Here is a 57,671-nt window from a genome sequence, read left to right on the forward strand (position 1 = left end):
TTTTACAAAAAGAACTTTGTGAATGGCCAGGTAAAAAACATATCAAGGGATGGCAAGGAGGCATCCTGTTATTCAGCAGGATTTAGGAGTAGTTATGAAGTTTTTGAAAAGCTTAAAAAATTAAAAAATGACCTTAGTTGACTTAACAAATCAGGAAGTGCTGAAAGACCTCACTACAATTGAATTCGTTGGCGGATTTATAGACTTGCAAAATGATTATATGTGTACCGATATTGATTATAGGCCTGAAACTAAATCGTTGGTTTTTACGTTCAAAGCCTGTGTGGCTGGTAATGAAAAGAAGTTACTGAGCTTAGTGTTTGAAAATGCGACTGTGTCAACCCTTAAGGGTGGCGGGTTCGGCAATTAATAAAGTGTAATAAAAGTATTATGAGTTCTAATTCAAACGAATGCAATGCTTACATTATTAAAAGCATTCTTGCCAATAATGAGTTTGGCATTTTAGAGGTTAACGGAATAGAAGTGCTATCCTCAAGATATTTTTTAAAAAATCAGTATGCTGAAATTGTAACAATGATCAGAAATGGAGATACTAAAGCAATAAAATCATTAGCCGGCAATAGCTCAACGCAAAGAGAATACCTTGATGTACTGATATTCAGAGATCAAACAGGAACTAAATATATAGTAACCGTATACGATAGTGATGATTTATTACAGTATCCTCAGGTAATCGAAATTTTTAAATTAGATGTCGGAGTAGTGGGGTGAGCCAACAGTAACCTACTTTTATCAGGGCCAATTCGTATAACCTGTTTTTTTGTATGCGATCCCTTGGCTGACAATTATTATGATTTTACTCCTTATGCCCCACCCGCTCCTTCCTCACTTCCCCCACCTCTTTCAACAACAACGGGAACGCCGGTTGCGCCATACCGCCATGATCGAAGCCGTCTAATTCGTATAACCTGGTTTTGGTATGCCCCGCCAGTTTCATCATCCGCCATAAATAGGCGTTTTCCTCATACCGCCCCAGCATTTCCTTTTCGCGGTCGCCGGTGATCAGCAGCAATGGCGGCGCATCACTGCGTACATGGTACAAGGGCGCATATTCATCTATAACCGCCTGCGTGCCCTTGATGCCGCGCTCCTCGCGGATCGTAAAATGCGTGATGGCATGCCCGCTGAAGGGAATCAACCCGGCAATACTGTCGGCATCGATCTTGTATTTATTTAAATACTTTTTATCCAACCCGGTCATCATAGCAAGATAACCGCCTGCGGAATGCCCCGACACGAAGATCAACCGCGAACTGCCGCCATAGTTTTGGATGTGCTGAAACACCCAGGCCACCGCAGCCGCCGCATCCTCGATATACGCCGGCGCCTTTACCTTTGGCGACAACCTATACCCCACCCCCACCACCGCATACCCCTTCTCCATAAGGGCGGCAGGTATTTCCTTTTTGCCTCCCGTTATACCGCCCCCATGAAACCATACAATGGTGGCAAAGTCTTTGGCTCCCTTCGGGTAATACAGATCCAGCCTGCATTGCGCATTGATATACGCATCCTTTTCTGCAACCGCTGCCGGATAGTAGGAGATCTCCTTTTCTGTTACATACTTTTGCTGTGCCTGTACATACGTTACATTGAGTAACAGGAAAAACAATATGGCTCTCATTCGTTGAAATTTATGATCTGCAGCAAGATACTATTTTAGCAGCACCGAATACGTATTTCATACACGCTACTTAACATCCCGATGCGCCTCCATAGCATAGCAAAAAGTGCTATATTCAACCACCAAATCAACTACCGATGATGAGAAAGCTCTTTATCGCATTACCATTGCTTATTGCCACTATACAGCCTGCCCTTTCGCAAAACCCCATCATAAAACACATGTATACCGCCGACCCGGCGGCACGGGTTTTTAACGACACCCTGTTTATTTATACTTCGCACGATGAGGATACCGCCACCTGGTTCAATATGCTCGACTGGCACGTATTCTCAACCGTTGACATGAAAAACTATACCGATCATGGCGCCATCTTCTCCCTGGCCGATCTTTCCTGGGCCTCCCGCGCCGCATGGGCGCCTGATTGCGCCTATACCAATGGTCAATATTACTTTTACTACCCCGTTGAAACAAACGCTATTGGCGTAGCCACTTCTCACAGTCCTTATGGCAAGTTCAAAGATGCATTGAACAAACCGCTCATCACCCGCCAAACCCCGGGCGTAGTGTGCAGCGGTTACCTCATAGACCCCACCGTGTTCATCGATGATGATAGCTCAGCATATATACTCTTCGGAATGAACGACCTCAATATCGTAAAGCTGAATAAAGACATGATCTCTTTCAGCGATACGGTGCGTCAGGTAAAGGGCGCCGATAATTTCTTCGAAGCGGTATGGATGCATAAATACAAAGGGAAGTATTACCTCTCTTATTCGGGAAAATTCTCTAATGAAGGCAAAGGCAAACTGCTGTATGCCATGAGCGATAACCCCTACGGCCCTTTTGAATACAAAGGCGTACTGCTGGAAGAAATGAACAGCGGCACCAATCACCATTCCATCGTTAATTACAAAGGTGAATGGTACCTGTTCTACCATAATTCCGATCTCTGGTTCAAAAACCACCCCGAAGAAACCCCTGTACTGAACTGGAACGGGAAAAATCCTTTTCACCGCAGCATTTGCGTTGACCGCCTGTTCTATAATGAAGATGGTACCATCCGACAGGTGGTTCCCGCCAAATAACATACCAGCCGGGGCATCATATTTGTATTTAGCTACATAGATGGCTGAATAGCAATGCGCAGCAGTATGCCATTGCCCGAAATTGGCTATCTTTGCAACCTATTCTTAATAACACCGTAGCAATATAAATATGTCGAAATTATCTCTAAATATTCCGCATGCACAAACACAGGAAGAGGCCCTGAACCGCATTAAACAACTCCTGAGCCGCTTACAGGAAGAACAAAAAGGCGCGGTTACCAATGTGCAGGAGATCTGGGACGGCCCCAATGGCAGCTTTAGCTTTTCGGCCAAAGGGTTCAATATCGCCGGCACCATTCAGGTGCGGGAAAATGAAGTGCAGCTCGATTCGGACCTTCCTTTTGCCGTATCTTTTTTTAAAGGGCAGATTGCCTCCATGATCACACAACGAGCCAATGATCTGCTCGCATAACACCGCGCACAGTTAACAAAGCTTACTGTTTTGCCGATAGGCAATACCACAGCAATGGATTAATACCGGTACTTTATAATTACAACATCACTGTATGAGGTACCTGGTATTTTGTATTGTCCTTTTGTTTACCGCACGCATAACGCTTGCCCAACCCATTTACGCCGGCCGGTATAAAACCATTTTTACCGCGCCGCCTGCCAATGTGCCCACCGTAAAAACACCTGATGCGCCGCTCGCCGGCAATGGCGACATCGGTGTAACGTTTGGCGGCCAACCCGGTAAACTGCAATTGTTTTTTGGAAAAAATGATTTTTGGCGGGCCTACCCCGTTTATCCCGGCGGTGGTATTGCTTTACCGGGCGGGCTCGATCTTGCTATTGATGCACTGAAGGGCGCCGCTTATTATGCCGAACAGGTGCCTGATAAAGCTATTATTCACGCGAATTTTACAAAAGGCCCCGCAAAAGTAACCATCGATAGCTGGGTAGCCGCCACCCGCAATACCGTGGTGATTGAAATAACGGCCAATACCACCTGCACCATTCAGCCAACACTCTGGGCAACCGAAGGCAATACCTCCATCAACAACAAAGGCGTCACCGGCAATGTTACGTGGGCAACCCGCTCCTTTGAAAATACGCCCCTGCTTGAATGGCCCTGTCACGTCGCGCTGGCCATGCGTATCCCGGGAAACAACGGCGCAAACGATAAAATCATAGTTACTCCGGGTGAGAAAAAGATCATCACCGTCACCATGTATACAAATAACGATCGCAGCGACTGGAAAACCGCGGCCATTGAAGAAGCGCAGTCATTGACCACCGCTGTTATCCAACACATGTATGCCGAACACCTGCAATGGTGGCGCAGGTTCTGGCAACAATCAACCGTGCAGATAGATGACCCCGTAATTGAAAAATATTACTATACCTCCCAGTATCTGTTTGCATGCGCTTCCCGCGCCGGTAAATTCGCCCCGGGCATCTGGGGGCCGTTTATAACAAAAGATTCTGCGGCCTGGGGCGGCGATTACCATTTGAACTACAATTACCAGGCGCCGTATTGGGCGGCCTATTCTTCCAACCACATCGAACTCACCCACAATTACGATCAACCGCTGCTCGATTATATGAACAAAGGCAAAATACACGCGAAGGAACTGCTGCAGGTAAACGGCATCTACTTCCCGGTTGGCATTGGCCCCAAAGGTTTGTGCACCACGCGCTGGCCGCTTACACCCGAAGAAATGCTGGCGCGGTACGGCACTACCGACAACCGGATCGACAGCGGGTATAAATTCCTTGGGCAGAAAATAAACGCGGTCTTTGGCGCCGGTAATATGTTGATGCGTTTTTACAGTACCTACGATACGGAATACGCGCAGCGAATATATCCTTACTTAATAGCCTGTGCCGGTTTTAGGGAAGATTACCTTAAGCTGGAAAATGGCCGTTATGTTATTTATATGGACCATTATTACGAAGTAATGCCTAACCTGCGCAACAATGGCCGGTGGCGCCATCAATTGGGCGATGTGAACTCCACCCTTTCCCTTGGCCTGGTGAAAATGTTGTTCAAAGGAATGATCGAAGTAAGTACCTTTTTAAAAAAGGACCTGCATCGATGGGCAAGATGGCAGGATATAGTTAACCGCCTTAGTCCCTTCCCCGTTGGTGAAACCGGCGGCCGGCTGAGCCTGCAGCCCGTAGAGCGAAGCCCGGTGGAGCGGCTGCAACAACCAACAGGTTTGTCGAGAGTATCCATTCACGGCCTGCTGCTTCCCGGCGGCGTGTGCGGACCGGTTACCGACAGTGCATTCAATACAATTTTATTAAACGATGTGGCGCATTGGAAAGACCGCATGCAGCAGAAAGGCGAATGGGGCAATACGTTGAACAATGGCATTGAAACCTGTTTTCCCGCTGCGGTGCGCGTTGGGTATGATGCGGATGAAATTCTGCGGCAACAGAAAGACCGTATAACCGTTCAATCGTTTCCCAATGGCTTTATCACCCAGGGCGGCGGCGGCATGGAAACCTTATCGGCAGTACCCATGACCGTTAATGAAATGCTGCTGCAAAGTTATGAAGGGGTGATCCGCATATTTCCCAACTGGAACCATAACAGAGACGCCAGCTTTAGTAAACTGCGCGCCTATGGCGCTTTTCTGGTCAGCAGTTCGCTGCGGAACGGGCGCATTGAATTGGTAAAGCTGCAAAGCGAAAAAGGCCGTACCTGTGTTATACAAAACCCATGGCCGGGTAAAACCGTACAATGTATCCGTAATGGAAAGAAAACGGCTATACTCTCCGGCCAGAGGTTTTCGTTCGACACAAAAGCAAATGAAACAATTATATTGAAGGCAATTTGAGAAGGCGGCGAAGAACGCTTTACCTGCATTAAGCATCCGGAATTTCAGGCTCTACCAGCTTCGCCAGTTTTTCGAGCGACTCCTGCCAGCCTAAATAACACATTTCAGCAGGGATAACGGCAGGAATGCCTTCCTGGGTAATTTTTATGGTTGTGCCCGCAATATTCTTCTGCAGCGAAACAGTGGTGATCATTTCACCCGGCAGGTTGGGATCATCGAATTTATCGCTGTATTTCAAAAATTCATTCGGTTTTAGTTCGAGGTAGTTGCCACCGAAAGAATGGCTGTTGCCGGTTGAAAAATTCGTGAACGACATGCGGAATGTACCGCCGGCCTTCACATTCATTTCATGCACCGTACAAATAAAACCATAAGGCGGTAACCACGACGCAATGGCATTGGCTTCGGTAAATGCCCGGTATACTTTCTCTGGTGATGCTTTCAGCACTCTGTGGAGTGAAACATTGTTCGACATAAAATTTGTTTTATTGTTTGTTATTGATAGAACAAATGTATGACGGCCATCTTTCTCACAACGGGGGTATTCGTGCCAATAAATGGGTAGTTCGCGACAATTTAATCTCCAAAATACTCCCACCGCAAAGCAACCCATCCAACATAATTCCCATCTACCATGAAAATTCATAATAAGCTGTTGGATGGTTTTTTAACATGGAAACAACCATTCTAACCAGTTTTTAATGTAACATTTAACCGGCAAGTGGTACAATTCTTGTACCCCCTGCCAAAATCGTATACCCACTATTTATGAATAGAATATTTACTGCAGCCAAAGTATGTATTGGCATCCTGGTATTGTTGAGTAGTTGTGTTCCTACCAAAAAATTCAAAGCTTCCCAATCGGCCCTGCAATCTGCCAGAAATGACAGCGCTGCATTGGCCGGGAAAGTGAAAAATTTAGAAGCAGACATTGCACAGCTGAAACAACAGGTGGCCGACCATCTTAAAACAATTGATTCGAAATCAAAAAGCATCAGCGAACAGGAACAGGAGATCGACAAACTGTCAAAAGAGATCTCAAGCCTCAACCAGGAAAGGGTTAAACTGATCAACGACGCTTCGTACAAACAATCGCAGCTGACGAAGAGCGGACAGGAACTGCTTAACCAGCGGAAAAAACTGGAGCAGTTACAGGCATTGATGGACCAACAGAAAAAAGCCATCGAAGAGATCAGAAAAAAGATGGCTGACGCTCTTACGGGTTTTAAATCGAATGAACTTACCGTATCTACAAAAAATGGCAAAGTATATGTGAGCCTGCAGGAAAATTTATTATTCCCTTCAGGCAGTGCCGTAGTGAACCCAAAGGGTAAGGAAGCATTGGCTAAACTCGCCGAAGTGCTGAACGTGAACCCTGAAATAACGGTAGACATCGAAGGCCATACCGACTCCATTCCCATCCGCGGTAAATACCAGGACAACTGGGATCTCAGTCTGGCCCGGGCTGCCTCCATTGTAAGAATTCTTACGATCGATTATAAAGTGGCCCCTGAAAGGGTAATCGCCTCGGGACATAGCCAGTTTGAACCGGTTCAAACCAATAGCACAGCAGAAGGAAGGGCGCAGAACAGAAGAACGGATATCATTTTATCGCCCAAACTCGACGAGCTGTTCAAGCTGCTGCAAAATTCGTCGGCAAAAGCAGATTAAGCATTTATTATAATTGCAGATACCCCCGGCAGGTGCGATACCACATCGCATTTGCCGGGGGTATTATATTTTACTCATCATTCACCACATCGAGAATAGTAAAGGTTTTTTTACCCGCCGGCACCTTCCACTTTACCTGCTGCCCTTTTTTAAAGCCGATCAACGCAATTCCCACAGGGGCCATTACTGAAATTTTCCTTTCTTTTATATCGGCTTTATCGGGCATTACCAGCATAAACTCCATTACATCATTCATTCCTTCCGCCTGTATTCGCACAAAGGAATTGATGCGCACTACATCTTCGGGAAAATTATCTTTATGCACCAGCGTGGCTTTCTTTAACTCGGCCAACAGGTCCTGCGCATTCCGGCGGTCGAAAGATAATTTTCTGCCTGCACCATTTAGTAAAGAAACCAGTAACTGGTAATCATCTTTTCTAAGCACTAAGTTATTATTTGCTGTTTGCATGATTTTTAATTTTAAAGTTCCACAAGCCTTTACTTCATTATCAGCTTCTCCATTTTCGGTTCCAGCATTTTTGAAAGCACCATCTGCCATATTTTAGCATTCCGCTCCAGCTTTTGCCGGTCGCTCAACGGGTGTTTCCCGTTGTCGTAAAAGGTGACAACATGGGTAACATCCGTATTCCTGTAATTGAATTGCAGATCTGTTCTTTCAAGGAATTCGCCTATTTCTTTATGTTTTAATTCGCCGTGGTTTATGCTGCGGTAAATTTGCCGTAAGGTTATAGAACTAACCTGGTTCAGATCGATCACATAGGCCGCATCCAATGAGCTGTTTACTTCCCATACCAACAGCTTTCTTTTTATTCCATCGAGGGCGATCACTTTATCGCCCAATACCAGCTGGCTTGAAAATGATAAATTGAACTTACAACCAAGCTCGTTCAATTGTAAATATTTGCTTTTGACAAAAACTGTTTCCACGTTTTTCATTGTAATGAGTTTTGACGCAATAGCATTACATACAGGCACGGCATTACCGGGAGCAAAATATTGCCCAAAACAAATCCAAAGTATTTACACGCTGCTATGCTCTTATAGAATGCAACGTATAGCAATACCGGAACTGCCTGTATTAATTGCTACTACAGGTGCCGTAAAAGAATAAATTATAAAACCCTGGTGGAATAACCCCGATCTGATGTGGTATAAATAAGAGACCGGGGATTAATTAAAAAAGTCTTTTTGATTGGGATAGAAATTCAGTTTTTTACTGAAGGTTGCGAAATTGAATGTCGCACAGAATTCGCTACCAGCCGGGGATTGGCCGAAGCTCATTTTTGTAGTATGTACATCTGCGATTGACATATTGCGAATATACCGATTATAATGATCGAAAACCCGAATGAAACACCCGCAAAATGTTAAAATCTCACCGCACCAGCATTACCGTACCTTTTACAACTACCGCTTTGCCTTCATTACAGGTTACTTCGGCGATATATACATATGCACCGGGTTCTGCCATGCGGCCATTGATGGCGCCATCCCAGCCGAAATTGCGGTCGTTGGGCGAAAAGTGCTGCCGGTTGAATACAACCTGTCCCCAGCGGTTGAAGATGCGGAAACTTTTTACACGCTGTATACCGTACCCTTTTATGGTGAACACATCGTTCTTTCCATCACCGTTTGGGGTAAACGCATTGGGCACATATACCGCCCCTTTGCCACAGGCCACCGTAATGCGCACTTGATCTTCCGACGCACAACCATATTGCGTGGTAACGCGAAGATGGTATACGATATCATTATCTGCCACAAACACGGATGTTGTACAATCGGTACAGTTAAGCCCGCCGGCAGGCCACCAGTTATACTTTACCACATCGGTGCTTACAGTGGGTGATAACGTAATCACCTGTCCGGCCTCCGTTGTACGGTCAGGACCAAGGTCAACCACCGGCAGGTCGGCCACGGTTACCAATACAAAACCGGTATCGTTGGGGCAGGTATTCAGGCTATACCCCACCACCTGGTACCGGGTAGTTATATCGGGCGAAGCTTTTGTTGAAGCGTTGTGCGGATTGTTCAACCCGGTTACCGGCGTCCATTCCCAACGACTGGTATTGCCGCCGGCAGTCAACCGCGTTTCATCACCGCGGCAGATGAGCACATCATTGCTTTGCTGCAACTGCACTTTTTCATCGGCCACAATGCGTACACTGTCTTTTTGCACGCAGCCAAACCCATTTGTTACGGTTACATAATATTTCGTTGTCTGCACGGCGGTAGCTACAGGCGTGGCGGTAGCGGCATGCTGTAAATTGTTTGCCGGCTGCCAGTTGTATAACACGCCATCATGCGCCTGCAACGGTACCCTACTGCCGGTACAAACCGTTGTGTCTTTTGGTGAGGCGCCGGGCACGGGCAGGGCATGAATAACGATGGCCGTATCGTCGCTTACCTCGCAGCCGTTTGTTGTTCGCACCGTAAGATCGAGGGTATACAAACCGGCACTGGCAAAATAATGACTGGCGGCATCTGTGTTACTTATTGTACTGCCATCCAGTTGCCAGGTATATTGGGCGACCGGGTCTTCTGAATTTCCGGTTGAAAGGAAATGGATCGACTGCTGCGCACATTTTTCCACCTCACCATTGATCTGAATAACCGGTTTGGTAAAGATCTTTACCGTATTGGTACGAAGCGTATCGGCACAGCCATAATAACTTTTCACAATAAGCGCAACATCGTATTTACCCGGAGTGTTGTAAGTATACAAAGGATTTTCCTGTGCAGATCCCTGCCCGTCGCCGAATTGCCACTCATATGTTGCCGGTCCGAATGCGGTGGCCGACTGGTTGGTGAATTGTACCCCAGGGTCATTGTAACAACGTACAGGCCGGTCGATCTGGAAAGCTGCATAGGCCGAATCTACAATAATGGTATCCACCGCTTTCAAGGTGAACGCACAACCTTCGGGGCTCGTTAATACAATATTGGGCAAAAATTTACCGGCAAGCGGGTACAGGTGGTTCACTACAGAATCTGCCGGCGAAGCCTGCACCGGGGTGCCATCGCCATAATCCCAGGCATAGGTGCTGATATTACTGCCGGTGATGCTTAACGGCAGGGTGTACGGCGCGCAGCCTGTGGCATTGCCGGTATGCAGCTTCCCTATCGGCCCTTTGATGTGAATTATTTTGGTTATGGAATCCACACAACCGCTTACCCCGGTAATACGCAGCGTTACCGGGTAATAACCGGGTAACGGGTAAATATGGCGCGACGGATCTTTTTCGGTAGCGCCTGTTCCGCCATCGCCAAAATCCCATACATAGGTTTTGGCATACAATGAGCTGTCTGCAAACAACACCCCTACCGGTGCGCAATTGCTGGTGTCCCTTACGCTGTAATCGGCCCTGGGTTTTACCAGTTTGATGTAAGCAGATCTGGTAACACTGTCCATACAACCGTTTTCATCCTTCACCACCAGCTTTATATCGTACATCCCGGTTGATGTATACGTGCGTGAGCCATTATAGGTGGTAGCCGTGGTGCCATCGCCAAAATTCCACAGGTAGGTGGCATTGTAGGCAGCGGAGCTGTTATAAACAAACACGCTGGTGCTGCCGCACTTCAACGTATCGTTGCTGTAAAAAGCTGCTTTGGGGCGATAGGCTTTTACATAACTGGCATAGGTGGCCTGCGCGGTACAACCGATGGCGTCCTTGATCGTAAGCGACACGGTGTAGAAACGCACATAACTGCTGTTGGTATAGGTATGTGCAAGGGCCGTATCCATTGTAGTGGTATACACCGGGCTGCCATCGCCAAAATTCCAGCTCCATTCCACAATGGGCGTACTGCCGTTCTGTTTGCTGGTATCGGTGAAATGAACGATCAGGGCGGGGTCGCAGGTGGTAAGCGGTGAACCCATAAAACCGGCGGCCGGGCCTTTTACCGTTATGGGCACCGCATATTGAAATGAATCGAGGCAACCCAGCCTGTCTTCGATGATCAGCTTCACATAAAACACACCGGTATCGGTATACTGGTGCGTAGTATTGCCATTGAGGTACAAACCATTGTTCAGGTAATAATTCCTGTTATTGATGGTATAACGGGGCGTGCCATCGCCAAAGTCCCAGGTGTACCTGTTGATAAGCGATGAATCGATGCCAATGGTGCGAAAGTTCACTGTTTTGTTGTTGCAGATATCGGTAACATCGGGTGCGAAATTCGCATGTTCATCGATGATGATCACCCTAACGCGGCCGGTGGTTACGGCATTGGTGACCGTGTCGCGGCGGGTGACTTCCACCACGTACCGGGTAGCCGTAGTGGGAAAGGTATGCGTAACAGGATCGAGGGGCGGCGTGGTATGCAGCGGCGAGCCGTCGCCAAAATCCCAGCTAAGCGGCACCGTATTGCTCACCGTATCGGTGAACGTGATGGAATATTTATCGCTGCAGGTTTTACCGATGGTAAAGCCGCCACCTCCGCCGCCGCCCCCACCGCCGCCGGAACCGTCATCGTCGCACAGATCGGCCACCGTAACAGGTTTCGCTGTTGAAGTAACCGTGCAGCCCTGCGCGGTGACAATGCGCAGGGTAATATTATACGTATTGGCTGCGCTGTAGGTATGTGCGGCATTGTCAACCGTAGTGGCAATGGTATAGCCATCGCCAAAATCCCATTCATACCTTACTATGGGATCAATTAAATTGGTTACCCGGGCGGTGGCCCGTACCGGCAGCGGTTTACAGCCTTCGCGCGGCGTGTAGGTAAAATCAACCTGCGGCTGCTGTATACGCACCGCATTCGGTGTTTGCAGAAAAGCAGTGCAACCGGTAATGGTATCGGTGATCGTAAGCGTTACGGTATAATTGCCAAAACCGGTATAGGTATGCGAAGGGCTGGCTGCAGCATCGTGAATGCCATCGCCAAAATTCCAGTCGTACCGCAAATGAGTGGCCGCACTGCTCAAATTCGTAAACTGAACGGTAAACGGTACACTGCAGCCCGCTGTTCTATCAACAGAAAAACCGGCCGTTAACCGGGGCCGCACATGAATGCGGTGGTGCGCGGTGTCGTTACAACCTGCGGCGTTGAAGGCCACCATTACCACATCCCAATCGCCGGGCGTGGTGAATGTATGGGATACGTTCTGGCCAAACTGCGTTTGATTGTTATCGGGAAAAAGCCATTTTACCGTACTGGCAAATGCTGCAGGCGCAACATGTCCATTCAGCACGGTAGCTGCGCCGGCACATACGGTATCCGGTGCGGCGATGCCCACAGTTGGTTTACCGGCCAGCACCACATTATTACGGGTGAAAGTGCTGGTACAATTGGCGCCATTCGTGGCGGTGAGCGTAACCGTATAGGCGCCCGTGCCGGTATATTCATGGGTAGGGTTCGGGTCGGTTGAAGTTTGCCCATCGCCAAAATCCCAGAGGTAAGTAATTGCCCCGCCGCCGGAACTGGTATTGTTAAAGCCGGCGGTGAACGGCGTTTCGCAGCTGGAACTGACCGGCACGGTAAAAGAAGCGTTTACTTTCGAATATACTTCAATGTATTGTGATCTTATGGCAGCATCGCTGTTACAGCCCCAGTTATTGGTTACGATCAGCGATACATTGTAATGGCCGTTGTTATTATAGGTGAAAGCGGGATGGGGATCGGTGCTGCCGCCGGCGCCAAAGTCCCACAGGTAATTGGTGATGGTACCGGTGGCGGTAGTGGCCTGGTTGGTAAAGTGTACCGGGTGTGGTGCACAACCGGCAAGGTCATCGCCGGTGAATGCGGCTACCGGTTTTGGATGCACGGTCACCACATCCTGTTTCATTCTTACCTCCCCGGTTGAAAAAGTAACCGTGAGCGTAACGGTAAACGTACCTGCCGTTAAATAGTTGGTGCCAACGACGGCCGCGCCATTGTTGATGACGGTGCCGTTGCCGAGGTTCCAGTCGCGCCGGATAACCGTACCGCCGGTTGACTGATCGGTGAAGTTTACCCCGCCGAGCGGGATACAGCCTTCTCTTTTGTTGATGGAAAAATCGGCCGTTTGCGCCATGGAGGTAAACGCAGCCATGCAGCACAAACCAAACAATAACCCAAACAGGTAGAAACGTTTCACAGAAGTACGCATAATTTGAAAACAGTTACCGGTAACCGGTTTCCCGTTGCCGGGCTAACAATTCGATCACACTGAAAATTGGCAGGATACTGTATTTTAAAATGGCAGGCGCAGGTTTCCAGGATTCAGCCCGGTGTGGGGTAGTATTTTAAAAAGCAGGTTTATTTCGGACAGGATGCCGGATCAATGAATGCGGGCAAAAGTAGTAAAAGGTTTCGTATGCATGACAGCTTCCCCGCCCTTTTACCCAGTTAGGCTATTGGGGCGGGGTTTTAAAAGAAAAGCGTTCCGGCCGGGCCGGAACGCTTTTTCAGAACACTTATATGATCATTGATTAATCTGCGTAATTATTTAACCTTATTCACCAGTGTTTCTTCAACATAGCTATGGCTTCTGTTGATCGAATACACTTCTGTGGTGTTGCCTTTTTTTGATTTTACCGTTACGTTCAGGGCTGTATCACTGAATTCTTCAGATTTCAACATGAATTTTTTGGTTAAACCGGCGCCTTTGAACTTATCGCTATATAGTACATTACCATATTCATCGCGGAAAACTACGGTATACTCGTCTTCCTCTTTATTGGCCAGGTTCAGTTCGAACACCGGTTGGTTTTCCAGGTTGCCTATGAACTTCAATTCAGTTTTGGGATCGCCTTTGTCGCCGTCGTTAGCCATTGAAGGAGTAGTAAATGCCAAAGTAAAAGCCAGCGCTGCGATAGCTAATTTTCCAAAATTTCCTGAATCTGTTTTCATAATTGTATGTTTTAAAGTTTGTTTCGTTTTGATGATGCAAACATACAGCGGGTTTGGGGCCGGTGAAAATCAACTCAAAGCCGTTTTTAGCATGCTAAACCCCAGTATAAAATGTTAAAACCCGCCATGACAGCGGGTTTTAATAAAAATACATCATGATGCCCAGGGCCTCAAAATGGCTATAAATGTTATTTTAACATGTACCCGATTTTCAGGATGTGGCGGCAAAAGAAAGGGGAATGGCGAAAAACATCACCGGTAAGAACTTCCCCGTTCTTTCCATCGTTCTACGGATTTCTGGTTACTACCCGGGTCCTGTCATCATCCCTTTTCCGCAAGCCAAGCAATCCAAGTAATCCAAGCAAACCCGCAAGTCCCCATTTCCCTATATTGTCATCGTCATCATGATGCATGGTTTGGGTAGTACCTCTGTTTGTGTCATCTTGCGCCAGTAGCGGCGTAGCCATCGTCAGGCTACAGCATAAAATTGCCGCAACGAAGGTTTTTGTGAACTTTTTCATTTTATATTTTTTTGTGATCAATTGTTCCATCCTTCATCATGCGGTACAGGATGCGATCACCGGGAACGGTGCCTTGAACAGATGTATTGGTGAAACTGTAAAATCACGGGGAACAGCATTGAAAGGAGTATTTCTGAAAATGGAAGTATATTTGAGTGGCCGCCTTTGCAGGCACGGAGCAAGGTTGTTTAATCACTTAAATAAACGTGCCAACTTAATTAACTCGTGCATGTCTGAATTACAGAATAAAGATAAAAACAAGGAACGTTCTGATAATCTTTTCCCGGTGGTTGGCGTGGGCGCCTCGGCCGGGGGGCTCGATGCTTTTAAGAGACTCATCAGGGCCATTCCTGAAAATTCCGGAGTGGCGTACATTTTGGTTCAACACCTTGAGCCTTCGCATGATAGTATGTTGGTGGAGATATTACAAAAGATCACACCGATACCTATACAGGAGATCACCAATAATGTAAGGGTTGAACCCAACAGGGTGTATGTGATTCCCTCAAATAAATTGCTGACAGCAAACGATGGCCGGCTTGAATTAAGTCCCCGGGCTCCCAAAGGCGAGAAGAATATGCCTGTCGATGTGTTTTTCACGTCCCTGTCAGAAGTTCACCAGAGTCAGGCGATCGGCGTTGTTTTAACCGGAACCGGAAGTGATGGTACGCAGGGATTGAAAGCGATAAAGGAGCTTGGAGGCTTTACATTCGCCCAGGAACCACAATCTGCTGAATATCCGGGAATGCCCCAGAGCGCTATCGATGCGGAAATAGTGGATTTTATTCTTACGCCCGAAGAGATCCCATTACAACTGGCCCGGATATCGCAGCTCTTCAGAAGTGGGTTGGAGGTGGAAAAAGAGGAAGGAAAACAGGCCGGAGAAGAGGCTTTCCGTCAAATAATTGCGGTATTACGGGTACGCAAAGGAAATGATTTTACCTATTATAAACAGACTACCATTCGCAGGCGCATCCTGCGCAGGATGGGCCTGAATAAGATTGAACATATTTCTGATTACCTCACCTTTTTCAGGGATAATGTTGCTGAACAGGACCTCCTGTATCAGGATCTGCTGATCCCGGTAACGGGTTTTTTCCGCGATCCCAAAGTTTTTACAGCACTATACGAATCAGTGTTTCCGGATATCTTAAAGGATAGAGATGATGCCAGTGCGTTGCGCATCTGGATCGCCGGTTGTTCAACGGGAGAAGAGGCCTATTCAATGGCCATACACCTGAGTGAATATTTAGATGAAAAGATAGCGAACCACAGGATCCAGATCTTTGCAACGGATATTTCTGAAAGATCAATTGCAAAGGCCCGAATGGGCATCTACACTAAAAAAGAGATGGGTGGTTTAGGCGCTCACCACCTGGAAAAATATTTTTCTAAAGTCAGTGGCGGGTTTCAGATCAGTAAGGCCATCAGGGATATGTGTGTATTTGCCTGTCACAATTTTTTGAAAGATCCGCCATTTGCCAAAATGAGCCTGATCAGTTGCCGCAACGTACTGATCTATATGGAAACATTTCTACAAAAAAGGGCGCTGACCACTTTTCATTATGCATTGAATGAGCATGGTTATTTGTTACTGGGCAATTCGGAGACTACTGCCCCGGCAGCAGAGCTCTTTGCAACCTATGGCAGAACTGAAAAAATATATACAAGGAAAAGCATACCGGGAAAGTTCTTATATCCTGCTACCGGTAAAACGGATATTATACCGAAAGGCAACAGGAACACCGTTAAAAAGGAACCGGGACGCGACGACTTTCAACGGAATGCAGATGAGGTGATCCTCGCAAAGTTTTCACCTGCGGGGGTAGTGGTAAATGAAGAAATGGACATTGTGCAGTTCAGGGGCGCAACCGGCATCTGGTTGGAACCGTCACCGGGAAAAGCGAGTCTGAACGTGCTGAAAATGGTTAAACAGGGACTGGCCTTTGAATTACGGAATGCCCTGCATAAAGCAAAAACCGATAATAAACCGGTGGTAATAAAGGGCATTTCTCTGGTGTCTTCAGATAAGCAACAACTGGTTTCCATTGAAGTTATTCCGTTGTTAAATACGATTGAACGCTATTATCTTGTTCTCTTTGATGATACAATGACTAAAAAGTCGGGCGAAAACCTGGAAGGGTTAAGCGGGGAAGCGTTGAGTAAAGAATTGGCGGAAAGCGAACGGAACCGTCAATTGGAAAGGGAGCTTGCCCGGTTGCGGGAGGATATAAGGAGCATCACCGAAGATCAGGAAGCGGTTAATGAGGAACTGCAAAGCGCAAACGAGGAATTGTTGTCGGGCAGTGAAGAGTTACAAAGCCTGAATGAGGAACTGGAAACCTCGAAGGAGGAGATCCAAAGCACAAATGAAGAGCTGACTACCCTGAACCAGGAATTGTTAGACCGGAATGATCAATTGAATATTGCCCGTTTGTACGCCGAATCGATAATAGCTACGATCCGCGAGCCAATTATAGTGCTGGATAAGGATATGAAAGTGAGAACGGCGAACCAATCCTATTATAATAAGTTCAAAACGTTGGAAGAACAAACGGAAGGGAAATCTTTTTATGAGCTTGGCAACGGAATATGGAATATTCCTGCGCTTCGGTCGGCCCTGGAAAACAGTTTGTTGACAGATGGCCGTATTGCAGATGTAGAAGTTAAACAAAAACTGGAAGATGCCGGTGAAAGGATCCTGTTGTTAAATGCCTGCCGGATCGCCCAAAAAGACAATGCCGAATTATTGATATTACTGGCTTTTGAGGATATAACAGATACCAGGAACCGGGAAAATGACCTGATCAATTTCCCGCGGGAAAAAGAATAAGAGCTCATTTTCTTAACTACTTTGAAATTACCATGACTAACTGATAAGCGATCTTCTTCCTTCTCATTTCACAATGCAGCAAAACTATTGTTGGGCATTTTTGATATAGTTAGGGGATTCACACTCCTGCCAGTATTCAACAATTTTCCTGATCGTGCTTTTTAATTTATCATAACTATGTGGTTTAATAAAAAAGCCCTGAATAGACCTTGAATAAGCATCAATTACATGTTGCTGCTCGGCACTTGTAGAAAAGAAAAGATAAGGAATAGATTTCATTCTCAAGTCTTCATTATTGTGAATTTTTTCGCGCAGCTCCATTCCATTTAGTTTAGGCATATTGATATCTGACAGCACAATGAAGGGTTCTACTTCTTCGTTTGTCAGATAATCCAAAGCATTTAAACTGTCGCTAAAGAAAATAATTTCATTGTTATAGTTAAGTTCCTTAAAGATGTCGGTCAAAATAAACTGATCATCTATGTCATCTTCTATAATAACAATAGGACCTGCCTTATTCATAGAAGTAAATTTTGAATTTTATCTGTCTGACACCCTTTGGTTAAGGTGAACAAAAACAACACAATAAAAAAGGGCAGGTCTGACCCTGCCCTCTATACAATAGTTATCTTCTAAAGACGAAATAATAAAAACTGAATTAAAAATAAACTTAACTTTTTAAAGAAAAATCTAAATAAAAAATCAATAAAAACTAAAACGAGAACAGAAGATAACTGCTTGCTCTATAAAGTTAACCGTATTTTATGAGACCGCAAGATTAAAATTTTTTCCAGCTTCGTCATAATATAGACAAAGCAACATAAGAGCGGCAAACAAATGATTTCCAGCCAGATACAGTATATACTGAAGCCATGTTGAAACATCAGGCACCCATTCGACGGCACGTACAAAGATGTACAGGTTGCAGGCGCCGGCAGTAATCCTGCTGATTTTATAATCAGGTATTATACACTACTTATTTAATAAGTGTACCCGACGACCTACTATCGCTAACACCACAACGAATCATGCCTTCCAGCACGACTGTTTTTTTATTTTTGGAGAATGGAAAATTTAATCATAATTTGATCCTGCGTATAAATAATTTTCCCGCCTAAAACTGCACGCCTCCCTCAAAACATGCCGTAATGTGCCAGGTGTATTCAACACCTACGGTTATCGTATGTATAAACCTGGGGGATACTATTAACCACCACAAACCAACATCATGAAAATGAAATGGAAGGCGGAAACGCAGTTGATCACTTATGCATTTATCGCCGCACTAACTTTTGCTGCCTGTTCAGAAAAAGAAACCACACCGGCAAATAATGTAAACCCCGATGCTGCCAATGAACGGGTGGCGGAAACAAACGCACTGGGCTTAATGAGCGGTAATCCTGTTTTACCGGTACCAACGGCCGACCCGGATATTCTTTACGCTAATGGTAAGTATTATATTTATCCAACAGCCACAGGCCCTAACGCAAGCCAGTTTCATGCTTATTCTTCAACCGATCTGTTAAACTGGACAGATGAAGGCATTGTGCTGGACCTGGCCAATGTCAGCTGGGCGCATGTTGATGGATGGGCGCCTGCAGTAGTGGCCCGTAACGGACAATACTATTTTTATTTTACCGCAGCAAAGAAAGTAGGCGTTGCGGTAGGCAGCTCCCCTACCGGGCCCTTCGTTGATAAAGGCAGTGCGCTTGCCACCGGTGATGGTACCGACCCGATAGACCCCATGGTGTTTGTAGATACCGACGGGCAGGCCTATATGTATTGGGGCAACACTACCATGAACATTCAGCGGCTGAATAACGATATGATCTCGTTAACAGGCACCCGGGGCCACAATAAACCATCTAATTACTTCGAAGCGCCTTATGTGATCAAAAGAAATGGCATTTATTACCTGATGTATTCCATCAACCATTTCGGCAACGATGATTACCATGTAGAATACGCCACATCAACCAACCCGATGGGCCCGTGGACGTATAAAGGACGTATAACATCTCCACGGGGAGCGATAAAAGGCCCCGGTCATAATGCGGTGATCAGGAAACCCGGTTGCAGCGATGAATATTTGTTTGTTTATCACCGGCGTACCAGTACCAACATTCACCAGCGCCAAACGGCCATTGACAGAATGTTCTTTGATGCCGCCGGTAACATTATGCCCGTAAGTATTACCAACTCGGGGGTTACCCAATCAGGGGCCGGAACACCCTGTTACACGTCTGATCCTGTACCAAACGGGCAGTATGTTATCAGGTCGAAAATGAATACCACTTCGGGCGCCGGTTTGTATGTCGATATTGCCGGCTGCGCTGTTGACAACGCCGACGTGAGAACCTGGACGCGCACCAATTGTAACGGCCAAAAATGGAACCTTACTTACCAGGGCAATGGTTTTTACAAGATCATTTCGGAATTGCCCAATCACAAATCGCTCGATCTGGATGCATGCGGAATAGACCGTGGAGCAAACATTCACGTTTGGGATGTTTTTGCCAATGATTGCCAGTTGTGGCGCATTGAAGCGGCGGGCGATGGCTGGTACCGTATAATGTCAAAGTCGAGCAACAACGTACTTGATATTGCCGATGGCAATCCCGCACCGGGTGCAGATATCAGGTCATGGAACTGGAATGGCACCGATGCGCAGCTATGGCGGTTTGAAGCGCCGTAATGAGAAGAAATAATCAAAGCCCCCAATAACCAGGGGGCTTTTTTAATATATTCTTTTCCGCTTACCGTTTCGCTTTCTTACTCCTGAATACAACGAGCCGGTGCAATACTTCGGGATCAGGTGGTTCTATCCATACCTGAATCAACGGCAGCCTGAAGGTTCATATCACGTGGAATATGTCCGGTAACGGAACAGGACGCAAAAGAGCTTCAACCGGACATGCCGTACGTATAACTGCAGTAGATGCGGAGGCCTGTTGCCATTGGCCAGGTAGATGTAAAGTAGTTAATGTGCTTATGAATGCCAGGCAGTATTTGCTAAAGTTTCAGCATCTCCAGGTTTCTGCACGGCTATCGCCAAAATCTACACACTTATTGCCAATTACTACACGCTTATCAAATGTGACTAAGGATTTGCTTTAAGATAAATAACTTGTAATAAATTTATCCTAATCAAATACCTAGACCTGTTTATGAAAAAGGATCAACACTCTATACCTGTTATTCTTCATTTGTATATTCTGTTATATAGTAACAATGTGTCAAGACCCTGAATGGTAATGAATACTCATTTAATCTTCCTGCTTCATAATACTTTAAGTTATACAGGAATCTGAATATCTACTTTTTTCGCGCGAATGGCCTTCTAATCGGGCAGGTAAAGAGTTGGATTATGGACTCCTTAATGGCAAATGAAAACATACAACTAAATCAAATGAACCTTAAGCGTCTTTCTTTATCATTAGTTCTTACACTGTTTAGTTACCTGGCAAAAGCGCAAACATCGAGCGATCTGCACAGTTTTATTCTTCCATCTCCTAACGCAATGACTTTTCAGAAATATGTTGACTATCCGGTAGAATATAGCACCGGAGTAGTGAACATAGGCGTGCCTTTGTACACGATCAAACTGAAAGACTATAGCTTTCCGGTTTCGGCTAGCTTTCATGCGAGTGGCCGTACTACATCGTTCAATTTCTCTCCGCTAGGGATGAATTGGGCGCTGCAGGCATCGGGTATGATCTCTGTAGAAGTAAGGGGCCGTCCTGATTACAACGGTTATCCGCACGTTGAAAAAAGTTGGGTAGACTTTATCCCTCAAAGCGGCCACTATGAGGAACTGGTTGGTATAGACCAAACCATCAATGGCAGCGGCTCAGGAATATCATTAAAAGATAACGAGTATGATATTTACACCATTAGTGTAAACGGCATCTCTGGCAAATTTATCAGGCGCGATAATGGACAGATCGTATTCTTAACCTACTCCCCGTTCCGGGTATCTTTTCCTTCAATAAGTCCCACTAGCCAAATTGTAGTTACAGATGACAAGGGGTACACCTATAAATTCGGGCCGGATGGCGCCGGTAATGGAGGATATGAAATAGATCAATCAATCGGGGCGCCCTCATCCTGGTTTATTGCCAGTATTACAACACCCTCGTCTGAAACGATCAGCTTCAGGTATGCCAGCAGCTTCGCTGGCACAAGCACTTTTTTGGGGCAGCGGTATTACAAAGACCTGGCAGAAGTAAAGGACAACAACTTTTTCAATATGCATTCCAGCATAGTCGGTGGAGGTAGTGCTCAAAGTTATTTCAATAGTTTGACTTCTCCTTTGGGATTTGTTACCTACTCCAATATACAAACAGGTGATAACTATACATTGAATTATATCTCTGAAATTAATTTTCCCAGTGGCAAAATTAGTTTTACCTACATTAATACCACCAGTAATCTGCTGTTGGATAAAATGGTAGTAACTAACCAACAGAACAATACCGTTCGTACTGCCCATTTCGATTTCATGGATCTGCCAGGCACTAACCTGATGTTGCCTAACAACAACTCGAAAACCATTCAGAATATTATATTCCGCGATAATGGTAATACAGATATTGAAAAATACAGTTTTGAGTACTACCCCGGGATAGGGGGTGGAGATGTGCAATCGTTTGCCAAAACAAAAGACTGGTGGGGTTACTGCAATGCATTGTCCTACTCTCCGGGAATACGGCATTTTCCATATACTTCCATTAATATATCAACTTCTACCGGAAATCATCCGCAAACTACTAATGCTCCTGCCAATTGCTTTGCTCCGGATTTTCAGGCAAAACTGGTAGGCATGATAAAAACTGTGCATTTCCCCACAGGCGGAAAGGCTGATTATACCTATGAAAACAACAAATACCTTAACTCCCAGATCCAGGTCACTGATGGGCCAGGTATTCGCATACAAAAGATCTTATTCGACGATGGCAATGGCAAAAAAACGGGTAAAGTGTACACCTATTCTACTGGCTATCTGGTGCACGACCCAAGGCCCGACGAATATTTTACCATTGCACGGCGTATGCTGATACAGGATAATAATACCAACGGTATTTTTCAATCCGATTTTCTGGGTAGTTACCGATACCGGCAATACTCCAGCGAACCAGTGCCTGCAGCAGCCATTGCTAACCGGTATCCTGTATACTACTCCAGTGTAACGGAAACCGATTATTCTGCCAATAACACGCCCAATGGGAATGTACAATATTTTTATACATTGCCAACCGCCTCTATGAATACATCCAGCGTATCTAACCCTACAAGTTGTAATTGTCCTCAACTTACCATGGGTGATAATGAATTTTTTGTTAGCCGTTCGTATGCTTTTGATGAATTTACCCAACCACAATTGACCTCTAAACAGGTTAACCGATACGATGCTGCTACCAATTCCATGAAACCGGTAAGCGCAACAGGTATATCGTTTACAAACCTGAACGCAATCGACATTCCTCAAATATCAATGTATAAATTCGTTGAACTGCCGTTGAATACTACTTACAGCATCAGCTCATTCGGTTGGTATTCACAAATAATTACGGCTTCACCTTATCAATGGCAATTGTATAATATACAGGATAAAACATTGCGTACGGCCGTTATGAAACCTTCGAGTCAAACAGAAGTAAACTATGATAATAATGGCAATACGCTTACCCAGACAACCAAATATTTCTACGATAACCTGGGTCATGTTAACCCTACGCGTATAGAAACCATTACCAGTGATGGCAAAACCAGAACCGGTTATATCAATTATTCAACTGACTATCCATCCGGCACACCTTTTATTGATGACCTGGTAAGCCGCAACATAGTATCGGCGCCTGTTGAAGAATTGCAAACAACCACCATTGGCGGTGCAACTCACATTACCGAAGGCAAGATCAACGTATATACCGGCGCCGCTATTAAGGAGATATGGCGGTCGGAATTTTCTGCGCCCATTGTACAGTCTTCTTTCAAGCTTAGTAATCGCACCCAGGGCATATTACCGCCCACCGGAACCACCAGCGCTTTTAGTATAGATAACAGTTATGCGCTTAAATTAACCTACAATGATTACGATAATAAGAACAATCCTCTTACCATAACGCCTGCCTATGAAAATCCAGTTGCCTATCAATGGGGCTACAACCAGCAATACCCTGTTGCTCATGCGGTAAACGCTGCAGCAAAAGATATGTTCCATACTTCTTTTGAAGAGGGAGATGGCAACAGTAGTACAGGCGACAGTAAAACCGGCAGTAAAAGCAAAACAAATGGTTTTAATAAGCCGCTTTCAAATCTTACCAATGGCAATTATACCCTATCGTACTGGCAAAAATCAGGAGGCATCTGGACGCTTCAGGAAAATTCCGTTGCTGTTACAAATAGTACCTATACTATTAGCCTTTCAGGCCAGGTAGATGAAGTGCGGTTTTATCCTGCTGGCGCACGGTTAACAACCTTTACATATAGCTCCCTTATAGGAATGACTTCCCAAACTGATCTCAATGGAAAGTCAACTTATTATGAATACGATTCCTACGGAAGACTGATATTGGTGCGTGACGAAGACAATAATATCCTTAAAAAGATCTGTTATAATTATGCCGGACAGCCAGATAGTTGCTCGGTGGATGCTACACCAGTATGGCAACCCACCGGCGCGACCCGTTGTAAACTTTGCCCTTCAAATGGTAACTACATTACTAACATTCTTCAGCAGGAGGAAAAAGATGCGAACCCCAACAGCCCGACATATAATCAGGTACGATGGGTCGATGCAGGTGTGAGTAGCAGCTGTATTGTTGTGGCTGACTGGCAAAATACCGATACGGCTCTGCGTTGCAAAACAATCAGCGGAAGCAATACCAGTGAGCGGGAGCAGGAGCAAAAAGACATGAATCCCTGCAGTGCAACCTACAATCAGCTTCGGTGGGTCGTAGTTGATGTCAATTGTTCAATTTGTCCCAAACCAGAAAACTGGCAGGCTACCGGTAATTATCGTTGTGTGAAGGATGGGGGCAATAACAATACAGGTATACAGGAAAGGGAGGAAAGAAACACGGAGACCTGCAGCAGTACATATAACCAGGTGAGGTGGGTAAGCAATGGACAGAATACCAGTGCATGCCCCGTGCCTGGAACGCCCGTTACCATTAAGGCTAACAACTATACTCCGGTTACAGGATATACTGCGAAATACACCAACAAGACGACGTTTCAGGTTTATACGTTTTCAATTTTAAGTAATTCAGCGGGTTTACATACGCTGGGGACAATACCTTCAGGCACATATGATCTGGTAATATCAAACACGGGGACCAATCCTTATTTAACATTTGGTTCCGGGTGCGGCTCACAATCGATCATTGGCCAATCAGCCACATTTACTAATATCTCGGTCAGTGGATCGGATTGTAACACTATTTGGATTGGTAATGTAGACTAAATAAAATTAACCAGAAACTTAATAAATCTTTTCTATGCCTTATATAACTGGCAAATTGTTTAAAGCGTTTATTTTACCAGTACTGGCAATAGCTGGTGTGCTATCTGTCCACGCTCAAGCTCCTGCCCCCTACCCGGCGGGCACCAACGTAAACTACATACGCACCTGGGATGCGCTGGTGCCTGAAGATAATGCCAATACGCTTATGACCAGAGACGTAAAGGATGTGCGACAAATCACCCAATATTTGGACGGTTTGGGCAGGCCGCTGCAGACAGTTGTAAAAAAAGGCTCGTTGGTAACCAATAGCGCCAACCCGGTATCTGCAGCCAATGCCATTGACCTGGTAAGCCCGGTGGTGTATGATGAGTTCGGTCGCGAATCATTTAAATACCTGCCTTTCGGCGCCAATAACAACGGGGGCAATACCTCTATTAGCGATGGCATGTTCAAGCTGAACCCATTTCAGCAGCAGGCGTTTTTTTATAGTGATACCCATGCCAACAGCCCTATTAAAGGTCAGGGAGAAACGACTTATTACAGCCAGGTAAAATTTGAGGCCTCTCCTTTAAACCGTGCAGAAGAGAACTTCGCACCCGGTAACAATTGGGCAGGTACATCGGCGCAGACAATTGAAGCCAATCGCCGGTCGGTAAAAACAAAATACTGGATCAACACCGCGGTAGACGTCGTGCGGGTATGGACGGTAACCAATAGTGCCCTCGGAACTTTTGGAACCTATGCCAGTACTTCCACTTATCCTGCCGGTGAGTTATTCAAAAATGTGACAGTTGATGAGCACAATAAACAGGTGATCGAGTTTAAGGACAAAGAAGGAAAAGTGATCCTTAAAAAAGTGCAACTGACAGCAGTATCAGATGATGGCTCTGGTAAGGATCATACGGGGTGGCTTTGCACCTACTATATTTATGATGATTTAAATAACTTACGTTGCGTGATCCAGCCGCAGGCCGTGAAGTTGATGAATGATGCAGCCAATTGGGATCTAACACCCTGGCTGGCGGAACAATGTTTTCGCTATGAGTACGATAAGCGCCAAAGGATGGTGATGAAAAAAGTACCTGGAGCCACGGAAGTGTACCTGGTGTACGATGCAAGGGACCGGTTGGTGATGACACAAGACGCACTGCTCAGGGCGGGCAATAAATGGATGGTTACCTTGTATGACGAACTAAATCGTCCCATACAAACAGGCCTGTTGTTAAATTCATATAATGCACCAGCTGCACAAAAAACATTTGTTCAGCATCTTGCAAGTGCTGCTGCCAGTACTGCCTATCCTTTTGCGGTAAATACGCCACCTACTACCGTTTATTGGGAATACCTGACCAAAACCGGTTATGATAATTACAGTGCTATTCCAGCCGCCAGCGGTCTTACTGATGCCATCGATAATTCGTATAACAGCAGTAACTACGGTATCAATACCAGCTATAACGTGTCACCTGATTACGCCCAGCAATTACCCGCTACCGCGTCATCACTGACCAAAGGCCTTGTAACATGGACAGAAACAAAGGTATTGGGTACTAGCACTTATTTGTATACTGTAAACTTATATGATGATAAGAGGAGATTGGTGCAGGTGAAAAGCAAAAACATTACCGGAGGAGCCGATCTGCTAACTACGCAATATAGTTGGTCTGGTCAGCCGCTGGCAAATATATTCAAACAGGTAAAATCGGGAGCCAATACGCAAACAACTGTCACGGTTACCAAAATGACCTACGACGATCTGGGCCGCCTGGTGCAAACCGACAAAAAAATTCAAAATTCCAATGTAAACGGCAATGCGTTGCCTGCCAGTTATACAACCATCAGCAAACATGAATACGATGCCCTGGGTCAGTTAAAGAAAAAGATGATTGGAAATAAACCCGGAGCCGCTGCCGGTACACCGCTTGCGAACCTGGAATATGATTACAATATCAGAGGTTGGCTGCTCAGCATCAATAAAGAATATATCACCGCCACTTCCAACAACGACCGGTATTTCGGCATGCAGCTGGGCTACGATAAAAACGGTATCCAGGGAACATTTGCGCCGCAATACAATGGCAATATTGGCGGCACGATATGGAAAAGTGAGGGCGACCAGCAAACCAGAAAATATGACTTCACCTATGATGCGGTGAACAGATTGACAAAAGCCGGCTTTACGCAATATGTAGATGGTAGCGGCGCCACAGCGACTTTTAATATAAATGCGGGTGTTGATTTTAGTATGGGCGGTGACCCGAACACGGGCGGCACCATGAAATATGATGCCAATGGAAATATAATTGAAATGTGGCAGACCGGCTTAAAATCCGGCTCATCTTCCGTTATTGATAAACTGACTTATTCCTATAATACCAATAGCAACAAGCTGCTCAGTGTATTTGACAATGTAACTCCTACCGCAGATAATGGCAAACTGGGTGACTTTAAAGACGGCAGCAATGGTACCGGCGATGATTACACATACGATGATAACGGCAACCTGATAGCTGATAATAATAAGGCCATCAGTTCGATTACTTACAATCACCTGAACCTTCCATTGGTTGTTACCGTCACAGGGAAAGGAACTATTGCCTATGTCTATGACGCCGCCGGCAATAAACAACAAAAAACCACTACCGAAACCGGGGCAACAGTAATGTATAATGGTACTAACTATACTGGCATAACCATTACTACAACCACTACTTATCTTGGTGGTACTGTCTATGAAAGCAAGGTTTATACGAATAATGCGACTTTAAATACAGCGCTGGGTTATACGGATAAATTACAATTTATCGGTCATGAGGAAGGCAGAATAAGAGGGCTATATGATAACAGTGCCAGCCCGAATACGCTTACCGGCCTGGCTTGTGACTATATGCTCAAAGATCACTTGGGAAATATCCGGAGTCTGTTGACCGAAGAGCAAAAAACGCAGTATTACCCCGCAGCCACCCTGGAAGGAACCACCAGCCCGCAGGCCAACAGTATGATCAATTACGAAAAACAGTTCTATAATATTGACAATACAAAAGTGGTGGCGGAAACTGATATTGCATCCTGGCCAACGGAATCGGTCGCCAACTCCAAACTGTATTATAACAATAATGGTAATCCGCCCTCGAATCTCAGTTACCCGTCTGGCTGCACCCCGGTTCAAACGGATGGCAGCCACAAACTCTACAGGTTAAATGCTACGAGCAATCGCACCGGGCTGGAGTTTGTGATGAAGGTAATGGCCGGTGATAAGATCGACATATTCGGCAAGTCATATTTTTTAAATACCGGCACGGTTAACAATTCCAATTCAACGGTCCTTGACCTGGCCTCAGTGATGGCCAGCCTATTGGGTGCTCCTGCCAATGCAATTGGCACAAAGGGTGTACTGGCAAGTGATTTAACCAACTGGAATACGGGACTAATTCCATCTTCTTTTTTCAGGGGCACGAATGGAGAAACGACTACCATCCCCAAGGCCTATATCAATTATATTTTCCTCGACGAACAGTTTAAATACGCCGGAGGTAATTTTAGCCGGGTAGGCAGTAGCGGAGTGGTGAAGGATCATTGGTCTGACGATGCCCAGTTACAGGACATTAAAGTTCCCAAAAATGGCTATATATTTGTGTATGTCAGCAACGAGAGCAATCTCGATGTGTTCTTTGATAACCTGCAGGTGATCCATAAGCCAGGGCCGATTTTGGAGGAAACGCATTATTATCCATTTGGGTTGACGATGGCGGGGATAAGCAGTATGGCGGTGAATTTCGGAACACCTGAAAATAAATATAAATTTAATAAAGGTGCAGAGTTACAAAACAAAGAGTTTTCTGACGGTAGCGGCTTGGAATTATATTCAACAAATTTCAGATGTTTGGATCCGCAATTAGGGCGCTGGTGGCAAATAGACCCCAAGCCTAACCAGGCTGAAAGTCCTTATGCTTCAATGGCAAATAATCCTATAGCTAATAACGACCCTTTAGGCGATACTATAGATTTTCCTGGTGCCACCGCGAAGTTTAAAGACCAATTTCAAGAAGCAACTACCTTTCTTGAGGCGCATAATGTGGGGGATTTGTTCCATGAAGCAAGTAGTAAAATAGATGGAACTATTCATGTGGTGGAAATAAGCGAAGGGGCTTCGTATTATGATCCGGAAACAAAAACTATTCACTGGGATCCAACCGGTGGTGTTTCTGTTGACAATGCTATATTATCTCCTGCAACCGTATTGAATCATGAGTTGGATCATGCTGTAGATCATAATAAAAATCCAAAAGCGCACGAGGAGAGAGCTGATAGAAATTCGCCAAATGGTAAAGATGCACAATATGGTACTAAGGAGGAAAAAAGGGTAATTGAAGGTACTGAACAAAAAACAGCAAGAGCATTAGGAGAGATCCCTAAAGGGTTTGTAACCCGTAAAAACCACGGAGGATATAATTATCCGACTACTGGTCCTACAACAACTAAATCAGCCGTAGAAGAATCTTTAATAAAGGATCGGGAATTTAAAAAAAGTATTAATCAAAAAAAGGATCCGAAACCTTGATTAAAATAATTATTATGATTAAACTGTTGTTTCTTTTTTTTAGCATTCAATTAATTTGTGAAAAAGGCATTTGCCAGGAAATGCATATAGATCGTATAACTGTAAAATATGTTAATCGTAATATTCTTACAATATTCGATATAAACTGTAACGAATTTGAAAAGGATTTAAAAGGGTCCATAAAAGAAAAGAATATTGAGGATTCCTTAATCCTTACAAATTTTAAACAATTATTAAAAACCATTAAATATGAGAAAAGAAATGGAAGCATTGATGTTAGAAATAAGCTTTACATCTATTATTCAAATAAATTAAACCCAGAAATAATATGCACAGATGGTTACAGAAAAATAATGCTGAATGGAAGAAAAATAAGAAATAATAAAAAACTTATTGAAATCGTAAATTCTTGGACTTTGTAAAATAATTGCCCCGTAGAAGTAACTTATTATTTTCCTTTTGGGTTATCTATGTACGATGTAAAAAATAAATCCATTAATTATACAGTTCAACGAAGTAGCTCGAAACCTCAGAAAAAGGATTGCGTAAGCGGTCCTTTTTTATTGGTGCGCCCGGCGCAGACGCAAACTCCTTTGATAACCTGCAGGTGATCCATAAGCCAGGGCCGATTTTAGAGGAAACGCATTATTATCCATTTGGGTTGACGATGGCGGGGATAAGTTCGAAAGCGTTGGGGTTTGGAGCGCCTGAGAATAAGCATAAGTTTAATGGTATAGAACAGAATAATGATTTCGATTTAAATACGTACGAATTTTTCTATCGCAATTATGACCCACAAATAGGTCGTTGGCACAGTTTAGACACCAAGCCTGTTGATAGGATTAGCCTCTATGCGGCTATGGCTAATAACCCTGTTAGATTTACTGACCCATTGGGTGATACTGCTGTATATTTTAGACCGGATGGCAGTTTCTGGAAATTTCAAGATGATGGGAAGAAAGAGTTTAGCGGTGTATTTTTTCAAAAAAGTACAACTACTTCTACTTATGAAAAGAACGGGGTACAATACGAAGTTCATACATACTCTGACGGTGTGAATTTTCAATTTAATGATGCCGCAGTCGATGTACAAGCAATCAAGAATGGTGAAATAACTAATATTGCAATGGCTACTGATGCGTTAGTTAATAATGAAATGGATAAGAGTGGCGTAAACAGCGCAGACACAAAGAAAGGGTTTAGTTATGCAAAAGAAAATTCTACTGCAGGTGGTAAAATGGATTATGGGATGCAACCTAATCTTCTTAAAAATACGTTCTACTTGAGAGAAGGAACGGCTTATAATGTAGCTGACTTTGGCAACTATTTGTGGGGCAGAGGAATGGCACAGTTAGAAGTAGATTTACCATTAGCTACAATCGGAGCTCATTACAATAATTTTGTGAATGGCAGAAGAGGGCGAGACGTAACGGAGAAATATAATTTTGGGCCGGGTACTTATGGAAGCCCAGGTTTATTTGACTCCAAATCAGACCAGCGAGCCATTATTAGCGGGTACATGAATAATCCAAAGTATCCGATGCTTCAACAAAGAGAATATGATAAATACAAAAGCATTCTATACACCGGGCATTAAATAATTTTATGAGGATAAAAATAGTTTTTGCTTTAAATTTTCTTTTACTGTTGAATGCCTGTAATGAATCAGGCCTTAGCAGCGATGCAAAAAAGATTTATGATAATAGACAAGAGTTAATGCAAAGGTTTAGTAATGTTGACGTTTGGCGACGAGGCGATAGTGCTTTTTTATTGCATATTTATAATGGAGAGAAAGCGAACCGTTATTTATTTAAAGGGAATAATGGGCTTAAGTTGCAACGCGATACAATTCAGTTCCGGTTAAGCGAGATTGAGCGTTTTAAAAATGTAGATACAATAAATCAAAATACAGGTGTGAGAGATTTACTTATAGAGTTGCTTAATAGTATGGATGCTTTAAACATTAGAGAAATAAGTAACGACCGCATGCGATTGGGAATTAATCCGGAGTTTTTTCTAAATAAAGGAGGAGTGGTTTTTTTTGTTAGGGATTTATCACTGGTAACGAATCCTGTGTGGCAGAACTACATTAAAGAATCAAAGGTTATAGGGGAAAATTGGTACTACAGAAGTAAGAAGCAATAAAATAACCAAAGCCGCAGCGCCCGCTGCGGCTTTTTAGTTACTTAGAACCTGCGAGATTCTTTTGCAGATCAGCTTTAAGCAGGTAAGCGGAAATAAAATCCTTTACAGTATTTAGTTGCTGCTGTTCGAGCTTTTGTATTTTTTGGAACATAGAAAGCAGTTCCTGGTCGCTGATATTTTTTTCCATGCGTTCAGTCACTGCACCAAACACCAACTCGTCAATACTTACATCCAGGATCTTCGCCATCTTTACTACCACTTCAATGGAAGGGGCCGCCCCGACGGTACCGTCGGGGCGTTATGCATTGCAAACGTTGATGTTGTCACTTCGCACGGATTTCAAATTAAAAAAAGGGCCGCCTCAGGTGAATATATTTCTGTTGCATCACCATTTCCATTTTATCATTTAAAAGATACGCTTTTCATAAAAAAAGCGCCCGCAGGCGCCATATCATATAAACCGGCCGTAATAGTTTGTCAGTATCCGGTCATAGTCATCGTTCAAATATTCATCTGTTTCATATTCAGGGCTGTTTTTTACCTGTTCAACAGTAGCTTTAATTACAACGTCAGATGATTCCCAGTTGATCTCGTTTATCCAGTTTGGGGAAATGATCACTTTTTTTCCGGGGAACCAATTGCCGGTATCCACCACCAGGTACCTGATCTTCCAGTTGCCGTCATCAACGATAAAATCCTCCACCTCTCCTACCGGCCCGTCAATGGCTTTGATATCGTAACCCGTTACTTTTTCGATGCTTCGCAAATGCGGATCGCCTTCCGTAGGATCGGGCACTTCTTCCGGTGAAGGCCCGGGCATCATCATGCCCGAAGTACCTACGCCCCCGGCCCAAAGACCGCCGGCCCAGTACCGTTCCCAGGGGTAATGTTTATATAATTCCATTTCCTGCTGCCGCGAAACCGGCTGTTCGGTATTGATATCCGGGCTGGTTTTCACCTGTTGCTGGGTGAGGTTGCTGACAAAGGTTTCGTTACTCCAGTCGAGCCTGGTAATGGCCTGAGGAGCGATCAGCACTTTGCGGCCAAACAACCAGCCGCCGGTTTGCACAACAAAATACCTGATCGTCCAGCTTTTATCATCGAAATAAAGATCTTTCACTTTTCCCAGTTCACCATCCGTTGCCGTGATCGTGAAACCCTTTAAACCCTTGATGTGTCTTTTCATAATGATAATGTTTAGTTACCGGTGATTATTGCATACAGGGATCGGAAGCGTTGCCGCTACTATAGGAATTTGCAAAAACTATACCCCCGCAGGAACACACTATCTGGTAAGTTTTTTCACCACCTTCTCGAGCGTTAACCCCTGTATGAGAATGGAAAACAACACGATCACATAGGTCACCAGTACAAACAAATGCCGGTGCATGTTCGAAGACAGCGACAGTGCCAGTGCAATGGAAATACCGCCCCTTAACCCGCCCCAGGTCATGATAATAAAAGTACTTCGGGGAAATTCATATTTGAACCTGAAAATGAAAGATGGTATAATGAGTGAAAGCAGGCGCGCAATAATAATGATCAGGATAGCGGCCAGCCCAATGTACAGGTAGGTGATCTGGAAAGGTATTACCAGCAACTCGAGCCCGATCAATACAAATAAGACGGCATTCAGTATTTCATCTATCATTTCCCAGAACATGTGGATATAGTGGTTGGTTTGCTCAGACATGGCCTCCCGGGCGCCTTTATTGCCAATGAACAAGCCGGCCACTACCATGGCCAATGCGCCTGAAAAATGAAATATCGGTGCAAGCGTGGTGCCGCCAATCACCACGGCAATAGTGATCAGCACTTCCGACGGGTAGTGATCGATGCGTTTCATCATCTGGTACGCAATATAACCCAGCAGCAGGCCCAGCGTTATACCCCCCACTACCTCCTTCACCAGCAGCAACGCAATTTCTTTGGTAGTTACTTCGGCTATTCCCTGGCTGGCAATATTGTACAAAGTTAAAAATACCACCACGCCAATACCATCGTTGAACAGCGACTCACCCGTGATCTGTGTTTCAATGGTTGGCGATATACCCGCTTTCTTCAGGATCGATAAAACCGCAATGGGATCGGTTGGCGATATAAGGGCCCCGAAAAGAAGGCAATGTATAAAGGGAACATCGAGGTTAAATAACGGTAATATGAAATACACGATACCGCCTACTATTAGCGTTGACAACATAATGCCTACGGTAGCAAATGTTATGATGGGGCCCCGGTACTGCCGTAACCTGCTAATATCAGTATGCAATGCGCCCGCAAACAGCAGGAAACCCAGCATAAAATCGAGCAGGAAGTCGGCAAAATCGAGCTTCAGCACAACCGATTTCAGATACCCCGTCACCGGAAGGGCCGAGCCGGCCAACAACATCCCCAGTGAAAGCATCAGGGAAAGGGCCATCAACCCTATAGTGGCCGGCAGTTTCAGATAACGTATATTCAAATAAGCCAATATGGCTGCCAGTGAGATAATGATCGCAATGAGTCTGAAGGTTTCCATGCTGCTGATTTTTTCCGGTCAAAATAATGAAGGGCGTAATGTACGAAAATACTGAATGGTAAGATCGCAATGAGCCGGCAATTACAACAGCAGGGATATCCGGCCGCTGGCTTAACGAAGGGCAGCTGTGTACCTGTATTTGTTTTCAAAGGGCGTCATATTCGGCAAACCGGCCGGATCGAGCCCGTTGAAAAATTCTTCCACATACATCTTTGCCACAGGGCGGGGTGTGCCGCGGAGGCTGTCGTCGTTAAGGTAGAGCCCAGGGGTTTCCATAACCTGTTTGAACAAACCTTCGATCGTTTCTATTTTTTTCCCCGTTGCAAACATATACCAATATTGTTCAACTTTTTATTAAATTTGTTAAACAAAACAAAACCACAGAGATTGTTATATACCATAGAAACGAAACAACTGATCAGGGCCGACCTGGCCAGTGTATGGGCATTTATGAGCAACCCCCGTAATCTGGCCCGGCTTACGCCGCCTTACCTGGGGTTTGAAGTGCTTAGCAAAGAAAACAATGACCATATGTACCCGGGACAGATCATCGAGTATTATGTGAAGCCGGTGCTGAATATCAAACTGCACTGGGTTACAGAGATCACGCATGTACAGGAAGGGGCTTATTTTGTAGATGAACAACGTTTTGGGCCCTATGCTTTCTGGCACCACAAGCACTTTCTTCAGGAAACAGCTGAAGGTGTTGAAATGCGCGACCTGGTGCATTATAAACTTCCATTGGGCTTACTGGGAAAACTTGCCAATGCGGCTTTTGTAAAAAAACAACTGAAAGGCATATTTGATTTCCGGTATCAGCAGGTAGAAACCGTTTTCGATGGCCGGTAAATTGGTGGTGTAAAAAGAGCTGACATGAATAAATGGTTGACCATCTTACTTTGTATCGGGCTGCCGCTTGCGGTTGGCAGCATATCGGGCTATGTGACCAGTCAAAACGTACAAACCTGGTATCCCGGCCTTGCCAAACCTTCTTTTAACCCACCCAATGCTGTGTTTGGCCCTGTATGGACCGTATTGTATATTTTAATGGGCATCTCCTTTTACCTGGTAATTCGCGAACCCTCCTCTGTGAAAAAGAAGCAGGCCATTATTTTGTTTATCATACAGCTTTTTTTGAATTTCTGGTGGAGCATTTTGTTTTTCCGCTTTCATTTGATTGGCGTTGCCCTTGCCGATATTGTATTGTTGTGGTTGTTCATCATTCTTATGATCCGCCAGTTTTACCGGGTATCGGGCAGGGCGGCCAATCTGCAATGGCCTTACCTGGCATGGGTAAGTTTTGCGGGCGTATTGAATGCCTCCATCTGGTACCTCAATAAATAATTTATTGTACGATATGAACTATCGCGGTTACCTGTCCCAAACCTGCTTCCTGCCCAATGGCATCTGACACTGAATAAAACAAGTTATGCATATACTGATCACTGGAGCGAATGGCTATATTGGTCAACGGCTGGCCCCGGTACTGGTTGAGCTGGGACACCGCATTACCTGCTGTGTGCGAAGCCGGCAACGTTTTGATACCAGTCATTTGCCAGCCGGCGTAAATATCATTGAAACCGATTTTTCGCCAGGCAGCCCGCAGGTGACATTTCCCGAAGACATTGACGTGGCATTTTTCCTGATCCATTCCATGCGGGAAGGGCCTTCCTTCGAAATGGCAGAGCAACAGGCTGCCACCAGTTTTCTGCGGCTGACAGAAGATACCCGTTGTCAGCAAATTATTTACCTGAGCGGCATCGTGAATGCCAGCCATCTTTCAAGACATTTATCATCGAGGCTGGCGGTTGAAAAAATACTGCGGATGGGCAAAGTGCCGGTGACCGTACTGAGAGCCGGTATTGTAGTTGGCTCAGGCAGTTCATCGTTCGAAATCATCCGCGACCTGGTGGAGAAGCTGCCCATAATGGTGGCTCCGAAATGGCTGAACACGAAATGCCAGCCGATCGGTATCCGCAATGTAATCGGTTTTCTGACCGGAATACTTTTGCGGAAAGAAACATTCAACCAGGATTACGATATTGGCGGCCCCACCGTTCTTACCTATAAACAAATGCTGTTGCAGTTTGCAGCCGTGCGCGGCCTGCATCGACATATAATTACGGTACCGGTGATGACACCGCGGTTATCGAGCTATTGGCTGTACTTCGTAACCTCAACCTCCTACCCCCTGGCAGTAAACCTGGTAGATAGCATGAAGGTAGATGTGGTATGCCGGCCTAACGACCTTGCACAGCAGTTGGGCATTACTTTGCTTACCTACAGGGAGGCGGTATCGCTGGCTTTTCAAAAAATTGAACAGCAGGAAGTGATCAGCAGTTGGAAAGATGCTTTCAGCGCTTCCAATGCCAACCCGCAGATCATCAGGAATATCGAAGTGCCGGTATTCGGTTGCTTTAAAGATACCCGGCGCCGCACCATCACTGGCGATGAGCAGGCGGTGCTGCAAAAGATATGGAACATTGGAGGCAATACAGGCTGGTATTACGGTAACGCACTTTGGAAGATCCGTGGCCTGCTCGATAAAGCATTTGGGGGAGTTGGTCTCCGGAGAGGCCGCACCAGCCCTTTACGCATATCCAGTGGCGATGCACTGGATTTCTGGCGGGTACTGGTAGCCGATAAAACGAACAAACGCCTGCTGCTGTTTGCTGAAATGAAACTACCTGGTGAAGCCTGGCTGGAGTTTCAGATCGTTCAGGAAAACAACCAATGTAGTCTTATTCAGACCGCCACCTTCCGGCCCAAAGGCATTTGGGGCCGGTTGTACTGGTACAGCGTACTCCCTTTTCATTATTTTATCTTCAATGGCATGATCGATGCGCTGCTGAAGCCCTAAGGTGGCTAACGGTATTTGACAATAAAAAACTCCACTTTTCAGTGAAGCTTTTGGTGACCGGGCCAATTAAGCCGATGATTTTTTAACAGGCCTTACTATTGCTGTGAAACCGTAAAACCAGCGATATGGGTACCAGGTCTTCCAGCAACTCGTCTTTTACCAGCCCCATTATACTGCCCGACTGGTACGTGATGCCCCATTTCGTACGGTCAATTATGAGCGACGCTGTGGCAACAAGATCCTCCCCTTTTTTGACGATGGTGGCCGGAAAATGGATCTCCTGTGTAATGGCCCGCAGGGTCAGTAGCCCGGTAATATAATAAGAAGAATCGCCCGAAACTTTAATTGCTTTGGTTAGTTGAAACGTACCCTTGGGATACTTTCTCACATCAAAGAAGTCAGGGTCTTTCAGGTGCGATACCAGCCCGTTATTGCTGCTCGTGTCTTTCTTGTCGGTAAGGGTAATGGTATTCATATCAAGTTCAAAATAGCCGCCGGCAATAGCGCCGGCGCCATCGAAAGCCAGGGTACCCGTGCGGGGTTTGATATAACCCTGATGTCCATTTCCTCCCACAACAGAATTGCCTTTCCAGTTGACAAAACTTTCCGGTATAACAAGGGAATAGCCCACTACCCTTCCTGCCGGGATGGAAGGCGCCGGTGAGGCAATAGCAAGTGCGGGAGCGTCGACAGCCGCCCCGGAACGATCGCGGCAGGCAATGGCGCCGGTGAGGCACAAGGATGCGCAAACGTACAATAAGATTGACCGCATAAGATGTTGATTTTTGTGATGATGAAAGCGGAAAAAAGCAAACCCGGGTTGTGATACAAACCTACATTGTGCGGGCGCCGGAGTGGTAAAAGCGTAGTAAAAACTTTGTAAACGAATGTAAAATGTGGCCGGCGCCACCGTGGCGCGCCGGGAATGCCGTAATTTTAAGTATGAGCTGGAAAGCCCTGCTGGCAATTGGCACCGCCCTTATAGTCATTGTTTCCTGGACTGCCATCCGGGGCCGCGCTACCCTGCCCGCTACTGATGAGGCTACTGAAAAGCTGGTGATCAGGCAGATCGGCCATCAATTGCTGTTACAGGCCGGCGATTCTTCCTCCCGCGTCCTCCCTGTGGAAGAGCGGGCGAACAGGGAATACCTGATCCGGTTTGCGGCGCCTTTTACCTTTTTTACCGATAGCCTGGTGGGTACTGTGCGCCGGATAATTGCGGCCAACAGCCTGCCCGCCAATTATCTGGTGGAAGTGATCCAATGCGATTCACCGGCCGAAGTGATCTTCGGATTCCAGATCTACAAAGACAGTGCCCGCAATGTAGTACCCTGCCTGGGCCGGCTGCAGGAAAGATCCTGTTACAAGATCCGGATCAGGTTTACGGAAACCCAGGCAGCCGGTATGCACCCGTTTTCAGGCGGCCTGATGGCAGGCAGCCTGGGGGCTATGCTGGTAAGTTTATTATTCCGCGTATTTTATATAAGAAAAAGAAGTACTGCCGGCAAGCCAGGCAATATGCCAGCCCCGGTTGCCTTAACCGGATTAACGACAGATGGTCAGGGACCGGAAAACATTCAACCCGATCTGCCGCCGGAAGCAATTAAACAGGAAGTTCCGGCATCGAGCGGTATTGCTATCGGTAACCTGGTTTTCCTGCGGGAAAGTCAGCAACTGGTAACTGGTTCTTCCATCATTATGCTCACAGCCAAAGAAGCCAAACTGTTGCATGTATTTGCCTGCGCCCAGCAGGAAGTGATAGATCGTGATCAGTTGATGAAAGAAGTGTGGGAAGACGAAGGCGTTATCGTTGGCCGGAGCCTGGATATGTTCGTTTCGAAATTGCGGAAAAAGTTGCAGGCAGACCCGCGCATAAGCATCCTGAATGTGCATGGCAAAGGGTATAAGCTGGTTGTTGGTCGAGCGGGGGGCTGAGTATTTGCTGTATTGCTCACCGATTGAAGCTGCCTTCTGCCTTGCCGAATTATATGCACAAAAAAGAAGCCACCTTTCGATGGCCTCTTTTTTCAGAACCGTATGTATGAACTCCTTTATTAACCAAACGAACACACGTGCCTTTCATAAAGGCATATTACCAGTACGCTCCTATAAAGCCCCCGATGGCGCCGGCAGCGCCGCCAATAGCCGCACCTGCCGCTGTACCAAGCCCGGGTACTACAGAACCAATGGCCGCACCGATCAATGCGCCAGATGCTGCGCCTGCAAGCGTTGCTGAAGCAACACCGGCCGTACGGCTACCGGTTGCTCCGGTTATATGCGGCTCCACCGCATCACCCACTACCCCACCAACCACTCCTGCCGCTAAAGCGGTACCCGCTGCAGCTGCCGGGGCCGATGCTGCGCCCGCCGCTGCAACCCGCACCGTGTTTACGATTGGTTGCACCGCCGATTGAGCAACTACCCGCACGCCGCCTGCCGACCTTACAAATGCATGTGCATCCATGGCTTCGGCTACTCCGGGAATAAAGGCTCTTGCAGCCACCGTGAGGGTCGTTTGGCCCATGCTAACGGCCCGGGCAGCCATACCCGCCGCTCCGCTGCCGATGATGCCTTTATTTTTTTCAACGAACGATCCTGCCGATGATACTGCGCCTTTTACAGCATTTTTGGCTGTCGTTAACATTCCCGTTCCAGGCGCCGCTCCCGTTGCTGCGGGAGCGGCTGTTGCTGCAGGGGCAGCGGCTGGTGCCGCAACAGGGGTTGATGCCGCCGGCGCAGCCGGGGCGGCAATCGTTGTGGAGGCCCCGGGCCCCGTACCGCCCTGGTAGTCCTTATTGATGGTTACCAATGGCACCCCGTATACATTGTATTTGGTATCGATGGTACCGCCTCCGTATTTCAGGTCACCGATCAATTGCGCATTCCCGGTAGTAATGCCTCCGCCTACCGACAGCGTTGAACCGGGACGGGCCACTACCACATCTATATTATGCGATCCTTTAGGTCCGCCCGGAGTTCCGCCAATTTGCGTAATAACGCCACCCACAACACGAACTTCGCTATATATGCGATCTGACCCCCTGACTCCTGTACTTTGCATATCGCCGATCACATTGGTTGCTTCGGCATGAGCGGCCGTACCGGCCGGACTGGAATTGGTTGAGCTAAAATTAAGCGGCTTTCCGGCTCCAGACCTGAAACCAGCTTCTGCATACAGATACCGCAACAAATCGCCATCATCATTATCCGGCGGCCCCGAGGTGGCCCCATTCCGGTCGAGCAACAGAACGGGGTTGTTCCTTGCGTAGATAAAGATATTTAACCCATCTGCAATGCCAACAGGATCAGCCGAAGCCCAGCGGCAAAGCCAGGGGCTATAGTACCGGGCGCCATGATAATACAAACCGGTTTCTTCGTCACGCTCCTTGGCCGTATAACGATATCGCGCAGCCGGTACTTCCCGGCTGGCATCAATGGTACTGAAAGACGTGGTTCCGAACGGAAAATATTCCTCCCTTGAAATGACATTGGCAAGGTCATCGAGCTCCATACCAACAGACCGCAGGTGATTGCCATACTGGTACCGCAGCGCCTGTTGTTCTTCGCTGCCTTCAGGCAAAATTACCGGCGTTTCAATAATAGCTACCCTGCTCTGGTTATCCATCACGTGCAGGGTTTCCCTTTCAACTATAATGGTTCCTGCCCCCGATGTTTTTTTGTAGATCTCCAGTATACCCAGGTAATACCTTTCTTCGGTTATTCCACCCGGCCGTTCAACGATCTTTCGTACCCGTTGCCTGTCGTTACCATACACGTACCAGGCCTTTCCGCCACCTCCCAGGCCGGCCTGCTGTAATTCATCCCTGAAATTCCAAACCAACTGCTGCACCTGTTCCATTATGGGCATGTTGCCATGCGCATCATAGTTGACCCCATTGGGCATATCGATGTATTTGTATTCAAGATCCCCCACCCGGGTAGCAGCCAGCCTGTTGCTGTTGCCTTCGTAAGTAAAGGTGCGGGTAAAGGAACTGTTCCTGGCCGTATGCTGCTGCGCCAGCATATTATCGGCTTTATCGTACGTGTATTCTTCCCTGTAATTACGAAAGGCATTGGCATCGTTGGGATCAATTACCGTTGAAGAAATAAAAGGTTGGTTCCTGTAATTATTATCTGGCCGGTTATGATTGATATCGGTTTGACCGGCATGTTTGCGGCCGCTCGCTTTTATTAACCGGTACACCGCATCGTATTCGTATTTATTCAGGGCCATCACCTGTTCGCCATCAAAAAATACAGGCGCCTGCGCCGCATCACCGGTTTGAACGATGTTGCCGGCGGCATCATAAACGTAATGCATATCCTGCAGTACAACGTTACCGGCATTACGGGTGGTACATTGCCGCAGCAACCGGAAGCTACGGCTGTCATAAGTATACTGCGTTCGGGTTTGATTGCCGTACAAAATAGCTGTTCGCTGCCCTTTTGCATCATAATGAATGGCATTTACAAAAAACGTCGCTTCCGGTGCGCCCCGCAGCTTTACCGCTATTGACTTCAGGAGGTTCGCTTCATTGTACTGCGGGTAAATATCACTGGGCGTCATACCGGCGCTATGAGGCGTGGTAATGGTCACCGGCCTGCTCATGGCATCGAACAGGCTGCGGCTTTCATATTCCGCGTCCTGTACCGCCACCGCTTCCGGATGCGTCCAGTCGATGGTTGTTTTGTATTCAACGGCAAACCGCTTAGCCGTATGTATGGCATTGCCCTTGCAGTCGTTTGCCCGGTAGTACAGGCAGCCCGACTGATCATATTTCACCCGCACCTTGCCCAGCAGGTTAGCCGCTTTGGCTGCTGCCGCAGGCATCGACTCACCATATTCCAACCGTTCATACATAACAGCCGGGCGGTCGCCTTCGAGCACAAAAGAGGCTACCGGCCGGTGCAATGCATCATAGCGGTAACTAAACTGATGCCCCCTGTCGTCCCAGGAAACAAGCGGTCTTCCCGCAACATCGGCTATCATCCACCGCCGGCCCGCATCCATACTGGTTTGCTGCAACCTGTTTCCCAGCATATCGTATTCGAAGGAAACAACGGTGCGCTCCAGGGCATCCTGCACGGCCAGTTCTTTTCCCTGCATATCCAGTATTACCCTGGTGGCCAGCAATTCGCCATTGTTATCTGCAATGGTCAGGAACGGCCGGCCCAATGTATCGAGGTGTTTTATTGCGGGTGTATGGGCATGTTTCGCCGAAAGCCAGGCAGCCCTTGCTGCCGCCCCGTCCGGCTCGGGGCCCATAGGGTCGGGACTACCCCTTTCAGCATACCACTCACTATCGAGCACCGTATCATTGGCGTCATAATGCATCTCCATCCACGGCGAAAACACCACACGGGAAATGCTCTTATCGGCATTTGTAATTTTTATCACCCTGCCCAGCGCGTCGTATTCCAACACGGGGGTTACGCCCAGCTGTACCATTTCCCCTTCATCATCAAAAGAAGGGTCCGTACTAAAATAGGGTTCATACTGTTTTACGGCATTGCCTTTATTGTTCAGGAGGGTTCGGCCATTGCCTATCCATCGCAAAGCGGCGCCTGTATCTACCGTTATCAAAGTTCCGTCGGGTTGTACCTTTAAGGCCAGGCCCGGTTCGGCCTGCGATTTTTTTAAAATTTCATGGCCGCCGCCATCGCAATATGAATAGCTTTCATGCCAGCGGGTATTATGGGCCGCATCGGCATGATAATGCGTTTCCCGGGTACGTACTTTTGACCAGGCAGGCCTGGGTTTGTAATTATCGATATCAAAATCCGGTGCATTGGTTTGTTCCAGCCAGTCGTGCATGCTATATTCAATAACCGCGGTTGGCTGATCCTGTGCATCTTTTATTTCGGCTTTACTTTCATCAATTTCATCACACTTATCAACGCCTCTTTTACCAATGATAAAACTGCGTACGGTGTTACCCAGTTCATCGAAGCGAACGGCGCTTTCGTTATCGTTCACGTCCTGCATGATCCAGGGCGATAAAGTACGGTAATTAAACGCCAGCCGGTTGCCGGGCAATTCCTTTACCTGTACGGTATTGCCAAGGGCGTCTGTGGTACGTTTTACAAACAAACAGTACCCGGCATCGTACTCAATGGTACCTGTATTGCCAAATGCGTCGGTTACCGAAGTAATTACATAAAAATGCGCCCGGTCGTACTGTTTGGTTCCGGAAGGCACCCAGTAATAACCGTTCATATACACATAACCGCCCTTTGTTGCATCCTGCAGTAATGAATGCAGTTCAGCAGCGGGAATTTTTTCACTCAACAACCTGTTCATTACGGCGGGGGTACCTGCTGCGGAATAACTTTGATGCAGCAGCGCTTTTGCCGTCAGTTGACCGAAAGGCAACACCGTTATGCCGTCATCGCCCCTGAACCGCATCCGGGAATACGTAATCAGCCGTCTTTGCAATGAACCATCAAATGGCCTTTCGTACGGGATAACGGGGGCAATGGTGCAATAGCTTTTTATGTTTTCAAGGGAAAGGTAACCTGTGAACGGGGGCAGTCCATTCACTTCGTAAGTAAGCTGCTGCCAGGGTGTGGATACCCTGTAATCGAAAGCGGCGTGAACGCTGTTGGTGTACGTGTTAATGTGATAGCTGCAATATATTTTTTCCTGTTCGGGTTTATCCGTGGCAGGGGCCCTTCGTTTACAGGCCAGGGAAACCATTTGCTCTACCTGCCCGTAATCATTTACTTTCAGGGTAAAGTGCTGCGTTACCCGGGCATCTGCCGGGTTTCGTTCATAATGATAAGTGATGGATTCCCTTTCATGCACCAGCCATACAGCATAGGGCAGCTGTGCCCGCGGCTGCAGGCAAACGATGGCTGCGGTACGCTGTTCTACGGAATAAGGATGTATTTCCTGCGCACTGCCATCCTGCGCATAAATCTCTTTTCTCAACATAGTTCCTTTGCAGGCCCTCAACGCTTCCTGCCACTCAATGGTATCCGATGCTTCGGGCACCAGGGGTTGCGGAAGCTGCTTTTCAGGCGCCAGGGTATTTTGATAATACTCATGCGCGTACTGGTTGAAAATTTGCTGCCGGTTAAGGAAAGCGCCGGTATGGTACCATGTTTTTGTAAGTACCGGGTGCTGATGCAGGGAGGCATCCACCACATTATTGGCCGCTCCGTTACTTTCCTGTATAAAATGAGCTATATGTTCTGAATCTTTTTGTTCTACCCGGCCAAACCCACGGAACTCCTTTTCCTGATGATCGTAATAGCCATGATGATAACTATACTCGGTGGCAAAACGGGTTTTCATAATGCGATCGAACGTCACCACCTTTGAGACACAGTATACGGGAAAATGCAGTTTGGTGATCCATTCCTTTCCCGCCAGTTTATCTTCAATATAATAATGGGTCGATGGCTTATAACTTATTGTCACTTCTTTTCCGAGATTGTTCTTAAAGCCGGTCAATACATGCGGCTTTTCACTATTCATAAGATCGATATACCGAAGCGGCGCGTTTTGGTGTTGCGGCAACGGACTGCTCCACACCAGGCAGGAAAGTCCGGTACCCAACAGATCTGCTACCAGGCAATTTGCCGGCTTCGCCCCTTCCGGCGCCACCGTTATACGTTTGGGTTCAATGGCAAACCGGTTGCCCTGCTGGTTCATGTAGATGGTTACGCCCTTTTGTCCCAGGTAAATTATATCCGGTGTTCCGGAACCATCTATATCGGCCAGCCTGATGAGGGCGGGGTTGAACAAATCGGGCCCATCGAAAACCGGCGCATTGTCCATACTAACCTTTGCCCCAAAGCGCCCATAGCCCAGGTTGGGCCAGTAACAAACTTCGCCATTCCTGATCCGGACAATATCCGTTAAACCACTGCCGCTCATGCCCGCCAAAAAAATGCTTTGCATGGCATCGGCAAAAACAACGGCGGGTCCTTTTTCTTCATCAAACGTTTTACCGGTTTTTAATGCCTTTCCGAAACCTTTTTTTCCTAATGAAGGATACCAGGTAAAGGCATTGTCTTCGGTGATAAGCAGATCGGCCTGCCCATCGCCATCGAGATCAATGAGCCGGCCATTGCGGTCATTAAGATCGGGATGGGGTATTTGCCTGAAACTTTCAAATGGCATCCAGTTGCCTGAACCGCTTATTTCAAAAAAACCGGGCGCCTCATCGTTCCAGCTTACCAGTTGTTTGATACCGTTTGCTTCAAGATCCCGTATAGAGATCCTCCCTGTGCCCAATCCCCGCATGTTTGGTTTGGCCGCTATCATTTGCGCCGGGGTAAACCGGCCATACCCTTCGTTATGTTTATAAAACCAGCCTTCCGCCTGTTCGGTTAAAATACCGCTCAATCCTTCGCTATACAAGTCGATAAACTGGTACTGCGGTTCGTTGATACCAACCGGGGCATGTACCCCGCTTCCTGCAGGCAGATCCTTCAGGGTCACATTCCAGTTATGCGTGCTGTATTCAAAACTTAATGGGGGAAGGGATTTTTCGCTATAGCTTCCATCATCATGTTTGGTATAACCGGTTGTAATAACCGATTGTAAAAAGGTAAAGCCATCGGCGCCGTTATTGCCATAATGCAGGTGCAGGGCCTTCACCAGCGCCGAACCCCCGGGCAACTCATTAAAATAATGATACAAAAATACCCGCCTGCACAAACGGCAGTTCCGGATCTCGAAACCGGCCCGGTACTCACTGAACGCATCTGCGCGAAATGACCAGTTTGTTTCCACATTACACGGCGCACCGGCGGCATGTTCGCCATAGTCGAACACCGTTTCGAACATAAATTGCGCGGGAAACTGATCACCCGGTTTATACATGGCGATATTCCCATACTTTACTTTTTTCAGGTAATTATGCGTGAAAGGTGCATTGCCATTCAGGCGGTTGCTGTTGTGCAAATGCAGGGGCATGCCCATTCCATCTTCTTTCCTGTATTCGTAAACAGCACAATTGCCTTTATCATCATAACTGTAACTGATCAGCCATTCAAATATGTGCAGGGGTTGCCGGGGATCGGCCACCCGGCTTTCTTCGTTTAGTCCATAAACGGTAGTTATATTTTCTTTAGAAATGACCCGCCAGTGCAATATACCACTGCTTTTTTCCATCCAGCGTTCGATACGGGCAAACACGCCTTCTATCCGGGGCCGGTATCTTCTTACCAGAAAGTTTCCATCTGCAGATAAAAATTCGTCTACTACATACCCGCCGTCACCGTTTGAAATAAACGTACCGGCACCGTCTTTTTTAAAGACGGGCACAAGGTCTTCTGCCCCACCCAGTAAAAAAGTATCGGTTTCATTGTCATACCGGGGCAGTTCTTTCGACATCCTTCTTTTAATTGAAGGAAGGCTCATTTCCCAGCCAAGGCCAAAACTACCATTGCCGGCGCCGGAATTATAACTGAGCGGAAAGGCAGGGCTGTATCCGCGGGCAGACGAAAATGGCAGTGGCACTTGTACAGCCGTAGTGCCATTGACGGCATTCACAGAAAATTTTTCATCGATGCTCCTGATAGCGCCGCCGCCTTTGGGAAGGGAGATCGCCGGCGTTTGTAAGGTAGCCGGGTTGGAGGAACCGGCATTGATTTTATTTTGAGCTTGTAGATTCTCTTTCATAAAAAATGGTTTGGTTTGAAGGCGGTGCAACCGCTTCTTTGCATACTTTGATCATGCTTGTATAATCCAGATTGTGAAATACAGTTCCCTTGCCAAAGCCGTTTGCATTCACCAGCCGGTTTTCGAATTTAGGTGCCCTTATATGCCGTAGCATGTATTGAATGGCCAGGCTGCCGAGACTGTTTTTACAGGTTACGCGGTATAAAAAGAACGGCGGCTTTGAAGAAAAGAAGGAAAGTGTTTGATCACCGGCATGTTGCTGTAACTGCCAGGAAAACCCTTCGTCAAAGCACAGCTGCAACTGTTTTACTTTCCATTCATAAGCGCCTTCATCGACCGAATGCTGCCAGCCGGGCGTCATTTGCCGGCCATCGCCGCGCAAAGTGGCTAATACAAAACGGTGGTTGTGAAAAAGAAACAGCACACGCGAAAATCCGTTGGCTTCGGGCATGAGATAACAGGCGGTGATGTTTCGCAATAAAGGCATTTGCCCTATCCGTTCCGAATCGGCGTGGGCAATGGTTTGCAAAAACGCAGCTTCTTCAATCACTACCGGTTGCCTGTTCAACTGCATCACCCGTTTGGCCAGGTCAATGTCTTCGCCGCAATAATGATCAATGGCCTCATCGTATCCGTTTACCGCCATAAAATCGCGGCGGTGCACACCTATTCTGCCATAAGCATCCTGGGGCGCCAGTTGTTGCCGGCCGCCAAACGTGATGAGGATACTGTTGGGGTTTTCACAAAACCGGTTGTTCACATAGGAGGCAAATCCCCGGCCCGTAAAATTGTCGGCATCTACATTACAAAGCAACTGGCCCTTCGACAGCAGAAAAGCCATATTACGCGAGTGGGCCGGGTGATAACAGTCCGGCTCCAGCGTATGATAATACCGGAGTCGGCCGTTATCTATATATGCCCTCATGTGATCCGTGATCCATTCCCTGAGGCCATCGGTTGAATTATAATCAAGCACTACAAATTCCAATGCTTCGCAATCTGCATTATCGGCGATGTTACGGGGTAATGTCTGCCGCAAATGATGAAGCCTGTTCATACACACTGTTACCAGGGATATTGTGGGCTGTTGCATTTTTTACAGGTTTGTATGCAATGAATAGCTTACAATTAACCAGGCATCCTGTAATTCCGCATCGATGGCATTATCGGGTGTAAACTGCCACGCATCTGTAATAGCCGGGAAATTACCGCTTGCGGAAAAATGAATAAGATCACCGATAGCGGCAGCGGGCGACAAGGATGTACCGTTTAACTGTATACCGGTTACTGTTCCCCGTATGAGAAGATCAACACCGGTAACTTCTATACCTGTTACGCTTTTACTGCGGGTAAAAAAGGGCAGCCTGTCCTGCAATCCTGTTAACGAAAGTACCTGCGCTGTATCACCCAATGGGTTTAAAAAACGATGCCATTCGGTTGAAAACTCCTGCCGTACACTGAACAGGCGGCTCATGCCACTTGCTGCCGCTGCATCTTTAAGATGGTTATTGAGACTGCTTACGGCGGCCTGTTTCAACATACTTCCGCCTTCGCGTGCGGTGTACTGCAAATGAAAAACAACGTCTGGTATGGTATCGTAATCGAACTGGCGGAAGGCATCGGGTAATTCGAGCCGCCAGCGACCGATAGCCCCTGCCCCTTCAAAAGGCAGAAAGCGGTCATCGCGGAAGTTCAGTTCGAACATACCATTGTCGTGCTGTGCCTGGCTTACCGCAATGGATTGCAACTGTACAAAATTGCTCACGAACCGGTCGTCGGCAGCGCCTGTATCCTCGGTATATTGCGGCCCTGTAAGGTTGCTTACGCGGGTTTTATCATGCAACAGGGTTAACGTAGCGCTTATACTTGTATACGGACCCGCCACGCATGGTATGGAAATGCTCACCGTTTTTATCCTGCGCATAAAATGACCCGGGAAGTCGAGGTCGAACATTTCTTCGGGCAGCGCCAGTTCACAACTGCCTGTTTCTTTCAGACTGATCAATGCAAAGGGGTCCCATTGCGCCAGGGATACATGTTTGGTGATCTCATATTCACGTTTATGCGTATCCATATAAGCCTTTTCCAGTTGGCGTATGGCGAGGGAGAGCTGTTCTCCGGCAAGTAATCCGTCCCTTTGGCCGTCCCAGTAAGCCAGTTTGATAAAGCTGGTATTGGTTTCTCCTCTTTCAAAGCGATACGCCTTTTCGGCTTTGCGCGCGATATCATAGGCCAACTGGTAAGCCTGGCGGTAAACCTGGCGAACCTGCCCTTCCATCCACTGGTACAATTCCTGGTTAGTATATTTGGACGTAAGATAAGCGTGCATGTCACCAGCCTGTGCTATTTGCAACTCGTGGCTCTTCCATTCTTTCTCGGCCAGGGCTATCCTGATCTGGGCGGCGAGCAGTTGTTTATCTATCTGCACCAGTTCATTACCGGCGCTGTTGGCCTGCAATACCCAATCCTGCCGCTGCCTGAGAAAGCCGGCATTTTTTGCGGCGGCCGAAGATTCGAACTGGAGAATGCTGGAATCGATTTGCACACCGCGCGCCTTTCCCGACAAATAAGCGCCCAGGGTTGACCCACCGGCTGAAACGCTCACCCCTATACCAAAAGGCTGGGCATTGGCGCTGATGGTAGGCAGCATACCGGCCCTTGCAGCAGATACTTCTATTGTTCCGGCAACTTTTTGCTTATCAGCAGCCATTCGGGCTTTGTCCATGTCTTCTTTTTCCATGGCGATCAGCTTTGCCACACTGCCTGCAACTGTTTTGGGATAATTGCCGGCAATTTCCCTGTACGCGGCATGCGTGGCCGGCACACTGGTGTCAATGCCCAGCAATTGTTGAAAATGCTTCAGCCGTTTTCCTGTATTCTCCCTGGTCTTATTTAAAATTTCCTGTTGCGCCTTTGCTTCTTCGAGTTGAGCCAGTTTTACGGCCTTCACCGCATTCAATACGTTCACTTCGTGCGTTGAACGCAGCACAGACAGCGCTTCTGCATCACGCCGTTCAATAACCGATAGCAACTGGCTGCCTAAAGCCTTCACTTCACTACATATTTCAAGCGCTTTCGCCGTAAGATGCCGGAACCGGTAATAAGGCATCGACACATTGAAATCATTTAGTACACTACTGATGCTGATGCCGTTGGCTGCGGCCCGAACCAGCAGGGCCGGGTCAATAGGCGGCTCAAACAAAGCCAGCTTCTGCACCACCCCATCTATATTCATACTGTGCCGTATCTTAAACAGGCGGTCGGCCACCGTATCCCAGTACTGCAACAATTGCGGGTTATTGGGAATGTTGAAGTATAAAGAAGCGCCAAAACCATATATATTATTGCCCCTGTAAGGTTTACCATTCTGTAAACCGCCCTCATAGGTAACCTGCCCACTGTAGGGAAAGGCCAGCTCCATTTCAACCAGGGCATTGCCAAAGCTATCCCACTTATCCTTAAGCGAATTGTAGGTTTGAGGCGCTACTTTGCCCCTGTCGGGCAACACCTGCGGACGCGGTCCCAACAGGTGCCCGGCCGTTACATATAACATCAGGGCCTGGTTGATGGTTTCCATGGTATTCTGCCGGTACAGCTCATCGCCCCAGGCAACCAGGTTATCGAGGTACTTCATCACCACGGTTCTCATATAGGCGGCCGGGCGTGTACGCGCAACCAGGTGCGGGTTATAGGGATTTTCACGCCATGCAAAGATTTCGGAAGAATAATGCCCGTTGCGCAGGCTGTACATAATTGACGTGATGGTATCAACCGGGCTTGTTTTAAACGGCAGGAACTGCCAGTAACGCCGCACATTGTTTTCAGCACCCGTAGCAAGCGGATTGAATATATAATGGAACCAGTTGCGCGCCTGCTCGTACTGCCTGTTCTTACTTAACCGGTCGGCAATGATCAGCGGTATATGAAAGAACAGTTCCCAGTTATAAATACTATATGTACCAACAGATTCCTTAAACAGGTTATCAATGCCCTTTCCAAACTCCACACCTGCCTCGGGCCACTTCACAATTCGGATACCCTGGTACGATTCAGGCGTTGCCGCAAACTTCGTTTCCGCCTGGGTGAGGGTGCTTAACAGGCCGGGCAAACCATTTTGATTCAATTGCTGCAGAAATTCACCTGTATAGGGATGGTACAGGTTTTCGATATCGTGGTAGATATCCTGGTAATTCGATTGATAACGCACCATAGTGCGGTTATGCGTATTGCCTGTATGTTCTTCCTGGTATACAAGGGTTGTTTCATCGTCATTGATGCTATTGTCACAATCCCTTTGTAGGGTTCTTACCACTTTAAACTCCGACAATTCCTTTAAAAGTATAAGACCCTGGTCTGTGGCTATATATGAGAAGTTGATATCAAGATTGGTTTGACCCACTGAGTAAAAATGATTGAACATCGTTTCTACACCTACGGGGTGATGCCGGTAAATAGAATAATGATCGGGAAGCGAGGCCGATAAATTGATATGGTTATTGTCGTGAAAAGTGAACATGCCTATGGGCGTGGCCAACGGTTTTGAAGCACTCAGTTCCCCGGCATGGTAAACGTTTATGGTCAAGTGCTCGGTTTTTGTATCCTGAATGAACATGAATTTACCGGCTTGCAGGGCATTCGCTTCTCTGGCTGGCGTATTCAACGCCACACCGGATGTTTGCCCGGCCGTCCATTTTCCATTTTTATGCTCCGACCATGCCAGTCTTACCTCATAATACTCCAGCGGCCTTATCAACTTTGTTTTTTTATTCGATATGTCAACAATCGACATTTCTGATACGGTACTACCGCTCGATCCGTTCTCAGCAGCTTTTTTTGTAAACACCGGCCAGAATAACAGTAACCGGTTTTTCCACACTACCGGTACCAGGTAATTGCCGTTTAATGGCCGGTTGGGCTGCCATTGCGTGTTGTCACTTTCTATCAACTGAATATCGGCATCAATTTTATCCCAGGGTGTCCACGACCTGTCATAATGATCGAATTTCCTGTAATAATAGCCGTAGGGAACGCTCCGGGTGCGTGCAAAAACATGGCTTACCGACAGCGACCGGTGAGCGCCCTGGTACTGCTGGTATACGGCGCTTACATCAAGGTTGCTTACCTCATGCAATTTGTTGAGATAATTGCGAACCGCAGCTTCAAGGTTTTCCTGGTTCATATCCTGCTGCAATAATTCCGCCTCCAGTTCTTTGAAGAAAGGGCTCCTGGTATCGCGCAGATCCGGCTCTATCCAGTTCTCAGGATAAAGGAATACTTTTCTGTTGGCTTCCCATGTTCTGTATTGCTGCATCCATTCCCACCGGTTTCGATCGAGGGCATTGACATCGACTTCTTTTTCCAGTCCCAGGAAACAACGCTGCACGAATGACTGTACTGAAGAAAGCGCCTGCCGTATACGGGATGTTTCCATTACACTTTCCATTTGTACATCCAGTAAAAAGAAATCGAACAGCGCATTTGCATCGAGTAACATATTTCTGTTGTGCGCCCATTGTTTCAGAGCAGGTTGCACCAGCAAATAGCTGATAAGGGCGTTGCGCTGGTTACTGCGCAACTGGTCATTTACCGGTTTAATAGTTTGCTGCCAGTCTTCCTCGGTATAGCGCGCGCGAAGACTGCCTTTTATACTTTCAGCCTGCTGGTAACATTTGTCAAAGTCGGTCAATGGTACGGCCCATGAAATCAATCTGGCTGTATCGATACCTGTTTGTTCGGCCAGCACAACGGCATTATATAATTTATCAAGGGGTTTTTCGTTGAAAAAAGTTACAGGGCTGCAATTAAATTGTGTGGTGCTTATCAGCGCCTGCACCAGCGCAAGGTCCCAGCCTGTTAATGCCACCATCTTTTCGGCCAGGGTAGCATTTACCGGGTTGCGCGTCCAGGCCAAAAAAGCAGCCAGCGAAATACTACCTTTTCTATGCCGGTTGCGCACTACTGTATATTCTGCAAAGCGGCGCATTAACGTCATTGTTATATTATTCAGGTCCATTCCTTCAAAACCGCCTTTGCACAAATACAACTGTTTTAACTCTTCAGTAGTAAATGAAAACCCGTTAATGAACAGCGCTGCTTTATGCAATTTTCTGTAAGCCGCATCAAATGCCGTATTCGATACGCCCGGGAACAAACAGCTTTCAGGAATCTGCAGTTTGGGCACCGTGGGCGTTTTCCAGGATAGCCGTGAAAGCTCACCATTTATTTCGGTCACCTTCAATTTGTATAACTGGCCTGCTTTCAGTTTAAGTGCGGTTGTTTCATATTGCCCCGCAATACCTGCTATATGTTGCATCGTAATCTGTTGGTCGTCGATCCAGAGCGCGGGCTGCTCTGTAGCGGCAATCACGATGGTATAGTTGTCGTCGGCAGCTGGTATCAGGTAGCCTTCCCACGTAGATCCTGTTGCTACCGGATCGCCTAATTTTTCAATATCGGTGAGTAGTGATTTCGTACCATCGGCACTGGTAAGTAAACCGGTAAGCAACCACTCGGTGGTAGCAGCATCTAATTGAATACCGGCCGACAGCCTGTCAATGATCAGTTGCTGCGATTGTTTCTTTTTCAGCAATGGAATGTACTGGTTATAGCAAAGGGCTATTTTGGCCTGAGCAGTGGCGTCATCATTATCGGGCGCCAGCACAGCATTTCTTTCCGCACTGTTGGCGGGAAATAAAGCAAACAACGAATCGTTGATAAATAAACCGGGTTGTCCCGAAAGAATGCTAACGCCTTTTTGAAAAGATTTATCCTTAGACAAACCTCCTATTTCGCTCCAGTCTTCTTCATGTAGTATCCCATTTACCGACATTGTGCCACTGGAAGCATCGTACGAAAACCGGGATGCAAGCCGTTCAGGAACTTCGATAGATAACCGGGCATTTACCTTGTGAGTATACACCGTACTCCCTTTAAGCAAAGCGATGACCTTATCGGCAATATCCTTTTCAAATACCAGTAACAACTGCCGGTGCAGCAGCTCGGCGGTTATGTACTCCGGTATTACATACTGTAGGGCATTGGCTTTCAGGGCTTCGTGCAGATCACGGGCAATGGTCAGAACCGATCTTTCAGTAGGTGTTATTCCCGGTTCAGTAGCATTGGCGATCATATAATTCAGCTGCTCGGGTTTAAAACGGGCCGTTTGAATACTTTGGCAGAGGGTAATAAAATCGAGCAATATATAAGGCGTTTGAAAAACATTGCCATTGGGATACATGGAGATCAACTGCAACAATCTTTTTACCGGCAGTCTCAGGTATCTGGCCAGCATACCATGCCTGATGATTACCGACAGGTTCGCAATTGATAATACATCGGGCAAAGCGGCTTTCGTGCGGATCTGTATAATATCATCGGCGGTAAGTTGCAGCGCCGCCATAATACCGGCCATATGTGCACTGATGGTTGGGGCCCCGGCCAGGATATTGCCGTTGGCGTCGGGTGCAAACACCGGATCAATTGACAATATATTCGGTGAAAGAAAGATCTTTTTATACATGCTTGGCTCACCATGCGTTTGTATATTACCAAAAGCGATCAGCAACCGTTCGAGGGTTAAACCGGTATGGTTAAGCAATTGTAAAACATGCGACAGGGCCGCTATAATATGTGGCCTGATGTCGTAGGTTGTACTGGTAGCAGGCCAAAGCGCAACCAATGCCATATCGGTTTGCTGTATACTCAGGTTTAATTTTCGCCATAACCTGATGAATCGCTGGAGGGTATCATATTCGCCAGTAGTTAAAGGCGTTCCATCGAGGTGCTGCAATACAGCCTTACTGATATCACCGGCCATGGCTACCTGATAAAGGTCTGCCGCCGGACCACCCTGGTTGTAATAATAATAATTGTCGCTATTACCAGGTGTTGTGCCGCCCAATTCAAGCACCATCATTTTACCCACATTTTCAAAGTGCTGCAATACCCATTCGGCCACTGCATTTTTATCGGCCTGCGAATCAAACGCTCCCTGCAGCAAAGCGATCACCTGGGCATATTTTGCAGCAGGTTCGGTTGCATTTACCACCAGTGACTGCAGATACCGGTAACTGTATGGAATGCGGTTCATCATCGCCAGCGCCGCTCCCGTTGGCCGGGCCTTATTTACACTTTTGGTTTCAAGAATAGTGTACAGCTCTTTAAAGCTGATACCGGTTCGGGGTAAAAAACTGTTTTTCACCATCTTCAGCTCCGATAACATGGCAGCTTCAGTTTCAAAACCATAATACTGCCAAACGGGTTTTACGCCTATGAGGGTCTGGTATTCGCCTACTGTATGGGTTTTTCCCAGTTTTGCATCATAATATTCCTTTCTATAAAAATCTTCTTTGGTAAGAATTACATATTCCTCTCTCGACAATTGAAGCAGTTCCGCCGCTCTTGCATTTTGCATGGCAAAACGTTCTTCCGGGTTGCCTGCCACTTCAAAAGCGTTCATGATGCCATAGCGGCTGGCGCCTGATTTCTGCAACAACAGCCTAATGGCATCCAGCGGCTGGTTGTATGGAAGGGTAAAGGGATATACCGCGTTATTGAGTGTTCTGTAAGCATTGTAGTTTATGTGCTGCGGCACGGCAAGCAACTCTTCGCTTTTTTCCTCTGTTACATTAAAAACGTCCAGCTGCACATTGCCTTCAGCCTGGTAACCGGGCAAATGAGCGATAAAGCTTTCCATCACTTCATTCACAATATCTATGTACGGAAGGGCGGTTTCGGCATTTTCGCAGGTGAGCCGGAGGTTGCCGATATCGGGCCGGCGTTTCAGCAGTTCATCCAATGGCGATGGGTAACCACTATAACGAAGGTATTGCAATAGTTCAACCAGGTACGATGAAGCACTGTAAACCGAACGGCATTCATCGCATTCACACAGGTCGGCATTACCAAACAGGGTTTCCCAGTTTAACAGTAAATTATCCTGTTCGGCCATTTCTTTTACAACGGCAATCGCCTCTTCCCGACCGGTTTTACCATCGATTGCGGCTACGGAAGTACTGGTTATGCTATCTCGCAGGGCAGCCAACAAAAATTCATTGCGCGTATTGATATTCGCAGCCTGCTCATATACCTGTTCAGCCAGGGCTTCACCGCCCAGTTGTTCAGCATAGGTGTTTACAAAAACCTGTTTGGGATGCGTAACAACTTTGTGTGCTGAGGTGAGACCGGCATTCATCAAGGCCGGTAATAAATCGGGCGTATCGCTCAGTGAACTGATACGCTGGATATTTTTCAGGATATCCATCACTTCGGTTCGCAATACCGGGTCTACCTTTGCCAGGCTGGTTTTGTTTTGCCTGGCGGCTGCATATACCGACGTACTTCGGATATTAAATTCCGGATGTTGTTCAAAGAACGACAAAAGCCCTTTCCTGATATCTTTATCCTTTATGGGCAATTCATTATCCTTTACCATTCGTTCGATCACCGCCGAGGGCTCCTTATGGTAAAGTTGCTTTTCAATCTGACGTGCATAATGCTCCTGTTGTTGTTCGGGTGTGTCGCCTGCAATTTCTTCCGGAAAAGGCACGTTCTTCAACAGGGTTTTAATCTTTTTCCGGTTGTAGGTAAGGGCCATTTCGCGTACTGTGTTCACTTTCTCCTGTAATGAGGACACCAGTGATGCATTGTCGCTTGTTACGTCGGCCAGGTGATGCACCAATTCAAGCTTTGTGATCTCCTCTGCCGAAAGACCTTCTTTCAACAATGTTTCCTGTATTCCGCCCCATTCGTTTTTATGAGCGGTATAGGCATTTAAAAACAGTTCCTGCTTTTCACCGGCGATAAACGATGATAATAATTGTTTTCTGGTTTCCGTCTTTTTTCGAGAACTCATGGCATTAAGGTTTATAAAAAAGTTTGTTTGTGATTGTTATATAAGAAGAAAGTGCCTGCCCATAGGGCAAAAACATTATACCGGCCGAGGCAAAGCCCAAACCGATGCACCAAACATACCTACCAGCTATAGCATACGGGAAATACTGAAGAGAAAGAATAATGGATGATAAAAGTCTTTCCTATAAGATCACGCGTAACATAAGGGATCGATCATGTGAAGTTAATTGCGACCGGCATACAAAATATCAGGTCGTCGGCGAACTGTAGTTTTTGATACATGAATTGCATTAATACAAATTGTTATTCCAACAATCGTATTCTACGCCATGCCATGTGCGGCCATTGCTGATATGCAGAACCGGCGCGGGGTTTCAACGATGACAAAAACAAAATGGCCGCCATAAATGGAGCAGCTGCATTGCCCCCGGCTTTGTCTGGAAAAACTGTTATTAGCGTTTCTACATAGATTTGCAGATCCAACACGAATGTTTGTCCCCCAAATGAACATCCTTCATATTCAGTTAAAGTAATTGAACCAATGGGGAATGATTTTTTCTGTATTTATAATTAGTTGCTGTAAGAAATTTTAAGGATTGTGTGGAAAAAGATCCATCATGATACCTTGATGCATTTTCTACCATACGGTTGATAGCTTTAACTGAAGGAATTCAGTTAAACCAATGAGAACGATATTGATGCATTCAAATACAAACAAATATTCAGATCATGAAAAAGATTACAACATTGTGTGTTATTGGATTGTCGTTTTTCGTTAGCTGCGGGCCTTCTAATACGCGGGAAATAGGAAAAAATATTGATGCCGATGTGACGAACCTGGCAGACGTTAAAACTTATGGCTGGATTACCGATGTAGATAAGATACCGGAAGCAAGGGTATTTGTAAGTCCAACAGGCGTATACGTATACAATAACGAATCAGCCAGGAAAAGGATCAAAGATGCAATAGAATATGAATTGAATACACGTGGTTATAAAATGAAATCAGTTGGCGACCCTGGTATGACGGTTTCGTTTTTCATAACAGAACAGGCCGACACTTTGCGAAGAACAAGTGGGTATGTTACCATTGGTGGGGAAGCGGTAGTTTCAAACGATGATGTGGAGTGGGTGCCTGTTCAACCGGGAACCCTGATTATTAACCTGAATGATAATAAAACTCAAAAAATGGTTTGGCAGGGTTTTG

Annotated in this window: 34 protein-coding genes (1 of these 34 running past the window's edge); 18 read left to right on the forward strand and 16 right to left on the reverse strand. The window is 46.5% G+C overall.

What is annotated here, in order from left to right; genetic code table 11:
• Positions 1–127 precede the first annotated feature (127 nt).
• On the forward strand, positions 128–370 hold the full coding sequence (locus tag A4R26_RS24505) for a hypothetical protein (RefSeq protein WP_081169169.1): 243 nt from the start codon (positions 128–130) through the stop codon (positions 368–370).
• 20 nt (positions 371–390) lie between these two features.
• Positions 391–732, forward strand: a complete 342-nt coding sequence (locus tag A4R26_RS24510) for a hypothetical protein (RefSeq protein WP_081169170.1) — start codon at positions 391–393, stop codon at positions 730–732.
• An 85-nt stretch (positions 733–817) separates the two neighbouring features.
• On the opposite strand, the gene A4R26_RS24515 is transcribed toward A4R26_RS24510, so the two are convergent.
• Complete coding sequence (locus tag A4R26_RS24515; RefSeq protein WP_081169171.1) at positions 818–1,645, reverse strand: alpha/beta hydrolase; 828 nt, start codon at positions 1,643–1,645, stop codon at positions 818–820.
• A 137-nt stretch (positions 1,646–1,782) separates the two neighbouring features.
• Between A4R26_RS24515 and A4R26_RS24520 the strand changes: the two genes are divergently transcribed.
• The 3 genes from A4R26_RS24520 to A4R26_RS24530 all read left to right on the forward strand — a co-directional run bounded on the left by A4R26_RS24520 (position 1,783) and on the right by A4R26_RS24530 (position 5,540).
• Positions 1,783–2,733, forward strand: a complete 951-nt coding sequence (locus A4R26_RS24520) for a family 43 glycosylhydrolase (RefSeq protein ID WP_207625812.1) — start codon at positions 1,783–1,785, stop codon at positions 2,731–2,733.
• A gap of 130 nt (positions 2,734–2,863) precedes the next feature.
• Positions 2,864–3,166, forward strand: coding sequence for a polyhydroxyalkanoic acid system family protein (locus A4R26_RS24525; RefSeq protein ID WP_081169172.1), 303 nt, complete (start codon positions 2,864–2,866; stop codon positions 3,164–3,166).
• A 94-nt stretch (positions 3,167–3,260) separates the two neighbouring features.
• Positions 3,261–5,540, forward strand: a complete 2,280-nt coding sequence (locus A4R26_RS24530; protein WP_081169173.1) for a glycosyl hydrolase family 95 catalytic domain-containing protein — start codon at positions 3,261–3,263, stop codon at positions 5,538–5,540.
• Between the two features lie 28 nt (positions 5,541–5,568).
• On the opposite strand, the gene A4R26_RS24535 is transcribed toward A4R26_RS24530, so the two are convergent.
• Positions 5,569–6,015, reverse strand: coding sequence for an SRPBCC family protein (locus A4R26_RS24535; RefSeq protein ID WP_081169174.1), 447 nt, complete (start codon positions 6,013–6,015; stop codon positions 5,569–5,571).
• 293 nt (positions 6,016–6,308) lie between these two features.
• On the opposite strand from A4R26_RS24535, the gene A4R26_RS24540 reads away from it, so the two are divergent.
• Entirely contained in the window at positions 6,309–7,211 is a 903-nt protein-coding gene (locus A4R26_RS24540) for an OmpA family protein (RefSeq protein WP_081169175.1), read from the forward strand.
• Between the two features lie 70 nt (positions 7,212–7,281).
• Here A4R26_RS24540 and A4R26_RS24545 read toward each other — a convergent pair whose 3' ends face one another.
• The 5 genes from A4R26_RS24545 to A4R26_RS24565 form a co-directional block, all read right to left on the reverse strand.
• Positions 7,282–7,680, reverse strand: coding sequence for a GreA/GreB family elongation factor (locus A4R26_RS24545; RefSeq protein ID WP_165760401.1), 399 nt, complete (start codon positions 7,678–7,680; stop codon positions 7,282–7,284).
• Positions 7,681–7,709: 29 nt separating this feature from the next.
• On the reverse strand, positions 7,710–8,168 hold the full coding sequence (locus A4R26_RS24550) for a hypothetical protein (RefSeq protein ID WP_081169177.1): 459 nt from the start codon (positions 8,166–8,168) through the stop codon (positions 7,710–7,712).
• A gap of 439 nt (positions 8,169–8,607) precedes the next feature.
• A complete protein-coding gene (locus tag A4R26_RS24555; protein WP_081169178.1) occupies positions 8,608–13,329 on the reverse strand; it encodes a PKD domain-containing protein in 4,722 nt (1,573 codons plus the stop codon).
• A 335-nt stretch (positions 13,330–13,664) separates the two neighbouring features.
• A complete protein-coding gene (locus A4R26_RS24560) occupies positions 13,665–14,072 on the reverse strand; it encodes a hypothetical protein (protein ID WP_081169179.1) in 408 nt (135 codons plus the stop codon).
• 287 nt (positions 14,073–14,359) lie between these two features.
• Positions 14,360–14,593: a WGxxGxxG family protein gene (locus tag A4R26_RS24565; protein WP_081169180.1), complete on the reverse strand. Its 234-nt coding sequence runs from the start codon at positions 14,591–14,593 to the stop codon at positions 14,360–14,362.
• A gap of 229 nt (positions 14,594–14,822) precedes the next feature.
• Here A4R26_RS24565 and A4R26_RS24570 point away from each other — a divergent pair, with 229 nt between their 5' ends.
• Positions 14,823–17,426, forward strand: a complete 2,604-nt coding sequence (locus A4R26_RS24570) for a chemotaxis protein CheB (RefSeq protein ID WP_165760402.1) — start codon at positions 14,823–14,825, stop codon at positions 17,424–17,426.
• 84 nt (positions 17,427–17,510) lie between these two features.
• On the opposite strand, the gene A4R26_RS24575 is transcribed toward A4R26_RS24570, so the two are convergent.
• Positions 17,511–17,948 (reverse strand): response regulator, encoded by a 438-nt coding sequence (locus A4R26_RS24575; RefSeq protein WP_081169182.1) that lies wholly within the window; start codon positions 17,946–17,948, stop codon positions 17,511–17,513.
• Positions 17,949–18,660: 712 nt separating this feature from the next.
• Here A4R26_RS24575 and A4R26_RS24580 point away from each other — a divergent pair.
• The 6 genes from A4R26_RS24580 (at position 18,661) to A4R26_RS24605 (ending at position 31,600) form a co-directional block, all read left to right on the forward strand.
• Entirely contained in the window at positions 18,661–20,121 is a 1,461-nt protein-coding gene (locus A4R26_RS24580; protein WP_242675008.1) for a family 43 glycosylhydrolase, read from the forward strand.
• Between the two features lie 714 nt (positions 20,122–20,835).
• Complete coding sequence (locus A4R26_RS24585; RefSeq protein WP_081169184.1) at positions 20,836–24,894, forward strand: hypothetical protein; 4,059 nt, start codon at positions 20,836–20,838, stop codon at positions 24,892–24,894.
• A gap of 34 nt (positions 24,895–24,928) precedes the next feature.
• A complete protein-coding gene (locus A4R26_RS24590; protein ID WP_081169185.1) occupies positions 24,929–29,455 on the forward strand; it encodes a DUF6443 domain-containing protein in 4,527 nt (1,508 codons plus the stop codon).
• A 14-nt stretch (positions 29,456–29,469) separates the two neighbouring features.
• Positions 29,470–29,877 (forward strand): hypothetical protein, encoded by a 408-nt coding sequence (locus A4R26_RS24595; RefSeq protein ID WP_081169186.1) that lies wholly within the window; start codon positions 29,470–29,472, stop codon positions 29,875–29,877.
• A gap of 119 nt (positions 29,878–29,996) precedes the next feature.
• Positions 29,997–31,052 carry an RHS repeat-associated core domain-containing protein gene (locus A4R26_RS24600; protein ID WP_081169187.1) on the forward strand — a complete coding sequence of 352 codons (1,056 nt, stop codon included), beginning with the start codon at positions 29,997–29,999 and terminating at the stop codon, positions 31,050–31,052.
• Positions 31,053–31,060: 8 nt separating this feature from the next.
• Positions 31,061–31,600, forward strand: a complete 540-nt coding sequence (locus tag A4R26_RS24605) for a hypothetical protein (protein WP_081169188.1) — start codon at positions 31,061–31,063, stop codon at positions 31,598–31,600.
• A gap of 37 nt (positions 31,601–31,637) precedes the next feature.
• Here A4R26_RS24605 and A4R26_RS24610 read toward each other — a convergent pair whose 3' ends face one another.
• From A4R26_RS24610 to A4R26_RS34665, 4 genes are all read right to left on the reverse strand, one after another.
• Positions 31,638–31,847 (reverse strand): hypothetical protein, encoded by a 210-nt coding sequence (locus A4R26_RS24610; protein WP_081169189.1) that lies wholly within the window; start codon positions 31,845–31,847, stop codon positions 31,638–31,640.
• Between the two features lie 204 nt (positions 31,848–32,051).
• Positions 32,052–32,786 (reverse strand): PRC-barrel domain-containing protein, encoded by a 735-nt coding sequence (locus tag A4R26_RS24615; protein ID WP_081169190.1) that lies wholly within the window; start codon positions 32,784–32,786, stop codon positions 32,052–32,054.
• A 99-nt stretch (positions 32,787–32,885) separates the two neighbouring features.
• Complete coding sequence (locus A4R26_RS24620) at positions 32,886–34,118, reverse strand: cation:proton antiporter (RefSeq protein ID WP_081169191.1); 1,233 nt, start codon at positions 34,116–34,118, stop codon at positions 32,886–32,888.
• Between the two features lie 111 nt (positions 34,119–34,229).
• The gene (locus A4R26_RS34665) at positions 34,230–34,448 is read right to left on the reverse strand and encodes a tunnelling fold family protein (protein ID WP_133054767.1); all 219 of its coding nucleotides are present in this window, start codon (positions 34,446–34,448) and stop codon (positions 34,230–34,232) included.
• Between the two features lie 57 nt (positions 34,449–34,505).
• Between A4R26_RS34665 and A4R26_RS24625 the strand changes: the two genes are divergently transcribed.
• The 3 genes from A4R26_RS24625 to A4R26_RS24635 all read left to right on the forward strand — a co-directional run bounded on the left by A4R26_RS24625 (position 34,506) and on the right by A4R26_RS24635 (position 36,978).
• The gene (locus A4R26_RS24625) at positions 34,506–34,967 is read left to right on the forward strand and encodes an SRPBCC family protein (protein WP_242675009.1); all 462 of its coding nucleotides are present in this window, start codon (positions 34,506–34,508) and stop codon (positions 34,965–34,967) included.
• A 24-nt stretch (positions 34,968–34,991) separates the two neighbouring features.
• Positions 34,992–35,462 carry a TspO/MBR family protein gene (locus A4R26_RS24630; RefSeq protein WP_081169192.1) on the forward strand — a complete coding sequence of 157 codons (471 nt, stop codon included), beginning with the start codon at positions 34,992–34,994 and terminating at the stop codon, positions 35,460–35,462.
• Between the two features lie 85 nt (positions 35,463–35,547).
• The gene (locus tag A4R26_RS24635) at positions 35,548–36,978 is read left to right on the forward strand and encodes an SDR family oxidoreductase (RefSeq protein ID WP_081169193.1); all 1,431 of its coding nucleotides are present in this window, start codon (positions 35,548–35,550) and stop codon (positions 36,976–36,978) included.
• An 82-nt stretch (positions 36,979–37,060) separates the two neighbouring features.
• Here A4R26_RS24635 and A4R26_RS24640 read toward each other — a convergent pair whose 3' ends face one another.
• On the reverse strand, positions 37,061–37,750 hold the full coding sequence (locus A4R26_RS24640; RefSeq protein WP_081169194.1) for a YceI family protein: 690 nt from the start codon (positions 37,748–37,750) through the stop codon (positions 37,061–37,063).
• Between the two features lie 170 nt (positions 37,751–37,920).
• On the opposite strand from A4R26_RS24640, the gene A4R26_RS35495 reads away from it, so the two are divergent.
• Positions 37,921–38,913, forward strand: a complete 993-nt coding sequence (locus A4R26_RS35495) for a winged helix-turn-helix domain-containing protein (protein ID WP_207625813.1) — start codon at positions 37,921–37,923, stop codon at positions 38,911–38,913.
• A 157-nt stretch (positions 38,914–39,070) separates the two neighbouring features.
• Here A4R26_RS35495 and A4R26_RS24650 read toward each other — a convergent pair whose 3' ends face one another.
• From A4R26_RS24650 to A4R26_RS24660, 3 genes are read right to left on the reverse strand one after another with little or no spacing between them, the layout of a single operon-like run.
• Positions 39,071–46,612: a SpvB/TcaC N-terminal domain-containing protein gene (locus A4R26_RS24650; protein ID WP_081169196.1), complete on the reverse strand. Its 7,542-nt coding sequence runs from the start codon at positions 46,610–46,612 to the stop codon at positions 39,071–39,073.
• A complete protein-coding gene (locus tag A4R26_RS24655) occupies positions 46,584–47,705 on the reverse strand; it encodes a glycosyltransferase family 2 protein (RefSeq protein ID WP_081169197.1) in 1,122 nt (373 codons plus the stop codon). The genes A4R26_RS24650 and A4R26_RS24655 overlap by 29 nt, the downstream gene beginning before the upstream one ends.
• Before the next feature lie 3 nt (positions 47,706–47,708).
• Positions 47,709–56,465, reverse strand: coding sequence for a Tc toxin subunit A-related protein (locus A4R26_RS24660; RefSeq protein WP_081169198.1), 8,757 nt, complete (start codon positions 56,463–56,465; stop codon positions 47,709–47,711).
• A 728-nt stretch (positions 56,466–57,193) separates the two neighbouring features.
• Here A4R26_RS24660 and A4R26_RS24665 point away from each other — a divergent pair.
• Positions 57,194–57,671, forward strand: the 5' portion of a protein-coding gene (locus A4R26_RS24665) for a DUF4136 domain-containing protein (protein WP_081169199.1). It continues 104 nt past the right edge of the window; the window shows 478 of its 582 coding nt (coding positions 1–478); its start codon is at positions 57,194–57,196; the stop codon falls past the right edge of the window.

The sequence above is a fragment of the Niastella populi genome, assembly GCF_002078015.1.
GTDB classification, from domain to species: domain Bacteria; phylum Bacteroidota; class Bacteroidia; order Chitinophagales; family Chitinophagaceae; genus Niastella; species Niastella populi.

Bases quoted from the DNA above. Each gene is read 5' to 3' on its own strand.
- A4R26_RS24505 (WP_081169169.1), top strand. From the start codon at position 128: ATGACCTTAGTTGACTTAACAAATCAGGAAGTGCTGAAAGACCTCACT.
- A4R26_RS24510 (WP_081169170.1), top strand. From the start codon at position 391: ATGAGTTCTAATTCAAACGAATGCAATGCTTACATTATTAAAAGCATT.
- A4R26_RS24515 (WP_081169171.1), bottom strand. From the start codon at position 1,645: ATGAGAGCCATATTGTTTTTCCTGTTACTCAATGTAACGTATGTACAG.
- A4R26_RS24520 (WP_207625812.1), top strand. From the start codon at position 1,783: ATGATGAGAAAGCTCTTTATCGCATTACCATTGCTTATTGCCACTATA.
- A4R26_RS24525 (WP_081169172.1), top strand. From the start codon at position 2,864: ATGTCGAAATTATCTCTAAATATTCCGCATGCACAAACACAGGAAGAG.
- A4R26_RS24530 (WP_081169173.1), top strand. From the start codon at position 3,261: ATGAGGTACCTGGTATTTTGTATTGTCCTTTTGTTTACCGCACGCATA.
- A4R26_RS24535 (WP_081169174.1), bottom strand. From the start codon at position 6,015: ATGTCGAACAATGTTTCACTCCACAGAGTGCTGAAAGCATCACCAGAG.
- A4R26_RS24540 (WP_081169175.1), top strand. From the start codon at position 6,309: ATGAATAGAATATTTACTGCAGCCAAAGTATGTATTGGCATCCTGGTA.
- A4R26_RS24545 (WP_165760401.1), bottom strand. From the start codon at position 7,680: ATGCAAACAGCAAATAATAACTTAGTGCTTAGAAAAGATGATTACCAG.
- A4R26_RS24550 (WP_081169177.1), bottom strand. From the start codon at position 8,168: ATGAAAAACGTGGAAACAGTTTTTGTCAAAAGCAAATATTTACAATTG.
- A4R26_RS24555 (WP_081169178.1), bottom strand. From the start codon at position 13,329: ATGCGTACTTCTGTGAAACGTTTCTACCTGTTTGGGTTATTGTTTGGT.
- A4R26_RS24560 (WP_081169179.1), bottom strand. From the start codon at position 14,072: ATGAAAACAGATTCAGGAAATTTTGGAAAATTAGCTATCGCAGCGCTG.
- A4R26_RS24565 (WP_081169180.1), bottom strand. From the start codon at position 14,593: ATGAAAAAGTTCACAAAAACCTTCGTTGCGGCAATTTTATGCTGTAGC.
- A4R26_RS24570 (WP_165760402.1), top strand. From the start codon at position 14,823: ATGTCTGAATTACAGAATAAAGATAAAAACAAGGAACGTTCTGATAAT.
- A4R26_RS24575 (WP_081169182.1), bottom strand. From the start codon at position 17,948: ATGAATAAGGCAGGTCCTATTGTTATTATAGAAGATGACATAGATGAT.
- A4R26_RS24580 (WP_242675008.1), top strand. From the start codon at position 18,661: ATGAAATGGAAGGCGGAAACGCAGTTGATCACTTATGCATTTATCGCC.
- A4R26_RS24585 (WP_081169184.1), top strand. From the start codon at position 20,836: ATGAACCTTAAGCGTCTTTCTTTATCATTAGTTCTTACACTGTTTAGT.
- A4R26_RS24590 (WP_081169185.1), top strand. From the start codon at position 24,929: ATGCCTTATATAACTGGCAAATTGTTTAAAGCGTTTATTTTACCAGTA.
- A4R26_RS24595 (WP_081169186.1), top strand. From the start codon at position 29,470: ATGATTAAACTGTTGTTTCTTTTTTTTAGCATTCAATTAATTTGTGAA.
- A4R26_RS24605 (WP_081169188.1), top strand. From the start codon at position 31,061: ATGAGGATAAAAATAGTTTTTGCTTTAAATTTTCTTTTACTGTTGAAT.
- A4R26_RS24610 (WP_081169189.1), bottom strand. From the start codon at position 31,847: ATGGCGAAGATCCTGGATGTAAGTATTGACGAGTTGGTGTTTGGTGCA.
- A4R26_RS24615 (WP_081169190.1), bottom strand. From the start codon at position 32,786: ATGAAAAGACACATCAAGGGTTTAAAGGGTTTCACGATCACGGCAACG.
- A4R26_RS24620 (WP_081169191.1), bottom strand. From the start codon at position 34,118: ATGGAAACCTTCAGACTCATTGCGATCATTATCTCACTGGCAGCCATA.
- A4R26_RS34665 (WP_133054767.1), bottom strand. From the start codon at position 34,448: ATGTTTGCAACGGGGAAAAAAATAGAAACGATCGAAGGTTTGTTCAAA.
- A4R26_RS24630 (WP_081169192.1), top strand. From the start codon at position 34,992: ATGAATAAATGGTTGACCATCTTACTTTGTATCGGGCTGCCGCTTGCG.
- A4R26_RS24635 (WP_081169193.1), top strand. From the start codon at position 35,548: ATGCATATACTGATCACTGGAGCGAATGGCTATATTGGTCAACGGCTG.
- A4R26_RS24640 (WP_081169194.1), bottom strand. From the start codon at position 37,750: ATGCGGTCAATCTTATTGTACGTTTGCGCATCCTTGTGCCTCACCGGC.
- A4R26_RS35495 (WP_207625813.1), top strand. From the start codon at position 37,921: ATGAGCTGGAAAGCCCTGCTGGCAATTGGCACCGCCCTTATAGTCATT.
- A4R26_RS24650 (WP_081169196.1), bottom strand. From the start codon at position 46,612: ATGAAAGAGAATCTACAAGCTCAAAATAAAATCAATGCCGGTTCCTCC.
- A4R26_RS24655 (WP_081169197.1), bottom strand. From the start codon at position 47,705: ATGCAACAGCCCACAATATCCCTGGTAACAGTGTGTATGAACAGGCTT.
- A4R26_RS24660 (WP_081169198.1), bottom strand. From the start codon at position 56,465: ATGAGTTCTCGAAAAAAGACGGAAACCAGAAAACAATTATTATCATCG.